The organism is Aeromonas cavernicola, assembly GCF_002795305.1.
Classification (GTDB): Bacteria; Pseudomonadota; Gammaproteobacteria; order Enterobacterales; family Aeromonadaceae; genus Aeromonas; species Aeromonas cavernicola.
Genome location: NZ_PGGC01000048.1, coordinates 1 through 54,377 on the forward strand (window position 1 = coordinate 1; position 54,377 = coordinate 54,377).

General features: G+C 54.8%; 51 protein-coding genes, 2 tRNA genes and 1 riboswitch. Of the genes, 21 read left to right on the top strand and 32 right to left on the bottom strand.

The features are described 5' to 3' along the window. Positions 1-591 precede the first annotated feature (591 nt). A complete protein-coding gene (locus CUC53_RS05505; protein WP_100293265.1) occupies positions 592-1,662 on the bottom strand; it encodes a ParA family protein in 1,071 nt (356 codons plus the stop codon). Between the two features lie 100 nt (positions 1,663-1,762). After that, on the bottom strand, positions 1,763-2,128 hold the full coding sequence (locus tag CUC53_RS05510; protein ID WP_236757876.1) for a recombinase family protein: 366 nt from the start codon (positions 2,126-2,128) through the stop codon (positions 1,763-1,765). A gap of 120 nt (positions 2,129-2,248) precedes the next feature. Here CUC53_RS05510 and CUC53_RS05515 point away from each other — a divergent pair, with 120 nt between their 5' ends. The 4 genes from CUC53_RS05515 to CUC53_RS05530 all read left to right on the top strand — a co-directional run bounded on the left by CUC53_RS05515 (position 2,249) and on the right by CUC53_RS05530 (position 4,650). Continuing rightward, positions 2,249-2,623: an ArsC family reductase gene (locus CUC53_RS05515; RefSeq protein ID WP_100293223.1), complete on the top strand. Its 375-nt coding sequence runs from the start codon at positions 2,249-2,251 to the stop codon at positions 2,621-2,623. Between the two features lie 9 nt (positions 2,624-2,632). After that, entirely contained in the window at positions 2,633-3,760 is a 1,128-nt protein-coding gene (gene dapE / locus CUC53_RS05520) for a succinyl-diaminopimelate desuccinylase (RefSeq protein ID WP_100293224.1), read from the top strand. A 63-nt stretch (positions 3,761-3,823) separates the two neighbouring features. Then, entirely contained in the window at positions 3,824-4,507 is a 684-nt protein-coding gene (locus CUC53_RS05525) for a M15 family metallopeptidase (protein WP_100293266.1), read from the top strand. After that, positions 4,504-4,650 carry a hypothetical protein gene (locus CUC53_RS05530; RefSeq protein WP_100293225.1) on the top strand — a complete coding sequence of 49 codons (147 nt, stop codon included), beginning with the start codon at positions 4,504-4,506 and terminating at the stop codon, positions 4,648-4,650. Before CUC53_RS05525 ends, CUC53_RS05530 begins: the two co-directional genes overlap by 4 nt. A gap of 86 nt (positions 4,651-4,736) precedes the next feature. On the opposite strand, the gene CUC53_RS05535 is transcribed toward CUC53_RS05530, so the two are convergent. Then, positions 4,737-5,966 carry a GGDEF domain-containing protein gene (locus tag CUC53_RS05535; protein ID WP_236757877.1) on the bottom strand — a complete coding sequence of 410 codons (1,230 nt, stop codon included), beginning with the start codon at positions 5,964-5,966 and terminating at the stop codon, positions 4,737-4,739. Between the two features lie 417 nt (positions 5,967-6,383). On the opposite strand from CUC53_RS05535, the gene CUC53_RS05540 reads away from it, so the two are divergent. Then, the gene (locus CUC53_RS05540) at positions 6,384-8,111 is read left to right on the top strand and encodes a potassium/proton antiporter (protein WP_100293226.1); all 1,728 of its coding nucleotides are present in this window, start codon (positions 6,384-6,386) and stop codon (positions 8,109-8,111) included. Between the two features lie 29 nt (positions 8,112-8,140). Then, the gene (locus tag CUC53_RS05545; RefSeq protein WP_100293227.1) at positions 8,141-9,244 is read left to right on the top strand and encodes a beta-N-acetylglucosaminidase domain-containing protein; all 1,104 of its coding nucleotides are present in this window, start codon (positions 8,141-8,143) and stop codon (positions 9,242-9,244) included. Positions 9,245-9,326: 82 nt separating this feature from the next. Here CUC53_RS05545 and speA read toward each other — a convergent pair whose 3' ends face one another. Then, the gene (gene speA / locus CUC53_RS05550; RefSeq protein WP_100293228.1) at positions 9,327-11,228 is read right to left on the bottom strand and encodes a biosynthetic arginine decarboxylase; all 1,902 of its coding nucleotides are present in this window, start codon (positions 11,226-11,228) and stop codon (positions 9,327-9,329) included. Positions 11,229-11,255: 27 nt separating this feature from the next. Between speA and CUC53_RS18810 the strand changes: the two genes are divergently transcribed. Beyond that, a complete protein-coding gene (locus tag CUC53_RS18810) occupies positions 11,256-11,411 on the top strand; it encodes a hypothetical protein (protein WP_157798203.1) in 156 nt (51 codons plus the stop codon). 719 nt (positions 11,412-12,130) lie between these two features. Next, positions 12,131-13,360 carry a peptidase T gene (gene pepT, locus CUC53_RS05555; protein ID WP_100293229.1) on the top strand — a complete coding sequence of 410 codons (1,230 nt, stop codon included), beginning with the start codon at positions 12,131-12,133 and terminating at the stop codon, positions 13,358-13,360. A gap of 63 nt (positions 13,361-13,423) precedes the next feature. Here the strand turns inward: pepT and CUC53_RS05560 are convergent, their stop codons facing one another. From CUC53_RS05560 to CUC53_RS05575, 4 genes are all read right to left on the bottom strand, one after another. Continuing rightward, positions 13,424-13,744: an Rdx family protein gene (locus tag CUC53_RS05560; protein WP_100293230.1), complete on the bottom strand. Its 321-nt coding sequence runs from the start codon at positions 13,742-13,744 to the stop codon at positions 13,424-13,426. Continuing rightward, complete coding sequence (locus tag CUC53_RS05565; RefSeq protein WP_100293231.1) at positions 13,741-14,862, bottom strand: adenosylhomocysteinase; 1,122 nt, start codon at positions 14,860-14,862, stop codon at positions 13,741-13,743. The genes CUC53_RS05560 and CUC53_RS05565 overlap by 4 nt, the downstream gene beginning before the upstream one ends. A gap of 177 nt (positions 14,863-15,039) precedes the next feature. Continuing rightward, positions 15,040-15,777 carry a hypothetical protein gene (locus CUC53_RS05570; protein WP_100293232.1) on the bottom strand — a complete coding sequence of 246 codons (738 nt, stop codon included), beginning with the start codon at positions 15,775-15,777 and terminating at the stop codon, positions 15,040-15,042. Beyond that, positions 15,777-16,337, bottom strand: a complete 561-nt coding sequence (locus CUC53_RS05575; protein ID WP_100293233.1) for a YceI family protein — start codon at positions 16,335-16,337, stop codon at positions 15,777-15,779. Before CUC53_RS05575 ends, CUC53_RS05570 begins: the two co-directional genes overlap by 1 nt. 109 nt (positions 16,338-16,446) lie before the next feature. Between CUC53_RS05575 and CUC53_RS05580 the strand changes: the two genes are divergently transcribed. Further along, on the top strand, positions 16,447-17,352 hold the full coding sequence (locus tag CUC53_RS05580; protein ID WP_100293234.1) for a LysR family transcriptional regulator: 906 nt from the start codon (positions 16,447-16,449) through the stop codon (positions 17,350-17,352). 171 nt (positions 17,353-17,523) lie between these two features. Here CUC53_RS05580 and CUC53_RS05585 read toward each other — a convergent pair whose 3' ends face one another. Together CUC53_RS05585 and folE are read right to left on the bottom strand one after the other, a co-directional pair. Continuing rightward, positions 17,524-19,149: a methyl-accepting chemotaxis protein gene (locus tag CUC53_RS05585; protein WP_100293235.1), complete on the bottom strand. Its 1,626-nt coding sequence runs from the start codon at positions 19,147-19,149 to the stop codon at positions 17,524-17,526. Positions 19,150-19,517: 368 nt separating this feature from the next. After that, positions 19,518-20,174 (bottom strand): GTP cyclohydrolase I FolE, encoded by a 657-nt coding sequence (gene folE / locus CUC53_RS05590; protein WP_100293236.1) that lies wholly within the window; start codon positions 20,172-20,174, stop codon positions 19,518-19,520. A gap of 334 nt (positions 20,175-20,508) precedes the next feature. On the opposite strand from folE, the gene moeA reads away from it, so the two are divergent. Next, a complete protein-coding gene (gene moeA / locus CUC53_RS05595; protein ID WP_100293237.1) occupies positions 20,509-21,735 on the top strand; it encodes a molybdopterin molybdotransferase MoeA in 1,227 nt (408 codons plus the stop codon). Beyond that, positions 21,732-22,496 (top strand): molybdopterin-synthase adenylyltransferase MoeB, encoded by a 765-nt coding sequence (gene moeB / locus CUC53_RS05600; protein WP_100293238.1) that lies wholly within the window; start codon positions 21,732-21,734, stop codon positions 22,494-22,496. The genes moeA and moeB overlap by 4 nt, the downstream gene beginning before the upstream one ends. Positions 22,497-22,552: 56 nt before the next feature. On the opposite strand, the gene CUC53_RS05605 is transcribed toward moeB, so the two are convergent. From CUC53_RS05605 to moaA, 17 genes are all read right to left on the bottom strand, one after another. Beyond that, on the bottom strand, positions 22,553-22,843 hold the full coding sequence (locus tag CUC53_RS05605) for a Bor family protein (protein WP_100293239.1): 291 nt from the start codon (positions 22,841-22,843) through the stop codon (positions 22,553-22,555). 214 nt (positions 22,844-23,057) lie between these two features. After that, positions 23,058-23,837 (bottom strand): alpha/beta fold hydrolase, encoded by a 780-nt coding sequence (locus CUC53_RS05610; protein ID WP_167386691.1) that lies wholly within the window; start codon positions 23,835-23,837, stop codon positions 23,058-23,060. A gap of 83 nt (positions 23,838-23,920) precedes the next feature. Next, positions 23,921-25,006, bottom strand: a complete 1,086-nt coding sequence (modC, locus tag CUC53_RS05615; protein WP_100293240.1) for a molybdenum ABC transporter ATP-binding protein — start codon at positions 25,004-25,006, stop codon at positions 23,921-23,923. Beyond that, positions 25,003-25,683: a molybdate ABC transporter permease subunit gene (modB, locus tag CUC53_RS05620; RefSeq protein ID WP_100293241.1), complete on the bottom strand. Its 681-nt coding sequence runs from the start codon at positions 25,681-25,683 to the stop codon at positions 25,003-25,005. Before modB ends, modC begins: the two co-directional genes overlap by 4 nt. A 102-nt stretch (positions 25,684-25,785) precedes the next feature. Next, positions 25,786-26,511 carry a molybdate ABC transporter substrate-binding protein gene (gene modA / locus CUC53_RS05625; RefSeq protein ID WP_100293269.1) on the bottom strand — a complete coding sequence of 242 codons (726 nt, stop codon included), beginning with the start codon at positions 26,509-26,511 and terminating at the stop codon, positions 25,786-25,788. Between the two features lie 125 nt (positions 26,512-26,636). Further along, complete coding sequence (gene moaE / locus CUC53_RS05630; RefSeq protein WP_100293242.1) at positions 26,637-27,131, bottom strand: molybdopterin synthase catalytic subunit MoaE; 495 nt, start codon at positions 27,129-27,131, stop codon at positions 26,637-26,639. A gap of 3 nt (positions 27,132-27,134) precedes the next feature. Next, positions 27,135-27,380, bottom strand: a complete 246-nt coding sequence (gene moaD / locus CUC53_RS05635) for a molybdopterin synthase sulfur carrier subunit (protein WP_100293243.1) — start codon at positions 27,378-27,380, stop codon at positions 27,135-27,137. Beyond that, positions 27,377-27,901 carry a cyclic pyranopterin monophosphate synthase MoaC gene (gene moaC, locus CUC53_RS05640; protein WP_100293244.1) on the bottom strand — a complete coding sequence of 175 codons (525 nt, stop codon included), beginning with the start codon at positions 27,899-27,901 and terminating at the stop codon, positions 27,377-27,379. Before moaC ends, moaD begins: the two co-directional genes overlap by 4 nt. A gap of 9 nt (positions 27,902-27,910) precedes the next feature. Beyond that, positions 27,911-28,417 carry a molybdenum cofactor biosynthesis protein B gene (gene moaB / locus CUC53_RS05645; protein ID WP_100293245.1) on the bottom strand — a complete coding sequence of 169 codons (507 nt, stop codon included), beginning with the start codon at positions 28,415-28,417 and terminating at the stop codon, positions 27,911-27,913. A gap of 253 nt (positions 28,418-28,670) precedes the next feature. Further along, positions 28,671-29,261 (bottom strand): cytochrome c3 family protein, encoded by a 591-nt coding sequence (locus tag CUC53_RS05650; RefSeq protein WP_100293246.1) that lies wholly within the window; start codon positions 29,259-29,261, stop codon positions 28,671-28,673. A gap of 94 nt (positions 29,262-29,355) precedes the next feature. After that, positions 29,356-29,811, bottom strand: a complete 456-nt coding sequence (locus CUC53_RS05655) for a nitrate reductase cytochrome c-type subunit (RefSeq protein WP_100293247.1) — start codon at positions 29,809-29,811, stop codon at positions 29,356-29,358. After that, positions 29,811-30,686, bottom strand: a complete 876-nt coding sequence (gene napH / locus CUC53_RS05660; protein WP_100293248.1) for a quinol dehydrogenase ferredoxin subunit NapH — start codon at positions 30,684-30,686, stop codon at positions 29,811-29,813. Before napH ends, CUC53_RS05655 begins: the two co-directional genes overlap by 1 nt. Continuing rightward, the gene (napG, locus tag CUC53_RS05665; RefSeq protein WP_100293249.1) at positions 30,683-31,426 is read right to left on the bottom strand and encodes a ferredoxin-type protein NapG; all 744 of its coding nucleotides are present in this window, start codon (positions 31,424-31,426) and stop codon (positions 30,683-30,685) included. The genes napH and napG overlap by 4 nt, the downstream gene beginning before the upstream one ends. Before the next feature lie 16 nt (positions 31,427-31,442). Beyond that, complete coding sequence (gene napA, locus CUC53_RS05670) at positions 31,443-33,932, bottom strand: nitrate reductase catalytic subunit NapA (protein ID WP_100293250.1); 2,490 nt, start codon at positions 33,930-33,932, stop codon at positions 31,443-31,445. A 138-nt stretch (positions 33,933-34,070) separates the two neighbouring features. Further along, positions 34,071-34,334 (bottom strand): chaperone NapD, encoded by a 264-nt coding sequence (locus tag CUC53_RS05675; RefSeq protein ID WP_100293251.1) that lies wholly within the window; start codon positions 34,332-34,334, stop codon positions 34,071-34,073. Positions 34,335-34,421: 87 nt separating this feature from the next. Next, positions 34,422-34,928 (bottom strand): ferredoxin-type protein NapF, encoded by a 507-nt coding sequence (gene napF / locus CUC53_RS05680; protein WP_100293252.1) that lies wholly within the window; start codon positions 34,926-34,928, stop codon positions 34,422-34,424. Between the two features lie 244 nt (positions 34,929-35,172). Beyond that, positions 35,173-36,162 (bottom strand): GTP 3',8-cyclase MoaA, encoded by a 990-nt coding sequence (moaA, locus tag CUC53_RS05685; protein ID WP_100293253.1) that lies wholly within the window; start codon positions 36,160-36,162, stop codon positions 35,173-35,175. Then, a riboswitch (molybdenum cofactor riboswitch) is annotated at positions 36,150-36,289 on the bottom strand. It overlaps the preceding gene by 13 nt. Before the next feature lie 78 nt (positions 36,290-36,367). Between moaA and narQ the strand changes: the two genes are divergently transcribed. From narQ to CUC53_RS05700, 3 genes are all read left to right on the top strand, one after another. Further along, positions 36,368-38,080, top strand: a complete 1,713-nt coding sequence (gene narQ / locus CUC53_RS05690; protein WP_100293254.1) for a nitrate/nitrite two-component system sensor histidine kinase NarQ — start codon at positions 36,368-36,370, stop codon at positions 38,078-38,080. Beyond that, complete coding sequence (gene narL / locus CUC53_RS05695) at positions 38,080-38,718, top strand: two-component system response regulator NarL (RefSeq protein ID WP_100293255.1); 639 nt, start codon at positions 38,080-38,082, stop codon at positions 38,716-38,718. The genes narQ and narL overlap by 1 nt, the downstream gene beginning before the upstream one ends. Positions 38,719-38,824: 106 nt before the next feature. Then, positions 38,825-39,397, top strand: coding sequence for an LON peptidase substrate-binding domain-containing protein (locus CUC53_RS05700; RefSeq protein WP_100293256.1), 573 nt, complete (start codon positions 38,825-38,827; stop codon positions 39,395-39,397). Positions 39,398-39,646: 249 nt separating this feature from the next. On the opposite strand, the gene CUC53_RS05705 is transcribed toward CUC53_RS05700, so the two are convergent. Both CUC53_RS05705 and CUC53_RS05710 read right to left on the bottom strand, forming a co-directional pair. Further along, positions 39,647-41,755, bottom strand: a complete 2,109-nt coding sequence (locus tag CUC53_RS05705) for a hybrid sensor histidine kinase/response regulator (protein ID WP_420808045.1) — start codon at positions 41,753-41,755, stop codon at positions 39,647-39,649. A gap of 5 nt (positions 41,756-41,760) precedes the next feature. Then, on the bottom strand, positions 41,761-42,939 hold the full coding sequence (locus CUC53_RS05710) for an FIST signal transduction protein (RefSeq protein WP_100293257.1): 1,179 nt from the start codon (positions 42,937-42,939) through the stop codon (positions 41,761-41,763). Positions 42,940-43,057: 118 nt separating this feature from the next. Between CUC53_RS05710 and CUC53_RS05715 the strand changes: the two genes are divergently transcribed. After that, the gene (locus CUC53_RS05715) at positions 43,058-43,993 is read left to right on the top strand and encodes a gluconeogenesis factor YvcK family protein (protein WP_100293258.1); all 936 of its coding nucleotides are present in this window, start codon (positions 43,058-43,060) and stop codon (positions 43,991-43,993) included. Here the strand turns inward: CUC53_RS05715 and CUC53_RS05720 are convergent. The 3 genes from CUC53_RS05720 to CUC53_RS05730 all read right to left on the bottom strand — a co-directional run bounded on the left by CUC53_RS05720 (position 43,984) and on the right by CUC53_RS05730 (position 45,054). After that, entirely contained in the window at positions 43,984-44,319 is a 336-nt protein-coding gene (locus tag CUC53_RS05720) for an Hpt domain-containing protein (protein ID WP_100293259.1), read from the bottom strand. The two genes, CUC53_RS05715 and CUC53_RS05720, sit on opposite strands and share 10 nt — an antisense overlap. A gap of 531 nt (positions 44,320-44,850) precedes the next feature. After that, positions 44,851-44,924 (bottom strand) — tRNA-Cys (locus CUC53_RS05725). 54 nt (positions 44,925-44,978) lie between these two features. Next, a tRNA-Gly gene (locus tag CUC53_RS05730) sits at positions 44,979-45,054 on the bottom strand. A gap of 238 nt (positions 45,055-45,292) precedes the next feature. On the opposite strand from CUC53_RS05730, the gene CUC53_RS05735 reads away from it, so the two are divergent. The 6 genes from CUC53_RS05735 to CUC53_RS05760 form a co-directional block, all read left to right on the top strand. Next, positions 45,293-48,730 (top strand): hybrid sensor histidine kinase/response regulator, encoded by a 3,438-nt coding sequence (locus tag CUC53_RS05735; protein WP_167386692.1) that lies wholly within the window; start codon positions 45,293-45,295, stop codon positions 48,728-48,730. A gap of 408 nt (positions 48,731-49,138) precedes the next feature. Continuing rightward, complete coding sequence (locus tag CUC53_RS05740; protein WP_100293261.1) at positions 49,139-50,824, top strand: ABC transporter substrate-binding protein; 1,686 nt, start codon at positions 49,139-49,141, stop codon at positions 50,822-50,824. A 118-nt stretch (positions 50,825-50,942) separates the two neighbouring features. After that, positions 50,943-51,926, top strand: a complete 984-nt coding sequence (locus CUC53_RS05745) for an ABC transporter permease (RefSeq protein WP_100293262.1) — start codon at positions 50,943-50,945, stop codon at positions 51,924-51,926. 1 nt (position 51,927) lies between these two features. Continuing rightward, the gene (locus CUC53_RS05750) at positions 51,928-52,848 is read left to right on the top strand and encodes an ABC transporter permease (protein ID WP_100293263.1); all 921 of its coding nucleotides are present in this window, start codon (positions 51,928-51,930) and stop codon (positions 52,846-52,848) included. Then, positions 52,845-53,864 (top strand): ABC transporter ATP-binding protein, encoded by a 1,020-nt coding sequence (locus CUC53_RS05755; RefSeq protein ID WP_100293264.1) that lies wholly within the window; start codon positions 52,845-52,847, stop codon positions 53,862-53,864. Before CUC53_RS05750 ends, CUC53_RS05755 begins: the two co-directional genes overlap by 4 nt. Before the next feature lie 11 nt (positions 53,865-53,875). Beyond that, the coding region (locus CUC53_RS05760; RefSeq protein WP_157798204.1) for an ATP-binding cassette domain-containing protein at positions 53,876-54,377 on the top strand (502 nt) is incomplete at its 3' end.

The following is a 54,377-nucleotide window of genomic DNA, read 5'->3' on the forward strand; positions in this document are numbered from 1 at the left end:
ACGGTAAACTGCAAGCCGGTTTGATTGGCCATAGACACTCCTTGAGAATTAATCCGTGTAAAGGGGGACTGCATAATTTGGGGCCGATTGTAGCCAAGCTGATGCCGACAAAACAGTCACCGCGATCTCACTTAGCAGATAAGGGGGCAGAATCGGAAAAGTCCTACTTAGTGAGTGGGATATAAGCGATTGATAAATTGTGGGTTTTAGTGAAAATGCCGACAATAACGCCACGAGACTGAATCCGTCAGTGGCCAACCACTTGCCAGCAGGTCACGCCAGTGGCGAACAGGTGCATAAACAACGCCTCATCTATCGGTAATGCGCTGCGGCTATCAAGCGCCGATCGTGCCGATGATGACCCTGCCTTGGCCGTTGCCTTGAGATTGTCACAATGACAGAATCACCCCCCTCTTGATCACCTATGTCAACGGTGGGGCTAGCCCCCTTGATGCAGGTACGTCGGCTAATAAGGAGTCATCATGGCAACCGTTCTCTATGGCATCAAAAACTACGAGCTGCTATTGATGGAAAAGTCATAAAAAAGGGGCTAGGCCCCTTGTCAGTAAATCTGTGTGGTACGTTGTAAGATCAGAACCAGTTGACTAACTCATCAATGTGTTCACGAGCTTCCTCGTAACGGGCTCTGACGACTTGCACCTCTTCACCATTTGGCATGTTGTAATATGTCTGTGCAGTTAGGTTTAACAGCGGGATTCCCAGTGTTGCAGAGACTTTTCCTGAGGTATGGAAATCTTTCACTTCAGACAAGAAGCATTCTTTCCATTCCCTGACATTGTTAACAGGCATGGGAGGTACACTGAACAGATCTGGATAATTCACGTATTGTTCATACGCAAAGTCACATAAGGCAGATTTGATCGCATCATAGGCAGTTGCAACACCATTATTCGTGGTGTAGTTGTTAAAAATAAAGCGATCCATAGTAGGAAGAGGGAGTCCATTCTCAGCAACCTTAGAGTGAAAAGTGACAAACTTTTCAGCATAAGTTTGTGCTGCTGCTGTAGGGTAATGAGCATATAAAAGGGTCATTATTCCCTTTAGTCCTTCCAAAGATGAGTAATCAGCCATCATAGGGATGATCAACTTATCGGCGGAAACGAGAGCCATTTGGGTGTAAATAGAAAAGCTCGGGTTGCAATCAATGAAGACCACTAAGTCATCGTAGTTAGCTTGTTTTTCAAGAGCGCATAGACGACGAAATGCTGTCATATACTGCTGCCAAGCTTGTCTATTTGCAGGGTTGATCACGGCATAGTTCAAAGAAAGTGCCAGAGATTCAAGGAAGGAATCGCCCGCGATCAAAAACAAGTTTTCCGAAATGATGTCGTTGTGGTCATGCACCCGAGTCTGGAATGACTGAGGTATACGGGTAAAGCCCGAGTTTCCCTCTAACAGCCAGTCTAAAAAACCCACAACATTTCTACGTGTTCTTCTCGATTGTAAGTTCTGATTTCGCTCGTATCCCCGATCTCCTCCACCTAACAGATATTGAGAAATGTTTGCCTGCGGGCATAAGTCGATCACTAACACTTGGGTATTGGGATGACGAGCTGCATACTCAGCGGCCAAGTTAAATCCAAGTGTTGTTTTACCAACGCCGCCTTTGTTGTTGTACATCGCATAGATTGTTGTTGCCATCGTATTCCCCAAAGTGAAAGCCATAATGAGAGGGTATGATCTGGTGATATAGGGAGCCAAAATCAACCCCATAATCTACATTTTTGTTAATAAAGTCTGGTTATATCCTAGCTTGTCGAACCACACGATGGATACTTGATAGACTGACTCCTAACAGCGAAGAGATAGAACTTTTGGACTTACCTTGGGCGAGAAGAGACATAATTTGAGGCCCTTTTTCCCTAGCCGATGGCTTTCTTCCCTTATAGACCCCTTTGGCCTTCGCCAAGGCAATCCCTTCCGCCTGACGCTCTAGCATGATTTCCCGCTCGAACGTGGCGATGGCCCCGATCATGGTCAACATCAGCTTGCCCGTTGGCGTTGCCGTATCGATGCCCAGATTCTGGATCTGTAATGTTACCCCTTTGCCGTGTAGCTGGTCTGTGATCTCCAGCAAGTGACGGGTATTTCGAACGAGTCGATACAATCAAGGTTATTTTTGCCGACACAACCACAATGCAGAAAAACCAGCCCAAGGTAGCCACATTTCCCTGCATAATGATCGCCTGTATGCTATGGCCCATCGAACGGAACCACGGTGAACCCCATGGAAAACAAGACCGAATGCAAAGTTGTGCTCTACGGCATTTCCCCTAAAAACTGCGATACCATGAAGAAAGCACGTAAATGGCTAGACGAGGCAGGGATCGATTACCGCTTCCATGACCATCGCACCGACGGGCTGGCGCCTGAGCAGCTCGATAGCTGGCTCGAACAACTCGGTTGGGAGGCCCTGCTTAACAGCCGTGGCACCACGTTTCGCGCCCTGCCAGAGGCGGCCAAACAAGGATTAGATCTGGCACGCGCCCGGGCCCTGCTCTTGGCATACCCTGCCATGATCAAACGACCATTACTCGATCGTGATGGTGAGCTGACCCTAGGGTTCAAAGCAGACCATTACCACTCTCTGTTCTCTCGTTAAGGAAAACTGATGTCTGATGTCATCACCCTGGCCAAGGAGCTGATCCGCCGCCCTTCGGTCACCCCACTCGATGAAGGGTGCCAAACCCTAATGAGTGAGCGTCTTGCTCGGCTTGGCTTCGTCATTGAGCCGATGATTTTTGCCGATACCACCAACTTGTGGGCACGCCGTGGCACAACGGGCCCCCTATTTTGCTTTGCCGGCCACACCGACGTTGTGCCTGCGGGCCCGTTAGATAAATGGCACACCCCGCCGTTTGAGCCGACCATCCAAGATGGCATTCTCTATGGCCGTGGCGCGGCGGACATGAAAGGCTCGCTCGCCGCCATGGTGGTCGCCACAGAGCGCTTTATCGCCGTTCATCCAGATCATCAGGGCTCGATTGCCTTTCTGATCACCTCGGATGAAGAGGGCCCCTTTATTAATGGTACGGTGCGGGTTATCGAGACGTTGGAAGCACGCCAAGAAAAGATCACTTGGTGTATCGTCGGCGAACCCTCCTCCACCGAGATCGTGGGCGACGTTGTAAAAAATGGCCGACGTGGCTCTATCACCGGTGATCTGCTGATCCGTGGGGTACAAGGGCACGTGGCTTACCCCCACCTCGCAGATAACCCGATCCACAAAGCGGCCCCCGCACTGGCCGAACTGGCCGCCACCGAGTGGGATCAAGGTAACGCCTACTTCCCGCCCACCAGTTTCCAGATCGCCAATATCCAAGGTGGGGCGGGCGCATCTAACGTGATCCCGGGGGAGTTGCAGGTCCAATTTAACTTCCGCTTCAGTACCGAGTTGACCGATCAGCTCATCCGCCAGCGGGTGGAAGCCCTGCTCGACCGTCACGGTCTGGACTATCAGCTTAAATGGACCCTGTCAGGTCAACCTTTCCTGACCGATACCGGTCAACTATTGGCCGCCACCGTCGCCGCCGTCACGGCGGTTAATGGCCAACAACCGGCTTTGCTCACCACCGGCGGCACCTCGGACGGCCGCTTTATCGCCCCAACAGGGGCTGAGGTGATCGAACTGGGGCCGGTCAATGCCACCATTCATAAGGTCAATGAGTGTGTCAAAGCCGATGATCTGGATCTACTGGCACAGATGTATCAAGGGGTGCTGGAGCAGCTATTAGCATGATGGCCGATGCCTGAGTCTGCGGGCTCAGGCCGGTCATCAGGTCGGCGGGAGGGGGGAATGACAGTGACACAAGATCAGTTAATGGGGCTCGATGATAGCCACCTCGTGCAGTTAGGAGATGGCCCCCATCGGCTCACGGCTGCCACCCTTGCCGCCTTCACGGCGATGCAGCAAGCTGCCCAGCACGCAGGCTTTAATCTGCAACCGGCTTCAAGTTGGCGCAGTTTCGAACGTCAACTGGCTATTTGGAATGGTAAATGGCGGGGGGAGCGGGTGCTGCTGGATGCCAACAGCCAGCCGATCGACCCATTCCAACTGAACGAATGGGAGCGAGTGCAGGCGATCTTGCGTTGGAGTGCCCTGCCTGGCACCAGCCGCCACCATTGGGGCAGCGATCTCGATATTTACGATCCCGACCTGCTGCCTGCCAACCGCACATTACAGCTGGAACCATGGGAGTATCAAACCGGGGGCTGGTTTGCCGACATGAGCCAGTGGCTCAGCCAGCACATGGCGCAATTTGGCTTTTTTTTACCCTACCCCGCCACCGCTGCCAGCGGGGTCGCCTACGAGCCGTGGCATCTGAGCTTTGCGCCGGTGGCACATGCCCAGCACCTTGCCCCTGCCGCGTTAGCACATTGCCTACAAAATTCTGATATTGAAGGAAAACAAACTATTATCGCCCACCTTGAAGAGATTCTGGCGCGTTATGTCGTTCCCCCCGCAGACACAAGGACACCGAGATGAACCTCTGGTTATGGATTGGCTTACCTCTGCTCTTCTTACTCGGGCTGTTTCTTAATGCCATCAAAGACATGAAGCAGCTAGAGAAGCAGTTACCGAAATACCGCGACAAGGTCCGAACGGTCAAAGATGACGAGGAAGATTGAGCTCGGTTGCGCCACCCACTGACAGGTCCTCTGCCAAGGGGCGGCGTGACGCCCTGCCATCGCCCACCATCTCATCTCAGGCCGACTCAGTGCGCGACCACCACCCGATTACGCCCGTCCCGTTTAGCCTGATACAGCGCGTCATCTGCCCGCGCGAGCGTCTGGGGTAACGGCTCTTGTCGACGGCGGGCCGCGACCCCAAAGGAGGCACTGACCCGCAGATCTTGGGGCCAACCACGACCTTCGGCCAGCACTTTGCGCAAATGCTCTGCTAGCGTTTCTCCCCATGATAATGGACGCTCAGGCACCAGCAGCACGAACTCTTCGCCGCCCCAGCGACACAGAGATACCTCTTGGCCGAGGTGTAATAACAGCTCGCTAACCAAGCACTTGATCACCTCATCACCCACCGGATGGCCGTAACCATCATTGATCTGTTTAAAGTGATCAATGTCGATGAAGATCACGATCATCTCACCGGAGTGCTGGGCTAACAACGCCTCGCCTTCACTGCGACTCAGGGCACCGGTCAGGGGATCGTGGCGCACCTGATCCGCCGCCATCCGATACTCCTGCTCTAGGTTTTGGTTACGCAGCATGGCCAAATGAGCATTGTGACTGGCTTTCTGCAAGCGCCGCCGCATCCCTGCATAGTCCATTAACAACAGCATGATGATGGTAATACTCCACACCATAAACAGCGCACGGTAGAACAGCGAAGGGGACAGCCACGGCCCCTGAAACGTCAGCTCTTCGAGCTTAAGCCGATAATGGCCCGGGAGCGCATTAGAGCCGGTCGCCAGTTCGATGGCAAACACCCGGCTGAGATCTCGCCCCTGCTGCATTAAAGGGATCTGATAATCCGTTAACCACCACGTGGTTGGGGTAAATAGGGTAAGCGGCACCTCAACCCGCCCCGGATATTGGGTCGAGTCAAATAAAATAGCGTTCACTTTGTGGGAGACTGGATCCTCTAGCCGTGAGTACGCAGGATCATAGTTGCGTAAATAGATGCGCCAAGGTGCATCACTGGGCCCTTCGCTTCGTAGCTGCAGGATCATGCTATCGTAGTCGGATAGGTCCACCCCCTGTTCGGGGGAGGCCAGCACGATCATCAGCTCACAAAACGGCCAACGGGCCCCCTCTCGTAGGGTGCACTGCATTTCCACCCCATCAGGCCCCAAGGTTGCTTCAGACGCGCCTGCTACCGCCCGATCATCCATGGTCTGGATCGCCCACTGCGGATTGGGCACGATCGCCAACTGGCGGCGTGGTCCCCACTCAAACAGGCTAACCAATAACAGGGACATCAACATCAAAAAACTCAATACCCACCACAACCGCCTAAACCTGATCATCCCCTCTCCAGCAGAATATAAAATGGCAAAAAATTAAAAACTAAAAATAAAAAAACACAATTAATGATAAAAGCAATATTATCACCAAATGAGTCATTGCACTATAAGTGATAAATAAATAGCCACAACGGGTAATGAAAACGAGAAATTAGTCCTGATGATCGCCAAACGCAGCCCCAGCAAAGCGGGCCGCATCACTTACTCACGGCAGCACAATGGATGGCGACCAAACAGGCTAGGACGTAAACCAAGAGGGGTTAGTTGAAGGGTTAAAAAATGTAAAAAAATGCCCATTAATGCACAAAAAAGCCACACGAGGCCGACTCGAATGCATATAATGTGCCTACTTTGCATGTACACAGAAGGAGCTCACCATTGGATGCCATCACCATCAATCACTTGCTGTTAATCGGTGCCTTGTTGGTGGGAGCCAGTGTGATGTTAAGTGCGCTCTCGTCTCGTCTTGGAATCCCCATTCTGGTGATCTTCCTCGCCGTCGGTATGCTGGCGGGTGAAGATGGGCTCGGGGGCATTCATTTTGCTGACTACTCCGTCGCCTATCTGGTGGGTAACCTCGCCTTGGCCATCATCTTGCTCGATGGTGGGATGCGCACTCGCGTCTCCTCGTTTCGGGTCGCGCTGTGGCCAGCACTCTCCCTAGCGACGGTCGGGGTCGCTATCACCACCACCCTCACTGGATTAGCCGCCGCTTGGCTGTTTGATCTCAGCTGGCTACAGGGCATGTTAATCGGTGCCATCGTCGGCTCTACCGATGCCGCCGCCGTGTTCTCCTTACTGGCAGGCCGCAGCCTCAACGAACGGGTCAATGCCACGTTGGAAATTGAATCGGGCAGTAATGATCCGATGGCGGTCTTTCTGACGGTTACCCTGATTGAGGTACTGGCCACCGCTCAGCAGGGATTAGACGCCCGCTTTCTGCTGCTCCAGCTGATCCAGCAATTTGGCATGGGCGCAGGCATTGGGCTGGGCGGAGGCTGGCTGCTGTGGCGTTTGATCAATACCGCCAAGCTGGCCCCCGGCCTCTATCCCTTGCTAACCGTCAGCGGTGGCCTGCTGATCTTCGCCATCACCACCGCCATCGGCGGTAGCGGTATCTTGGCTATCTACCTCACCGGCTTGCTGTTAGGTAACTTGGCACTGCGCAGCCGCAGCACCACCTTATCCGTGCTCGATGGCCTGACCTGGCTCAGCCAAATTGGGATGTTTCTGGTCTTGGGACTATTGGCATCGCCCCATAAGTTGCTGCCCATCGCCCTGCCCGCCTTGGCATTGGCGATGTGGATGATCCTGTTTGCGCGGCCGGTGTCGGTCTGGGTGGGCTTGCTGCCCTTTAAACACTTTGCCCCGCGCGAGCGCTGGTTCATCTCTTGGGTCGGGCTGCGTGGCGCCGTGCCTATCATTTTGGCGGTCTTTCCCATGATGGCGGGGCTACCCAATGCCCAGCTCTACTTTAATGTGGCGTTCTTCGTGGTGCTGGTCTCGTTGATCCTGCAGGGCAGCTCCCTGCCGCTGGCGTCGCGGCTGGCTCGGGTTGAAGTGCCCGCGCCCCCCTCGCCGATTAATCGCTCTGGCCTTGAGATCGATCTTGATAGCCAGTGGGAGACCTTCATCTACCAGCTCGGCGCCGAAAAATGGTGCATTGGCTCTCCCTTGCGGGAGCTAAAAATGCCATTAGGCACCCGTATCTGCGCCCTGTTTCGTGGCCAAGAGCTGCTTCACCCCTCCGGCAGTACCTGTTTGCAGGCCGACGACATTCTGTGCGTCATTGGTCATGAACGAGACTTAACCGCCCTCGGCCAGCTGTTTAGTCAGGCCCCCGAGCAAGATTTAGGGCCGCGCTTCTTTGGGGACTTCTTACTCGACGCCCAAGCCCAACTCCAGGATCTTGCCCCTCTCTACGGGTTAGAGGTGAGTGATCTGGCACAACAGAGCCTCGGCGATTTCATTGCCGCGAGCTTGGGCGATAATCTGGTAGTCGGTGACTATATCGAATGGCAGGGCCTAATTTGGACTGTCGCCGAGATGGATGAGAGCCATCCCCTCAAGATCGGGGTGCGTTTTCAGGAAGAGGACCCGGTCTAAGCCGGATTTTCCAGTCAGAAGGGAACACTATGCCATATCAACATCTGCTCTCTGGCAACCTGCCTCCTACGGCCAATTTGGGGGTGATCGAGGGATTTTTTGGCAAAGGCTGGAGCTGGCAAGCCCGCGCGAGTTATGCCCAATGGCTGCCTCGGCATGGCTATGGCTTCTATATTTACGCCCCCAAAGAGGATGGCTACCTGCGCAAACACTGGGCCGAGCCTTGGCCTGAACAGCAACTTGCCGACCTTGCTCAGCTGGCTCAGCAGTGCCGTGCCCACGGCCTCGCGTTCGGGGTTGGCCTAAGCCCGATGGGGGCCCACCATGACTATCAACGGCAACGCCCTGCTCTGTTGGCCAAGGTACGCTTGATTGATGATGCCCTGCAGCCCGATATTTTGGCGGTGCTGTTTGATGACATGAAAGGGGATACCCCCGATTTGGCTTATCAGCAGCTCACCATTGCCCATGACATTGCGGCCCATAGCAAAGCCAAGCGCCTGATTTTCTGCCCCAGCTACTACTCAACAGACCCTGTACTGGAGAAAGTGTTTGGCGCCATGCCGCACCACTATTTACAGGATCTGGGCCAACAGCTGGATCGCCGTATCGAGATATTCTGGACCGGCCCCAAGGTCTGTTCCAATGAGTATCCGGTCCCGCACCTTGAACAAGTGACCACGCTGCTTGGCCGCCAACCTTTCTTGTGGGACAACTACCCCGTCAACGATGGCAGCAAGGCGAGCAACTATCTGCATCTGCGCGCGTTTGAGCATCGCCCCGCCGAGCTGGCGCAGTGGGTCTCTGGCCATGCGGTCAACCCGATGAAACAAGCAGCCTTGTCAGCCCTACCATTGGCCACCTTGCCAATGAGTTATCGGCTCGGCAAACAGTATGATCCTGACAAAGCGCGCCACACTGCACTCCATGCCACTTGTGGCCCACAAATCGCCGCCATGATCGAAGCTGATTTACCACTGTTCCAAGATCTAGGACTAGCCCAGCTCACCCCAGAGCAAATCAGTGCCCTCACCACCCGCTACCTGCCGTTTCGGGACCAACCTTGTGTCGCTGAAATCGTGCGCTGGCTAGCAGGAGAGTATGTGTTTGATCCCGATTGTCTGACCGACTAAGCCGCTGACCACCCTGCGGCATAATAAAAGGGAGGCATTTGCCTCCCTTTTATTGTTCACCTTAGCGATGCGCCATCAGCGCTTACTCATCTTCTAAATAGGCATAGCCTTGTAAGCCCAGTTCAAGCTCGTCGAGCAGGGCTTTGCGCGTCTCATCATCCAGTGCCGGATGGGCGGCAATACGCTGGTAATTCTCACGGATAACGGAGGGATCGATGTTGACGTAACGCAGCAGTTGATCGACGGTATCACCGCGCACTACGTTGCGAAGGTCCATCTTGCCCTCTTCATCGAGCCACACCTCTGCACAGTGGGTATCGCCGAACAAGTTGTGCAGATCGCCCAAAATCTCCTGATATGCCCCCACCAAGAAGAAGCCGACATAACAGACTTCATCCTCGCCATATTCCGGCATTGGCAGAGTGCTCTCGACCCCTAACCCATCGACGTAGTGCTCCACCTGACCATCAGAATCACACGTGATATCCATCAAGATGCCACGGCGAGTGAGTGGGCGCTCAAGCCCTGAAAGTGGCATCACTGGGAATACTTGGCCAATACCCCAGGCATCCGGCAGCGACTGAAACAATGAGAAGTTGGCAAAACACTTGTCGGCTAACTTTTCGGAGAGCTCATCGGCCAGCGCGCGGTGATTGCGGTTGACCGGATTAAGCAGCTGCTTGAGTGTTAAGCAGGTGTTCTGGTGCAACCGCTCGGCCCACGCGCGCTGTTCAAGATTGAGCAGGCCCATGGTGTACTGGGTGTTAACATCCCCCAAGTCGGCCACCGAGTCGTGGAAGATCTCCAGCAAGGAGGGGTCTTCACTGCGCAGGTCCAGCCACCCTTTCCACATGTTTTGCAAAATAGTGGGGGCATCATCGTCCGGTGCGCTGATGTCGTTCATCTCCACCCCTTCGGCACCAATGATATTGGTGACCAGCACGGCATGGTGCGCCGTCAGGGCGCGGCCCGACTCGCTGATAATAGTGGGATGGGGCAGATCGAACTCGCGGCAGACATCGCCAATCCCCCACACCACGTTATTGGCGTATTCAGACAGACTGTAGTTGGCCGAGCAGTGACTCTGGGAACGCGTCCCCTCGTAGTCGACCCCTAAACCGCCACCCACGTCCACCACCTCGATGTTGGCACCGAGGCGACGCAGCTCGGCGTAGAAACGGCCACACTCGCGAATGCCGCCCTGAATATCACGGATGTTGGCGATCTGGGAGCCGAGATGAAAATGCAGCAGCTGTAGGCAGTCGAGTTTACCGAGGCTGCGCAGACGCTCAGTGAGCGCCAAAATTTGCGAGGCAGACAGGCCGAATTTGGACATGGCACCGCCGCTTGATTGCCACATACCTGAGCCTGTCGATGCCAATCTGGCCCGCACCCCAATGTTGGGGGTGATGTTCAGGCGAGCGGCTTCATCAAGCACCATTTCTAGCTCAGAGGGTTTCTCCACCACGATGTAAACCTTGTGGCCCATCAGGTTGCCGAGCAAGGCGTGGCGAATATATTCACGATCCTTGTAACCGTTGCAGACGATCACCGAGCCTTGGCTATGGTGATGGGATAACACGGCCAGCAATTCAGGCTTAGAACCTGCTTCCAGACCAAGCCTAGGCTTGTCGCTGTAGGATTGGCTGATGGTCTCAATGACGCGGCGCTGTTGGTTTACCTTGATCGGGTAAACACACAGATAATCCCCTTGATAGCCTGATTTCTCAATGGCTTGACCAAATGCGTTGAACAGCGCATCGACTCGGCTTTTAAGGATGTCAGGAAAGCGCAGCAGCACCGGTGTGGTCAGCCCGGCATCACGCAATTGCTCGATAGCATCCGAAAGCACTATCTGGCCATCAGGGCGCGATTTGTCAGGGGCGACGGTCACATGACCGGCATCATTGATATTGAAAAAACCCGCCCCCCAATAGGGAACGTTGTAGACCTTCAAAGAGTCTTTGCTGGACCAGTTAGTCATGGGCTATGCCTCGCAAATGAGCGGCCAGTGGCCGCCTTCGTTACCCTCAATCACATCCAGACCATCAATTGCAACGGGAAGCTGGCCATCATGCTGGAGCGTGATACACGCCGCAAACAGGCCATAGCACTCTCTTTGCACATTACGGCAAGCCAAGGCTGCCTGGTGGATTTTGGGAAGTAACGAGTCTTGATGTGGGGCTGGTGGCTTTACATCAAGCTCAACGGTATGCGGTGCGCGCAAGCGGCGCCGCGGTACTTTGATGACAAACCACATCAGCCACGCGGTTTGCTCATCACTCGGCAGCGATCACGATGACAGGGGAGGTAACAAGGAAGAGCGGCGAAGGCACCAACACGCATGCGTGTGAATAGACGACAACCACGACAGACTCATCACTACCAATGACCGCCCATGACAAGGGGGAGATGATGAGCCGTGAGCTCATTCGGTCAGTTGGCAAGTGCGTGCCTGTTGTTCTCCCTGATACCGGAGCCTAACCGGTATTAAAGAAACCATGCCCCAGCAGTGTCAGTCGTTTCTGCGTGCCTCGCCCTATAGGCGGATAATCAGCGGATGTCTGGCAGACTCGTTTTGCCCAGTACATCCCTCGGATCGGCGCGGAGTTTACACACTTAATATGGGTGATGACAATAAAAAATCGCAGCAAAAATCACCTTGTTCTATCGCCGTCACGCCCGCGTATCACCTTGCTGGCGGAGGGGAAATCGGGCACGGTCACCCCGTGGCTTCAGCCACCACTAACACGGCCAAGTAGGCGCTGCTAGCGTGCCGCCAACGGATGCTAGGCAACGGGTAAAACCTGAACAAAACCTGCGCTGTCGCAAAGCGGGCGGCGCCACGCTTAGCCACAATAAACGCTCACTGTTGGAGGCTAATCCATGGATACCGTACTTGAGCGTTTCTTACGTTATGTGACTTTTCATACTCGCTCCGATGCGACTAGCCACACCTGCCCCAGTAGTGAGGGGCAGCGGATTTTTGCGCGTGCACTGAGGGAGGAGATGATCCAGCTGGGACTTATTGAGGTCACCTTAGATGATCACGGCTACTTAACAGGCTGTCTACCGGGGAACCAGCCAGAGGCCCCCGCCATTGGCCTGATAGCTCACCTAGACACCGCCGACTACGACGCAGAGCAGGTGGTGCCCCAGCTGATAGAGCGCTATCAAGGCGGCGACATCTGCTTGGGTAAAGGGGATGAGGTGCTCGCGATCCGCGATTATCGCGTCTTAAAAAACTATCTTGGGCAGGATCTGATTACCACGGATGGTACGACCCTGCTGGGCGCCGATGATAAAGCGGGGATTGCCGAAATCCTGACCGCCGTCGCCTATCTGCAGGCCGATCCGGCAATCCCCCGTGGCGATCTCTGGATCGGCTTTACCCCCGATGAGGAGATCGGCCGAGGCGCGGATCGCTTCCCCCTTGCGCGCTTCCCCGCTCAGTGGGCCTATACCGTCGATGGCGGCGAGATCGGCGAACTCGAATATGAGAACTTCAACGGCGCCAGTGCCACCATCCGCTTTGTTGGCAACAACGTCCACCCCGGTACCGCCAAAGGCAGCCTGATCAACAGCCAGACCTTGGCGGCTCGCTTTCACGCCGCCATGCCCACCACCGAGACCCCAGAAGCGACCGAAGGCGACCAAGGCTTCTTCCATCTGACTCAGAGCAATGGCAGCGTGGAGGAGAGCACCTTGCACTATCTCATCCGCGATTTTGCCGACCAAGGTTTCAGCGCACGCAAGGCTGAGCTGGCGCAGCGGGTCGCCGCGATGCAGGCCGAGTATCCGAAAGCTCGCATCGAGCTGACCCTGACCGACAGCTATCGCAACATGCGCAGCCAGATTGAGCCGCACATGCATATCGTCGAGCTGGCCAAGGCCGCTATGGAAGCCGCCGACGTGGTGCCAAAGATCAAGCCCATTCGGGGTGGCACCGATGGCGCTCGTCTCTCTTTTATGGGGCTGCCCTGTCCTAATCTCTTCACCGGTGGCCACAACTTTCACGGCAAGCACGAGTTCATCCCCGTCCAATCGATGGAAAAAGCGGTCACCACGCTGATCGAGTTGGTGAAAGTGACGGCAAGCTGGCGACCTGCCTCATAAGATTGGCCATCGCCAATAGCCGAAGGGAGGCTTATGCCTCCCTTTCGTCACCTTGCGTCATCATTACAACGGCGATGACGACGCCGCGTGACGATCGATATGGCCCAGATCTCGCTCAGGGGCAATCAGGTCTCGCACTCGCTGCTTGATCTCTTTCGCCTCAGGGAAACCGTGGTCACTCACCCGATCCCACACCTGAACCCCATTCACCAAAATACGAAACTCCCCCTGACTCGCAGGCACCAACGCAACCTCACCGAGTTCATGATCGAAGGTCGACAGCAGTTCTTGGGCTAACCACGCTGCACGTAACATCCAGCGGCACATCGTACAGTAACGGATCTCGATCCTGGGTTTATCACGCAACGCTGTCGCTTCTTTCATTGATGTACTCCGTGAAAATCAGCCAGCCAGTGACAAGCGATGTGACGCATTGCCGCTTCTGGTAGCTCATGTAAACAAGGGGCAAGTGTGCCGGTTGCCAGCATCCGCACGCCTTCCATGATCTCAGCCAATACCAAGTAGACATACTCGCCGATGACAGCACCATGGACAAAGTTAACGGCCTCGCCTCGGTTAAGCAGATATATCTGAGTGCCATCAGGGCGATAGAGTGCAAATACGTGAGGACAGACCTCATCCACTCGCCACGCTAGCTCCGTCAGCGAGAAGGTAAATTCGTCATCCGCTGAGGTTACAGAGACCACCATTGCCCCAGGGCGTAACTGTTGTAAGTCAGCCGCATCTAGCGAACCATTGCCCGTGGAACAGACCAATAACTCCGCATGACGCAGCGCCTCCGCCTTAGTGGTCAATCTAAATCCGTGAGATAAGGCTTCAAGCTGACGCAGTTCATCGGTCTCAACCAATGACAGACGCAGATTACGACAACGTAAATCACGAGCAATGCTGCGGCCCACCTTGCCATAACCAAATAAGACTGCGTCACAGACATTGAATGTTCGATTAAGGGAACGAGCAAGCGCCTCGGTAGAATAGACCACACTTAGCCCTATCTGAATATCCTCCACTTGCTTAAGTGGGCTGCGCGCCACTGACAAGACTGGCGCGGATAAGGACTCCTTTTCATAACGCTGGTGGCCATTTTCGGTCATTTCCACCACCCCCAGAAAACGGGGACCAAAATACTCATGTAAAGCGGCTTGGGTTTTCGCAAAATAGCCGCCTATGTCCAATATGATCAGGCGTTCATTGGATGCAACCAGCGGGGCGATCCGCTCGATAAGCGTACTGGGGTCATTGGTCCATTGCCGATCAAGCGGCAGCACAGGGTAGCGTTGAACCACCTGTTCTAAGGTTGGGCCATGCACTGATTTTGGCTTAGGCAAAATGGCCGCAATACGACCAATGCGAGCAAGTGCCTCGATAAAATCAGGCCGGTCAGGGAGCAGATGTGTGACCAATAAAATACTGAGGTTTTCTATGGGTCCCTGTGCAGTAAAATGACGAAAAAATAGATTTCCAGATCCTTGATAGCGCAATCCTAGCCTCCTTAATTTACCGCAAAGCAGGCAAACAAAACCCGGTTATACCGGGTTTTGTGTGTCCAGATACATGAGAAGAGCTTTTATCTGAAACACATAAGTGGCTCAATCATTATCTGTTAAGACTATGAGCTATCATGCAGTATTTAACATATTGTTTTTTATATAAAAAAATCAATATAACGAGGCTTCAGGCCAAACCCACCACAAACTGATCCCAGCCCCAATGCCGGCGAGGACAGTAAGCACAGCCCAACGAGCCAGCCAAGGCTTATGCCGTAATACCCACTCACCTATTGGTAATAACCAGACCGGCAACAGCACCACTAACGGCACCTCTACATATTGCCAAGCCAGCATCTGCATAAACGCAAGCGCAAGGCCAAGAACGGCAGGCGCAACCTGCACCTTAGCAAACTGGGCTAACAGTGCGCGAAAACCAGCAAAAGCCGCCAATGCACCCGCCAGTTGAGCAATCAACAAGCTGCCATCAATGCCTATCACCATCGCCAACCAAATAAAACCAAGGGCAAAACCTAACCCCTCAGGACTATCGGTGCGCCGTTCACACCAAGTAAACCAGATGATGGCAGGCAACAATGCCAACCAGATCAGAGGTTCGCTCGCCAATACGGTGGCTAACCCTAACCACCAGGTAACGCCGCCTCCAACCGCGAATAGCAGCAATGCACTACGCTGATCCGTTGCTAGCAACGCAATAACAGGTACTAACAGGGTTAACGGCAGCCACTGCCACGCCTTGGTCGGCATAACATAGAAACCGCCAAGCAACGCAGCAACCAGCCATATTGCTAGCGCCCCCCATAGGTAAGCCAAGCGCGGCCAACGCCATGACAACAAAGCGGCCCCTAAAGGAGCCGCCAGTGTTTGTAGCAAGAGTGCTGCGCCCATTACTTACGCACACCTTCGACAAACAAATTGATCTGCATCTGGTCTGGAATACCAGGCAGCATGTAGTTCACGCCAAAATCGCTGCGCTTGATAGTAGTGGTTGCATTGAACCCACTACGGTAACCACCCCAAGGATCTTTACCTTCACCAATTTTGACCAAATCAAACGCGACTTCTTTGCTAACGCCATGCAGGGTCAATGTACCTTTGAGTACCCCTTTGTCTTTGCTGCCTTCATAAGCGGAGCTGGTGAAGGTCATTTTTGGATACTGTTTCACATCTAGGAAATCTGGGCTGCGCAGGTGTTTGTCACGGGCTTCGTGGTTAGAGTCCACACTAGCTGCGTCCACTTCAAAACTGGCTTTCGCTGCCGTTGGATTAGCATCATCCATGCTAAAAGTACCGCTGAAGGTGTTGAAACGGCCTACCAGTTCAGAGAAACCAAGGTGACCCACTTTGAACTGAACAGTGGTGTGAGCCGCATCGACATTGTAATCAGCAGCCATTAGCGGGGTCGCCATAAACAGGCAGGAAGCCAGCAGAGCCTTAGTCATTTTCATCCGTTTATTCCTTCATTTTGAGGTTTACACAAGTATTCAAAATGCTAACCTCCCTACTAAAATATATAATCAACTATTTAATAAATTAATTATTAACCAAGAGTGTAAAATGGACCAAATTGCCGCCATGCGTACTTTTATTAAGGTGGTGGAACACCAAAGTTTTACCAAAGCAGCTCAGCAGCTCGGTATCTCGGTTGCCATGACCTCAAAACTGATGCAACAACTGGAAGAGTCGCTATCCACCCGCTTATTATCACGCACCACCCGCCAAGTGAATCCGACCGAAGCTGGCCAGTTTTACTACCAACGATCTTTAGCCCTACTGGCAGAATTGGAAGAGACCCACAGCCAGCTGACCCATCATAATCAACAACCTAATGGCACCCTCAAATTATCGGTCCCCATGGATTTTGGGTATCTCCATCTCTCCCCTATGTTGCCACTATTTCGTGAACGTTTTCCCGACCTCAAACTCGATATTGAATACAGCGATCGGCGAGTCGCACTGGTGGAGGAAGGGTTTGATCTGGCGCTGCGTATCGGTCACCTCAATGACTCCTCGTTAGTGGCACGGCAACTGGCAACGATTCGTATTGAACTTTGTGCCAGCCCGGAATACCTAGCACTCAAAGGAACCCCAGCAACACCCGAAGATCTCAAACATCATGACTGTTTGGTCTACTCCCTGACCCACCCAGATTGGCACTTTTGGCGAGGTGATGAGCAATGCAACATCCGCCCACAGGGACCGCTACGCGCCAATAACGGGGTGGCACTCACGAAAGCGGCCTGCGATGGCCAGGGAATCATTTGGCAGCCCACCTTTATCGTGGGTGATGCCCTGCGCGATGGTCGGCTGGTGAGGTTATTGCCTGAATGGGATAAGGGAGAGATTGGACTGTACGCGGTGTACCCACATCGCCGCTTTGTTTCCGCAAAGGTACGTTGTTTTATCGAATTTGTGCAGGAGTGTTATCTCGCACCTCACGACTGGGATAGTGCGCTCACCTAATCGAATGGGGGCGCCCCCACCGTTCATCATGTGGCTACAATGATCGGCACAATAAACCAATGAAAAGCGCCCTTAACTGTATCGTCTCGGGCGCATCAAAGCGGGTAATCACACGAGCTGAACCGAGTGAGGTGAGCTTGGCTACAAGGTAAAGCGCTGCGTCATCTTATCCTACGTGCCAGCTAATTTGCTCAACTCGTTGCAAGCCTGAGCTATCTGGCGAGCACCATGAGTATTTTCGTCTGCCGTATTATGAATATTAACAATGCTGCGGCTCAACTCTTCGGTAACAGCGCTCTGCTCTTCGGTAGCGGTAGCAATCAAGGTATTCATATCCGTGATCCGCACTACGGCACCATTAATGGTATTGATACTGGTTCCCGCATCCCGCGCCAAGCCAACACTTTCTTGCATTTGCTGACGGCTCGACTGCATCGCATGACTAGCCTCTGATGCTCGGCTTTGCAATAGCTCAATCATCTTGCTGATCTCTGCGGTTGAATCTTGAGTACGCTGAGCTAATGATCGCACTTCATCTGCGACCACCGCAAAACCACGCCCTTGCTCGCCAGCACGGGCGGCCTCGATAGCGGCATTAAGCGCCAGCAGGTTGGTCTGGCCCGCAATATCCCTGATCACATCGAGTACCACACTGATATTGGTACTATCGGCCTGCAGTTGCTGAACCACGTTACCCGCCTGCTCAATTTTCTCAGAAACCTGCTCAATGCTGGTGATCGCGTTTCGCACGACCAAATGGCCATCACCAGATGTGCGAGAGGCATCTTTGGCGGCACTCATCGCATCGGTGGTGTTACGTGCCACTTCACTTAAGGTCGATTGCATCTGATTCATTGCGGTCGCAACCTGCGACATCTCACCCTGCTGAATCGCCATCCCATTGGCAGACTGCTCAGAGATACTACCAACTTCCTTCACCGCACCGCTGAGTTGGCTCACCGAGCTAATGATCTCACTCACCAAATCTGCCAGCGCAGTTTGCATTTGATTAATGGCTGACCCAAGCAACCCCAACTCATCACGATTGAAGCGTTTATCTTGAATCCATATCTGTAATTCACCACGCCCTAGCTCACCACCAGCAATACGCTGTGCTTGGCGAGCCAGCATAATGAGCGGATCCCGAATTTGCCGAGTCAATATCACGGAAAGCGCCACAACCAGCACCAGCCCAAGCGCCATCGCAAACATGACACTCCACTTCGCTGAATCATAAGCGGCAACCACGACGTTACGTGATTCTGTAGCATAGCCTTGGTTGATCCGAATCAACTCATCTACAGCACTCACCAATTCATGATAGGTGTTCAATCCTTGGTTCAAGGACAGTGCCAGAGCAGCCTCCATCTGTTGCCGCTCTTGCATCTGGATCACTTGTTGGTGCAACGCCATATATTTATCCCAATGCTGTTTGATCGCCTCAAAAGTACGCCGCTCTTTCTCATCCGCCCCCCAGATAGTGGCGCCATGCTCCGTAAGTTGTTGGGTAATTTGTTGGACTTTTTTGACGCTAGCATTGCGATACTCCGCTGTTTTTTGAGGATCAGAGGCCACCAGAAACAAATCCAGCTCATAGCGGCGTAGCTGGCTAAGGCTTTCACCGATCGCATTAGTACGGTTAACAGCAGGCAAAATACTGTCGGTAAAACCTATTGCAGCACGGTTCATATTAGTAAATTCAAACAGTGAAAAACCGCCGATAAACGCCATCATTAGCCCTAATACCGCAAAACCTGCGGTCAGTTTCTTGCCGATGGTCATCTTACTGATATTCATAGATATATCCCAGATGCTAAGTAAATATTGCGCTTTGGTCTACACCATATCAGCGCGGTTCATGATGGCGTCTATCTAGGAAAAAACGTATCAGATGGAGCCAAGACCATCCGGACACCAATCAGCCACGTTTACTTCGTGACCGTCATCCAATCTGGCGGGGAAGAGACTGAAAAAGATGCGTTATCTGTTATTGCCACCAACCAAGCAAAACACCCAATGCCACAAGGGGTATCGACCATAGCACCACTCTCTTGAGTGGGGTTGACAGTGAAATGAGCTAAATACTGGCCATAACAGTTAGGGTAAAAAAGAAAGGCGTCGGACGGGTCACTTCATATCATGACCCTAGACGCGCGGATGCAATATTAACGTTTGAGGCCAGCGAGAAACTCAGCACGGGTATCTGGCTGGGTTTTGAAGACCCCACCAAGGGAGGTCGTGGTGGTATAGGAGGTCGAATCCATCACCCCGCGCGCCTTGACGCAGTAATGGGTCGCCTTGATGCTGATGGCCACGTCCTTGGTGCCGAGCAGGGTCTGCAGCGCCAGTAAGATTTGCTGGGTCAACCGCTCCTGCACCTGGGGACGGCGGGCAAAGAACTGCACAATACGGTTGATTTTCGACAGACCGATCACCTTGCCACGAGGGATGTAAGCCACGTGGGCCAGCCCGTCGATGGTAACGAAGTGGTGTTCACAGGTGCTGGTGAGGCTGATGTCCCGCACCATGATCATCTCGTCTACCTGCATCTTATTCTCGATCACCGTCACCTTGGGGAAGGTGGAATAGTCGAGGCCGGAGAAGATCTCATTGACATACATCTTGGCAATGCGATGCGGCGTCTCGGCCAGACTGTCATCGGTCAGATCCAGCCCCAGCGTCTCCATGATGGAGCGCATATGGCCTTCGATCTTCTCCCGCTTCTGCTGGCTGTTCAGCTCGTTGGTGACCAGGGGGGTTTCCAGTCCCTGGGCTTCGAGGGCAGCCCTGACCAGCAAGGCTTCCGGACTTAAGGTTGTCATTCGTACCTCTCCCATGCAAAGGGACCATAAAGAACTCTGCCGCTACCACTGGGCCCGATCACATCCATGCACGTTATCGCGGCCGCACGGTGGTGCAGGAGATCCTATACCAGATGACCGCACACGCCTGCCGATCGATGCGAGGATTACCGACGGAGCCAGCCCTGACGATCAGGCGGCATAGTAAACGGTCATTGCAGCCAAGATTCAAGTCAACTTACGCTCATCCCTACACTATATCGCCAATACACCACATTTACCGAGTCTCTGCCTGCCCATCAGGCTGGAATTTTGTGATAATCCTGCCTTTGAGATCCAACCTGAGGCCATGACGATGGGATTTGATACCAGTGGACTACTCCCCTTACGCGACGCCCTAGCCGCGATGCTAACGCAGCTCGCCTGTTGCTGCGACAGCGAGCCACTGCCGCTGCCAGAGGCCCTTGGCCGCGTGCTTGCCAGTGATATCAGCTCTCCCCTCGCCGTCCCCCCGTTCGACAACGCCGCCATGGATGGTTACGCTGTGCGCCTTGCCGATCTCGCCAGCGGCACCCCACTCATCATGGCGGGCAAGGCCTTTGCCGGTCAGCCCTATCAGGGCCAATGGCCTGCTGGCCACTGTGTGCGGATCATGACCGGCGCCCCCGTCCCCGCAGGCACCGATGCGGTGGTGATGCAGGAAGAGACTCTGGCCGACGGTGACCGAATCACCTTTCTGGCAACCCCGGTGCAGGGTCAGAATATTCGTCAAGCTGGCAGCGACATCGGTCAGGGTGCCTGCGTACTCACCGCAGGTACTCGCCTCACCCCAAGAGAGATGCCGCTGCTGGCATCTCTTGGCGTAGCCACCGTCGCGGTGCGCCGCCCGCTAACAGTGGCCATTTTTAGCACTGGCGATGAGCTTAAACCGGTCGGTACCCCGCTCGCCCACGGCGACATCTATGACTCCAACCGCTACGGCGTGCGGGCTATGCTGGCACGCTTGGGCTGCATCTGCCTCGATCTTGGCATTATCCCAGACGATCCGGCTCAGCTGCGCGCCGCCTTTATCCGTGCCGATCAAGAGGCCGATGTGCTGATCACCACCGGCGGTGTCTCGGTGGGGGAAGCGGACTTCACCAAACAACTGTTGGAAGAGCTTGGTGAGATCGGTTTCTGGCAGCTCGCCATCAAGCCGGGCAAGCCGTTTGCTTTTGGTCGTCTGCCCCGCGCTTGGTTCTTCGGCCTGCCGGGCAACCCCGTCTCTGCCATGGTCACCTTCGATCAGCTGGTGCAACCGGCGCTGGCCAAACTGGCGGGTCAGCAGTTCGAGCGCCCGCTCCAGCTGCAAGCCATTGCGGCCGAACCACTCAAAAAGAGCCCGGGCCGACTCGACTTCCAGCGCGGCATTCTGAGTCAGGGACCAAACGGTCTCGAAGTACGCAGCACCGGTTCACAAGACTCTGCGGTGTTCAGCTCCCTGTCGCGCGCCAACTGCTACATCGTCCTTGAGCGGGAACAGGGTCGCGTTGCCGCAGGCGAGACGGTGACCGTGGAACCATTCGGGGGCTTGCTGCTGTGAGCGAAATCCTGAGCGATGCCGAACTACTGCGTTACAACCGTCAGATCATCCTCAAATCTTTCGATTTCGAGGGACAGGAGGCGCTCAAGCAGGCCAAGGTGCTGGTGATCGGCGCCGGTGGCCTTGGCTGCGCCGCCAGCCAGTATCTGGCAGTGGCGGGGGTGGGTCAGCTCACCCTGGTCGATTTTGACAAAGTGGAACTCTCCAACCTGCAACGTCAGGTACTGCACAACGATGGGCGGATCGGCCACGACAAGGTGGACTCTGCCGCCCAGTCGCTGCGCGCCCTCAACCCCTGGCTTGAGGTCGCGACACACGCCACCATGGCCGATGAAGCGCTGCTCGATACCCTTTTACCGGAACATCAGCTGGTACTCGACTGCACCGATAATCTGGCCATTCGTAACTTGCTGAATCAACGGGCACGCCAGCACCGGATACCGCTGGTCAGTGGCGCCGCCATCCGGCTGGAGGGGCAGCTGTGCAGCTTCACTTGGCAGCAAGATGAGCCCTGCTACGCTTGCCTCAGCGCCCTGTTTGGCGAGCAGGCCCTCACCTGTGTCGAGGCGGGGGTGCTGGCTCCCATCGTCGGGCTGGTGGGCAGCTTGCAGGCACTGGAGGCGATCAAGCTGTTAGCTGACATGGGCAAGAGCTATAGCAGCCGCCTGTTGATGATTGACGGCCTAAGCGGCACCTTCCGTGAAATGAAGCTACCCAAACGCCCCGACTGCACTGTCTGTGGCCACTCAGAAAACCAATAAGAGCAAAAAAGCCGAACGATAAGTTCGGCTTTTTAATAGCATCTAATTTACGTAGATTAGCCTGCGCAATAAACCCGAGCTTCGCGCGGGGTATAAATTCCTAACGTGACGAAGCCAAGCAGCCCATTAACAAAAGTATGTTGAGCTTCTACCCGCACAACTTTATCAGCCCCGTTACAGACACTAGCTGCATCAATTGTTTTACTCTGACCTAAACCAGAAATGAAAAAGTGATGGCTCACTTCTTTAGTCGGCGCTGCTGCAACACCAGGATGTACGGTAAAACCTTGCTGGGCACAACCTGCTAATGCCATGGTGACGACTGCTGTCATGAATATTTTTTTCATTCTATTATCCATAATATTATTTATTAGATTGTTTAATGAAATATAAATTGCTTTCTAACAAAATATATACCGCGTATAAATGCAATACTGATGATATCAATTTAATGGTTCAACGCAATATTATCAACCTGATATTTATCAACTCACCTTCTAATATTAAAAAAGTAAATAATAGCTATCCGGCAATATTAATTCTCACGCCAAAAATATATTTCTATCCCAACATGTTAAGCAGCCGCCTTAACAGATCATTAAACCCAGAGGGATCTTCCGCAGGCCAAGCGTGGTGGCCGTTTGGGGTGTGAATAGTGGCATTAGGCAAAGAGGCAAACTGCTCTACCCGTTTCGCCAGTGGCAGGTAATCGTGGCTGGTAGAGATAATCGCCACCGGCTGCCGTATAGCGCTCAAACGCGCACGTACCGACCAACCGGGCAGTGCTTCCAACAGCGCCTTATACACCTTCTTTTTATTACGCACAAAACGTAGCCGGAAAGTGTGGCGCACCTTGACCAGATCAGGACCGGGAAAGAGCTCGCGCCCCAGCCACCAAGCAATTGGCCGCATACCGAACCAGCGCAGCCACTTGAGGCGCTGGGCGTAACGCTCCTGCTCTTTGGGGGTCTCCAGCAAAAACTCGCTGACACCGTTGATCAGCACCAACCCTTGCACCTTGTGGGGCAGTTGCAACGCCAGTTCCAGTGCTACCATGGCTCCCAGCGATAGCCCAACGATCCAAGCGGATTCAGGTTGTTCGTCGAGCCAGCGCACCACGTCGGCCGCAAGGGTGGCCACATCGAAGGGCCCCTCTTGGCTGCTCTGACCATGGCCACGCAGGTCCAGCGCCACCACGCGATAGTGCTCGGAAAAATATTCTATTTGCGCCTGCCAATCGAGGCTGGAGGAGCCAAGACCGTGGAGTAACACGAGCAAGGGGCCTTCACCCGCACAACGTAAAGCAAGCCCGTTATATTTTATTACCTGATTGCGGCGCATCCGTTCGTCGTCCTTTAGGCTATGACCAGCCCCTGTTATCTCGTTATCGTGAATCTTTTTATCTGCCGACCAATACTGCCAGCTTACCCTTCACTGACCAGGCTCACGGCCTTGATATAGGCATAAATATGCTGGCCGGGCACCAGCGCTAATCGCCTCGCTGAGCGACTAGTGATCCGCGCCAGCAGTATCTGCTGCCCTAACGCCAACTGCAACAGGGTCTGACCGGGGCGTACCTCGCGCTCGGTCTGCAGGCGAGTCACTAAACAGTTAGTCAAGCTAGAGTGCTCGATGGGGGCAGTCGCAATCACCACATCGCGCCCTGCCACCTTGATCTGCAAAAGGCCTGCCTGATCCGGTACATGAGTCATGGTGACTCGCAACTGCTGGTCGCCAAGCTGTAGGGTCGCCATCTGTTCGTCGTCATCGTAGTGGGCCAACGTGGCATCCAACATCACCGCGGCATCGTCACGGCTAGCCAAGGAGAGGTCGGGGCGAGCAAACAGCTCACTGGGCTTGCCTTGGGCTTCGACCCGGCCAGCGGCCAACAGCACCAGCTGATCGCAGAGCAGGCTCACCTCTTCCATGGCGTGGCTGACAAACACCATCGGTATGCCGCTCTCCTGCTGCAATCCTTTGAGCACATGGGCTTGCTGGATGCGACTGCGCCGATCCAACGCGGAAAAAGGTTCATCGAGTAGCAGCAGGTCGGGCTCGGCCAGCAACGCCCGCCCCAATGCCACCCGCTGGCGTTGGCCGCCAGACAGGGCATGAGCCGGTTGCCCCAACAGCTCGACAAAGCCGAGCCGCGCCGCCAGCGCCTCGGGCTGCCAGCACCCCCGCCCCTTGCGGGCCGCCAGTTGCAAATTGCCAAGCACGCTCAGATGAGGAAAAAGCCGCGAATCCTGAAATACCAGCCCAATCCGGCGCGCTTCGGGGAGCAGCGCGCCGCACTCCCGTCCGCCCCACTGCAAGCGATCTCCTGCTTGGCGATCGAGCCCAGCGATGATGCGCAGCAGAGTGCTCTTACCGCAGCCGGAGGGACCAAACAGACCGATAATGCCCCCCAGTTCGAGGGTCAGTGCGCAATCGAGGGTAAAGGGGCCAAACTCGCGCCGAGCATGGAGGCAGAGAACGTGGCCCTGCGAGTGAGTAGCGGGAAGGTTCATCCGAACACTCGGTGCTGTCTGCGCTGCAGCACCCCGTAAACCAGCAGCAGTAGCACCAGCGAGCAGCCCATCAGCCCCCCTGCCAGTATATGGGCGTTCTGGTAATCCATCGCCTCTACATAATCAAACAGGGCGATAGAGAGCACCTGAGTTTCGCCCGGAATATTGCCACCTATCATCAGCACCACACCAAACTCTCCCAAGGTGTGGGCAAAGCCGAGGGCCGCCGCCATCACAAAGCTGGGCAGGGTCATCGGTAAGATAATGTGAAAAAAGCGCGCCAACGGGCCAAAGCCGAGGGTTGCGGCAGCCTCCAGCTCTTTATTGCCCATATTAACGAAAGCAGACGTGAGCGGCTGCACCACAAACGGCAGTGAATAGAGGAGGGAAGCCAGCAGCAGACCTGTAAAGCTGAACGCCAGCGGTGTGCCGAAGGTAGCTCGCCACCAAGCGCCCACCCCATATTCGGGGGAGAAAGCCAGCAACAGATAAAACCCCAGCACCGTGGGGGGCAGCACCAGCGGCAGCGCCACCAGCGCCTCCACCAGCGGCCGCAGCCGATTCTGGCTGCGCGACAACCACCACGCCAGTGGCGGTGCCAATAACAGCAAGATAACGGTGGTACAGGCTGCCAACTTCAAGGTGAGCCAGACTGCCAGCAGATCCCCTTCACTCATCACGCCCCCTTCCGCTCAATGGCCTTCAATAGCGATAACCCCTGTGCAGTCAGCACAGGCCAAAGCAGCGGTGAAAGCAGCTGCTGAATGATGTTCAGACCATCACGGCACCAGCGCATAACCTGCAGCCTTGATCTGCACCTGCCCCGGCCCTTTGAGCCAGGCGACCAGCGCCGTCACCGCAGCCCCTTGTTTCAATATCAGCCCCTGCTGCTCGATGGGGGGATAAAAACTTGCAGGCACTGCCCACGCTTCGCCGGTCTTGCCCGCGTCCACCAGATTGGCCCAAGCAACGAAGCCCAGCTCGGCATTACCGGTCTCGACAAATTGCCAAGTTTGGCCGATGTTGGCACCGGTCAGCAGCCGGTACTGGGTGGGATCAATTTTGAGGCGAGCAAGGGTCGCCATGGCGGCAGCACCATAAGGCGCGGTGCGAGGATTGGCGATGGCAAGATTGCCCTGCCAGCTGCGCAGGGTCGCTTCGTCAGGGGCCGGACCGCCCTTTTGCCACAGCCCCAGCTGGCCAATGGCGTAGGTAAAGCGATCACTCCCCTTGCCCTCTTTTTCCAGCTTCTCGGGCGTCGCCACATCGGCGGAGAGGAAGAGATCGAACGGCGCGCCATGGCGGATCTGGGTGTAGAGCACCCCAGTGGCGGCAGCAGAGATAACCAGCCGATGACCGGTCTTGGCGGTGAACGCCTCGCCGATCCGCTCAAGGGTGCCCTTAAAATTAGCGGCCACCGCTACCTTCACCTCATCGGCCTGCACCGACGCCGCGAACAACAGGATTGCCGCAACGCTCACGTAAGACAACCAGCCTAGCCCCATAACAAGCCTGTGCCGATAAGTCGGCATGATGCCGCGATGGCGGGCGTCGTCATCGACATGGCACAGAAAACGGGCAACCACCGCCATACCGGAACAAACATACGCGTCTTTCATGGCCAATCCTGCTATTGCTCGGGCGGCCGATGAGTGAGACTCCAACGGGCTGCCGCTGCCTCATCACTGACCTTGGCCGCAACCCAGCGCTGCTCGCCTTCGGCGGTCAGCTCTTTTTTCCAAAATGGCGCTCGGGTCTTCAAGAAATCCATGATGAAGTGGCAAGCCTCGAAGGCAGCCTCACGGTGGGCACTGCTCACCGCCACCAGCACGATCTGATCGCCAAGCCACAGCTCGCCGATGCGGTGGATCAGGGTGCACTCCTGCAGCGGCCAACGCTCGCGCGCTTCCTGCACGATCTCGACCAGCGCCTTCTCGGTCATGCCGGGGTAGTGCTCAAGGGCCAGCCCCTTCACCTCCTCCCCTTGATTGAAGTCGCGCACCTTGCCAACGAAGGTGACGACCGCCCCAGTATCAGCCCGGCTGGCAAGGCGGGCATATTCGTCAGCAAGCGAGAAGTCCTCCCGTTGCACCAGAATGCGATCTGCGATGGCTGTCTCATCCATGGTTCAACCTCCGGTCACTGGGGGGAAAAAGGCCACTTCATCGCCATCCTTGATAGACGTATCGAGGGGCACCAGCGTCTGGTTGACCGCCACTAGCAGCTTGCCCACCTCAAGGGCCAGTGCCCACTTGTCACCCCGCTGACAGAGCGCAGCACGCAGTTGCTCGGCACTGGCGTAATCGCACGGCAGGCAGAGCTCGTCACAGGCCACCAGCTCTCTTACTTGCGCAAAAAACAGTACCTTGATCATGCTTGCTCCCCGCTCGTTGACCCTAACTGAAAGTGACCGGACTTACCGCCCTTCTTCTCCACCAGTCGCAGCTGTTCGATCACCATGTCTTTTTGCACCGCCTTGCACATGTCGTAGATGGTCAGCGCCGCCACCGACGCCGCCGTCAGCGCCTCCATCTCCACCCCGGTCTTGCCGGCGAGCTTGCAGAGGGTGCGAATATGCACCTTGTGCAGCTCAGGCAGCGCCGCGATCTCTACCTCAACCTTGGTCAGGGCCAGCGGATGGCAGAGTGGGATGAGATCGGCAGTCTTCTTGGCCGCCATGATGCCAGCGATGCGAGCGGTGGCGAATACATCGCCTTTATGATGCTGGCCGCTCAAGATCAGCGCCAGTGTCTCGGGGGCCATGGCGACAAACGCCTCGGCACGGGCTTCACGCTCGGTCACCTGTTTGTCGGTCACATCCACCATATGGGCTTCGCCGCTCTGGTTAAGGTGAGTGAGGTTAGCCTGAGCCTGGTTGGGATCGGTCTGGTTCATGGTGTGCTCTCAAAGGTGGGAGACAAAGTTGCACGGCTTGGTGCGGGCATCGAGCTGATCGCGGATGAGCTGCTCCCAACCCAGCTCGCAAGCGTCAGTGGAGCCAGGTAGACAGCAAATCAGGGTGCGATTGGCCAGCCCAGCCAGCGCACGGCTCTGCATGGCGGAGCCTTTTATTGCGGCAAAAGAGAGCTGGCGGAACAGTTCGCCAAAACCTTGTACGGTGCGTTCAAATAAAACGCCCACCGCCTCGGGCACTCGGTTCTGTTCGTTAAAACCGGTGCCGCCATTGATCAGCACCACTTGCACCTTTTCATCGGCAATCCATTCACTCACCCGCGCCCTAATCCGAAACAGGTTATCTGGGCAAAGCGCCCGATCAGCCAGTTGATGGCCGGCGTCGGTAAGGGCCGATGCCAGATAGTCACCAGAGCCATCATCGGCAGCCGTGCGGCTGTCGGAGACCGTCAGCACAGCGATGTTGAGGGGAATAAATCCGTTATTTTTCTGTCCCATCGGGCAGTTCCTGATAGCAAAGGGCCGCGAGTAATAGCAAGCAGGAGGATCACCTCACGGGGATAACGATGAGGCTTGATAGCAACACACACCGTTTATCTCCCATCGCTCAATGGCGCTGGGGTATCCACGGCGGCTGATTCTATCAAAGGTTTCAACACAGCGGGGGAAAGGTGTCACAAATTGCAGCAGGATGCTCACTGTGACTCACAATGTAGTTAATCAGCGGCTGGGTTAACCCAGCCGCTGTGGATTAAAACCCTTTGACGCCTGTCATGTCGGGCAATTGGTGGGCAATCCCCTTGTGACAATCAATACAGGTATTTTGACCGCTGGCTAGGTTGGTCGAGTGCATCTGGGCCCCCCGCTTACCTTGCAGCGAGAAATCCATGTACTCGAAGTTATGGCAGTTACGGCACTCGCGCGAATCAGTCTCTTTCATCCGCTGCCACTCCCGCTCGGCCATCTCCCGGCGGTGCGACTCGAACTTCTCACGGGTATCCACTTTGCCGGTCAACTTGCCCCACAGCTCTTTGGAGGCCTGTACTTTACGAATGATCTTGTAGCTCCATTCGTGCGGTACGTGGCAATCTGGGCAGCTGGCCCGCACGCCGGAGCGGTTGGCATAGTGAATGGTGTCACGGTACTCCTGAAACACGTTGTCACGCATCTCATGGCAACTGGTACAAAAAGCCTCGGTGTTGGAGGCCTCCATTGCGGTGTTGAAGCCGCCCCAAAAGATGACACCACCAAAGAACCCCATCATCAACAGCACCCACAGGGCAGCCTTGGACGGGGATTTAAAGGTGGTCCACAGACGCTGAATAAAGCCGGGTAATTTCATCTATGGGTTCCTCAGTTCTGTGCTTCGTTCACAGGGATGTTAAAGGTGTGCCAAACAGACGGCACCACGCCGAATAATGTCATCGGTAAACTCCTCAGTGCAGCGCTTCTACCGGCTTGAAGGTATTCTCCACCAGCGGCTTGGCATCTGCTTGCGGCACATGGCACTGCAGGCAGAAGTAACGGCGGGGGGAGACTTCACCTAAGGTCAGGCCATCACGGGTCTCAAAGTGAGTGGGGCTGATCTTGGGCGCCTTCATCTTGCTGGCATTTTTGAAACTGTGGCAGGCCAAACACTTGTTCACCTTGTTGTCCACTTCGTAGTTGCGAATATCGTGCGGGATCAACGGTGGCTGGTGCATATATTGGCGATCATAAGGCTCGCCATCTTTACGGAAATTTTTCAGCGGCGCAGCACTGGCCTCCGTCACCAAATCTGTCGCTCCCCGCTCGGACTTTATGCCCCCCGTGCTGTTGGTGATGTCGGGAGTGGCGGCCATCAAGGTCCCTGCCACTAGGCAGGCTAGCATTGCTCCAATCAGCTTTTTCATTATCTATTCTCCGATGTTTTTTCTGCCTTAATGGCAAAACTTACAGTGATTTCAAAAACTTGTTCCGCGCAGACATCGATGCAACGGCCACAGTTGGTACACTCCTGAGCCACAATCAAGGGCCCAAACCCACGCTTGGCACCGTGAACCGGGCCACGCAAGATGGGGCGCTCCGGGCAGACCGCATAGCAATCCATACAGTTACTGCACCGCTCCCGCCCCTTGGCAGAAATCTTGATAAATCCGACCCGATTAAGCAGGGCATAAAAAGCGCCAACCGGACAGAGATGACCGCACCAGCCCCGCTCCACCACAAACAGGTCGAACAGAAACAGCGCCGCTAACAAAGCCCAGCCCGCCCCCATGCCAAACAGCAAACCGCGCATGGCAAGCGACACCGGATTGACCAGCTCCCACGCCATTACCCCGACCACCGCAGGCACCACCAACACCATGGCCAGCAGCCAGTAGCGGGTCGAGCGGCTAAACTGGCCGTTGCCCTTAAGGCCCAGCCGTGCCCTGAGCCAAGCCGCAGCGTCAGTGATAAGGTTGACCGGACAGACCCAAGAGCAGAACACCCTGCCTCCGACCAGCCAATAACCGACCAGCACGATGGCGGCCCCCAGCCAGAGGGTAGGGATAGGCCCATGACCCGCCGCCAGCGCCTGCAATAACGTGAGGGGATCGGTCAGCGGCACCGTCTCCAGCAACAGCGAGCTGGCGAGGTTACCCTTGAGGATCCAGATGCCCGCCAGCGGCCCCAGCAGAAACAGCCCGAGCACGCAGAGCTGACTGAGGCGGCGCAACAGCAAAAAGCGGTGGGATCGCCACCAGCCCAGCTTGATGCGAGCCTCTTCCCCTGGATAACGGCTCATAATCCCTCCGGTTTGCGAGTAGGCAGAGCGAGCCTATCGCCTATCAGCGACTTGCCCGCCTTGGCCTTCTCTTCCCAACCGAGTCGATAGTGATGACCCAGCTCCCCTTTAGCGAGCTGGCGCGGCACTACCTTGATGGCCGCCTCTTCCAGCACGCAGGCATGCTCGCATTTGCCACAGCCGGTACAGACATCGCTGTGTACCGTGGGCAAAAACATGGCGTGCTTGCCGGTGCGCTGGTTGTGTTGCAACTCTAGAGTGATCGCCTTGCCAATCAACGGGCAGACCCGATAACAGACATCGCAGCGCAGGCCCAAATAGTTGAGGCAGGTCTCGTGATCGATGAGCACGGCCACCCCCATCCGCGCCTGATCGATATCGGTCATCTGCTGATCCAGCGCCCCGCTCGGGCAGGCCACCACGCAAGGGATGTCATCACACATCTCACACGGCACGGCTCGAGCCGTGAAGTAAGGGGTGCCGGTGGTGACCGGCTCAAACAGCCGGGCGAGCTTGAGTGTGTCGTAAGGGCATGCCTCAACGCAGAGCCCACAGCGCACGCAGGCGCCGAGAAACTCCGCCTCATCCAGCGCAGCGGGCGGGCGCAGTGCCTGAGCCGGCACGGCCTCGACCTGCTGACGGGCAAGGCCGCCAAGCCCCACGCCCAACAGGCCCACCCCGCAGGCCCCTTTTGCCAGAGAGGCCATATCGGCCAGAAACTGGCGCCGGCTACGACTCATCTCGCGCTCCCCCGCCTTAGGCCTTCATGACCTTAACGGCGCACTTCTTGTAATCAGTCTCTTTCGAGAGCGGATCGGTGGCGTCTAGGGTCAACTTGTTGACCAGCTGACTGGCGTCAAAGAACGGCATGAACACCAGTCCTTTCGGCGGGCGGTTGCGACCACGGGTCTCGACACGGGTCTTCACCTCACCGCGGCGAGAGGAGACGATCACCTCTTCGCCACGACGCACACCGCGGGCCTTAGCATCGTCTGGATGCATGAACAGCACCGCATCTGGGAAAGCGCGATAGAGCTCGGGCACCCGTCGGGTCATGGTGCCGGTATGCCAGTGCTCCAGCACACGACCGGTGGAGAGCCACAGATCGTACTCTTGATCTGGTGACTCGGCGGCGGGCTCGAACGGCAGGGCGAAGATGACCGCCTTGCCATCTGGCTTGCCATAAAAACGTACCCCCTCGCCCGCTTTCACATAGGGGTCGAACCCTTCGCGATAGCGCCACAGAGTCTCTTTACCATCCACTACCGGCCAGCGTAAGCCGCGCGCCTCGTGATACTGATCGAATGGAGCCAAGTCATGGCCATGGCCACGGCCAAAGGTGGCGTACTCCTCGAACAGCCCTTTTTGGACATAGAAGCCAAAGTGTTCGGTTTCGTCGTTGAGCTCCCCTTTGCTCTGCTCTTTCGGGAACTGGTTGACCTGACCGTTGGCATAGAGCACGTCGAACAAGGTTTTGCCCTGCACTTCTGGCATCTTGGCAATCAGTTCTGCCGGCCACACTTCCTCAACTTTGAAGCGCTTGGAGAACTCCATCAGTTGCCACAAATCAGACTTGGCCCCTTGCGGCGCGCTCACTTGCTGGTGCCAGAACTGGGTGCGGCGCTCGGCGTTGCCATAGGCGCCCTCTTTCTCAACCCACATGGCAGTGGGGAGGATCAGATCGGCGGCTTGAGCGGTGACGGTCGGGTAAGGGTCAGAGACCACGATGAAGTTGCGCGGATCGCGATAGCCCGGCAGGCGATCGGCATTCATGTTAGGGCCAGCCTGCATGTTGTTGTTACACATCACCCAGTAGGCGTTGAGTTTGCCATCTTTGAGCATCCGATCTTGCAGCACGGCGTGGTAGCCCACCTGCTCGGGGATGGTGCCTTCCGGCAGTTTCCAGATTTGCTCAGCAATAGCGCGATGCTTAGGATCGGTGACGACCATGTCGGCAGGTAAGCGGTGGGCAAAGGTGCCCACTTCCCGCGCGGTACCACACGCGGAGGGTTGCCCAGTCAAGGAGAAGGGGCCGTTACCCGGCGCTGAAATCTTACCGGTCAGCAGGTGGATGTTGTAGCAGAGGTTATTGGCCCAGACCCCACGGGTATGCTGGTTGAAGCCCATGGTCCAGTAAGAGACCACTTTCTTAGTGGGATCGGCATAAATGTCGGCCAGTTTTTCCAGCTTCTCTTTAGAGACACCAGAGAGCTTGGAGACCGACTCCACATCGTAATCGGCCACGAACTTGGCAAACTCCTCGAAGGTCATCGGAGTGGCATCGCCGCTGTCTGGGTTCTTCGCTTTCTGCTGCAGCGGATCGGTCGGGCGCAGGCCGTAACCGATATCGGTGACCCCCTTCTTGAACACGGTGTGCTTATTGATGAAATCCTGGTTTACCTTGCCGTTCTGGATGATGTAGTTAGCAATGTAATTGAGGATCGCTAAATCAGTTTGGGGGGTAAACACCATGCCGTTATCGGCCAGTTCAAAGCTACGATGCTCAAAGGTAGAGAGCACGTGCACCTGCACATCCGGATTGGAGAGACGACGATCGGAGATCCGCGACCAGAGGATGGGGTGCATTTCGGCCATGTTGGAGCCCCACAGCACGAAGGCGTCGGCCTGCTCGATATCGTCGTAGCAGCCCATCGGCTCATCCATACCGAAGGTACGCATGAAGCCGACTACCGCAGAAGCCATGCAGTGGCGGGCATTTGGATCGAGGTTATTGGTACGAAAGCCCGCCTTCATCAGCTTGGCGGCGGCATAGCCTTCCCAGACAGTCCACTGACCAGAGCCGAACATGCCGACGGCGGTGGGTCCCTTCTCTTTGAGCGTCGCTTTGAACTTCTCGGCCATGATGTCGAAGGCCTGATCCCAGCTGATGGGAGCGAAGTCGCCATCCTTGTCGAACTGGCCGTTTTTCATCCGCAGCAGCGGTTGAGTGAGGCGATCTTCACCGTACATGATCTTGGAGAGAAAATAGCCCTTGATGCAATTGAGGCCACGGTTAACCGGTGCATCGGGATCACCCTGAGTCGCCACGACCCGGCCATCCTGCGACCCGACCAACACGGAGCAGCCAGTCCCACAAAAGCGGCACGGTGCTTTATCCCATTTGATGGCGGTTTTATCGGTACTGGTGATCAAGTTTGCCGCCAAGGTAGGGGCACTGACACCGGCCACTGCAGCGGCAGCCGCCACCGCATTGGCCTTCATAAAGTCGCGTCGACTCAGCTTCATGGCATATCCTCGCATTGCTTATCGAGTTATCGAACTAATGGGGGCGATAGAAGATCACTATCTCAACGATCGCCGGTATCACGTCAACAGCCGCCATCATGCTAAGTCCAACAGGCTCAACCCCATGGCGCTTTATTGTCACTCTGTCTTTTCAAATACATCAAATTGATGGTAAATCAGGGCAGCCGATAACACCCCCGGCATGGCCTGTATCGCATCAATAGCCGACATGATTGCGCCCTGCCCCTCCCCTTCCAGCGTCACCACTAACTTTCCCTCTTCAGAGATGGCATGGACCTCGGCCCCTGCTAGCGTGGTGATTTGCTGGGCAAGCTGTTGGCATTGAGTGGGCTGGGTTAACACCACTAGGCTCGATATATGAAACTCTTGGTTCTGGCTCATTTCAGCTCTCTACTTGCTCGCACGCTGACGTGCACCGTTGCTCGCTTATTTGGGTTGCCATCTCACCACTGACAGCTTGGCCGTCACTTAACCTAGCGCCACCGAGCGGCCATCGACCTTAATACTGCCGACTGGACAATCTTGTACGCAGGCACCACAACCGTTACAACGCTGGTCATCAACGGTGGGAGTAGGAACGCGGCCAAGCTCGGGGATAAAGCGGATTGCGCGAGGCTCACAGCTATCCTGACAACGTTGGCAAAAAACCTGGGCAGAGGCCAAACAGCTCGCCTCGATATGAGCTTTGTAACGCCAAGGCGCCTCCGTGGTAGGACGAAAGAGGGGCGCTTTACAAACGGTGGCGCATTGCTGACAGAAAGTGCACTCGCCCCGCAGAAAATCAACGGTGGGATAGCCCCCCTCTCCTAGCACCACGATCTGCTCAGGACAAGCGGTTAGACAATCACCACATCGCGTACATCCGCTAACAAACGCGGACCAGTCGACAGACCAAGGTAGCTGCACCACTGGGGGCGTCGCACCTATTTTGCCGCGCAGCAAGCCGCGGCGGGCAAGATCGATCTCTGGGGGCATGGTGACTCCAATTGAAACAGAAAAGCATATTCCTGGCTCACTGCACATCAACGCTATGATAAAGCCATTGATAATCTTGGGCGTATATTGCGACCCTGACAAGTTAAGGGATATACCACCAGGGAGATAAACAGAGGGATTATTGCGCTAGATCAAAGCCTTCTAGCCCAATAAAAAAGGAGGTATTGATTAAAATACCTCCATTTGAGGATTGCTTAACTTACACCATCTCTTACGAGTCTAATTAGCCACCAATAGAAGCAAGATGCGGTGTCATGCCGGCATTGCCATCATGAAGCCGATGAGCCGCACTTTTGTCCTGCAGCGAGGTGCGAATCCGTTGTTGCAACTCATCCTGCTGCTCGTCGCTGACCAGCAGATCTCGCAGGTCGATCCCACCGTCACCAAATAAGCAGAGATGGAGTTTGCCAAGGGAAGAAACCCGTAACCGATTGCATCCCGCACAAAAATCTTTGCTGTAAGGCATGATGAGACCAACACCACCTTGAGACGCGGGGTGCATAAACACTTGGGCGGGCCCGTCATCGACATTGCGCAGCTGCTGTATCCAGCCAGTGGTCAATAGCTGTTGCTTGATCTGCTCGCCACTCAGGTGATGATCGCGAAACAACGTATCCATCTCACCGGTCTGCATCAACTCGATAAACCGCAGCTCGATAGGCTTGTCCTTAATCCACGCAAGGAAAGCCTCCAACTGATAGTCATTGAGCCCCTTGAGCAGCACCGCATTGATTTTGATCGAGGTGAAGCCAGCACCCAGCGCAGCGTCAATGCCTTCCATGATCTCCGCCAGTTTATTCTCACCCGTAATTTGGTGAAATTGGCGTGGGTCTAAGCTATCAACGCTCACATTGATGGCATTGAGACCAGCATTAAACCACTCCCTTGCCCGCTCTTTGAGGCGATAGCCATTAGTGGTCATGGCGACTTTTTCGATTTCTGGAATATTTGCCACAGTATCGATGATCGCGGTGAAATCTCGGCGCAACGAGGGCTCACCACCGGTTAACCGCACTTTACGGGTACCCATCGCAGCAAAACCCGTCACGACTCGGCGGATTTCATCAATGGAGAGAAAAGCATTACGCACCTTCCCTTGCGGGGGATGATAACCATCGGGTAAACAGTAGGTACAACGAAAATTGCACACATCAGTAACTGACAAGCGCAAATAGTAAAAACGACGGGAAAAACCATCTTCAAGTGGCAACATAAACACCTTTCCAAATACGGGAGGCCAGGGCATTTCTTTCCTGACCCTTACAGCACGAACGGCGGCTGACGGCGGCTTTCCCCTATCGCAAGGACGTAGGCAAAGCAGCTCGGAGTTCATCTAGTTTTTCGATGCTAGCACAAGTTAGCGTACACTCCCACGCACCTTAAGAGGTAATCCCTACACGGTAGAGAGCTCCAGCAAAATGAGTCAGCGCTTAAAAGTTCGCTCGGTTAGCAGTGCCATTGGCCGCTCGATGATCTTGATCCTCTTCATGGCCAGCCTCATTGCACTGGTGGCTATGGTGACCTTGTTCTATTCCGTCCCTGATGCCAAAGCGATTAATCTCTCCGGCTCACTGCGGATGCAGGCCTATCGAATGGCCTACGAAATCGAGCGCGGCGACAGCGTATTGGGGCGACTCGCGCAGTTTGAAGAGACGTTACATGCAGAGGAGTTGCAAGAGACGCAACGCTGGATTACGCCTGCCTCGTTACGTTACACCTACGGCGAAGTACTCAGTCAGTGGCAAGTGATGCGTGGTCATATTGCAGAGCAGACCCCCAGACGTTACACCGATAACACCGAGCAATTTGTCTCCGCCATCGACCATTTTGTTAATCAGATGCAGTATCACGTCGAATTTAAGGTACGCATGCTGGCATTGGCTGAAGGGCTAGGTCTGCTGGCCATCATCACCATCGCCTGGTTCACCGTACGATTTACCCGCCGCCAAGTCGTCGCGCCGCTGACCCAGCTGGTTCATTGCGCTCGCCAAATCCAGCGGCAAGAGTTTGATCTGACTCTTCCTCCCCACCGAGATGATGAGCTGGGGGAGTTATCACGGGCATTTGCCACCATGGCAGACGAACTAGGCAAACTCTATCGTGAGCTAGAAAACAAAGTAGAAGAGAAGACCGCTAAGCTGCAGCAAGCCAATGACGCGCTGTCGTTTCTCTACTCTACCGCCCAGCAACTGCACGCGGCCCCACTTAGTACCCGTACCCTGATTAAACTGCTGGATAGGGCCGCAGCCCACCAGCATATCGACCATATTCGGCTCACCCGTTTTGAGCACAATGCTATGCCAGTCTATCTCTCCGGTCGCACCGGCTGGCCTGGGGATCTTGACGCTGTGGCCAGTTTCTATCTGCAGATGGATGAACAAGAGTTCGGTCGGCTCGACATTATCAGCCAACACCCTATCGACGAGCGGTTAATTAAGAACTTCACCATGCTACTGGCACAAGTGCTGCACAAGGACCAAACCCTGCTGCAACAGCAACGGTTCCTGCTGATGGAGGAACGAGCCGTGATCGCACGTGAGCTACACGACTCCCTCGCTCAAGCGCTCTCCTACCTTAAAATTCAATCCACATTACTCAAGCGCTCCTATGCCAAAGGACAACAAGACAAGACTCAAGCTGCCATGCAGCAGATTGATGAAGGGTTGGGTAATGCCTACACCCAGTTACGTGAATTGCTGGGGACCTTTAGATTGACCATCGGCGATGCCAATTTGGGGGAAGCCATCAGCGTGATGCTAGAACAACTTCGTCCCCAAACCTTGGCTAACATAACGCTGCATTACGGTCTATCCGACACTGACCTTGAGGCAGGACAGCACATTCATATCCTGCAACTGATCCGTGAAGCCGTGCTCAACGCCATCAAACATGCTGGGGCTACCCTGATTGATGTTAGCTGTGCGACCCTTGCCGATGGTAGCATTGAGGTTCAAGTTTCAGATGATGGGGTCGGGATCGGTCTGGCCCGATCAGCAGTCAACCATTACGGTCTAAGCATCATGAACGAGCGCGCCAGCAAGCTGCATGGTCTGTTGACCATTAGCGAGCAACAGCCCCAAGGCACCCGAGTGCATCTGACCTTCCCTACCAGCCTAACGAGAGACGTCTAATGGACGAGATGAAATACAGTGTGCTAGTGGTAGATGACCATCCCCTCATGCGTAAAGGGATAGTCCAGTTACTCGCACTGGAAGAGAACATGGAGATCACCGGTGAAGCGTCTAACGGTACCGACGCACTGGCATTAGCTAAGGAATTCGAGCCCGACCTTATCTTGCTGGATCTGAACATGAAGGGACTCTCGGGTCTCGACACCCTCAAAGCACTCCGAGCTGAAGAGATCACCTCTCGGGTCGTGATCTTAACCGTGTCGGATGCTCGCCAAGATGTGACGGCCCTACTCAAGGCGGGAGCAGATGGCTACCTGCTCAAGGATACTGAGCCGGACCTGCTGCTGGCCCAACTGGCAGATGTGATGACCGGCAAGCAGATCCTGAGCGAACCCCTGCGCCCCTATCTGGAAAATATCTACGAGCTCGATCACCTGCAACAGAAACTGGACAGCTTAACGCGCCGCGAAATGCAAATTTTGCGTGAAATTGCAAAGGGCCTTTCCAACAAACAGGTCGCTTCCGTCCTGCATATCTCCGAAGGTACCGTGAAAGTTCACGTTAAAAGTTTGCTCAAAAAGCTTGAGGCACAGAGCCGAGTGGAAGCCGCTGTCATCTATCTCGAACAACGCAGTTAACACCCCCCCAGATTGCCAGATCTAAAGCCACCTCAGTGGCTTTTTTTATGTCCTGGCACAATCAGTGCATTGGCATCCTCATACCAGACTGAATGGAGGATGGTACATGAAACTTCAACCTTTGGTGCTGTTCCCTCAACCATCCCACATACTGCCCGGTGGCAAGCTTCCTCTGCGTCTGTTTGAGGGCAGTCACCTACAGATGCTCAAAGAGTCATTCATCAATGATCAAGGGTTTGGCATCGTGATGGAAGAGTCCACCTCATCCGGACAATCAGGGCGGATCTTACCGGTCGGTACCCGAGTCACCGTCACTGATTTTTATACTCTCAATGATGGGCAACTTGGCGTGACTGTATTTGGTCTCGAACGGTTTTGCATCCATCAGTTAGAAACCGATGCAGCGGGCGTGCGCCGGGCACAGGTTGAGTTGCTGCCCAATTGGCCAAGCATTCATTCCGACTTTCATGACAAGCGGTTGGTGAATCGTTTGCGTGAGGTGTTTGAACAATATCCGGAGTTAGACGAGCTCTATCCCGAAAAGTGTTTTGAAGATGCGGCTTGGCTGTGCCAACGCTGGCTAGAAATCTTACCGATGCCGATTTATGAAAAACAGATGTTGATTGCCAAGCAAAATAGCGAAGCCGCTCGCATATTCCTTCATCGCTTAATCGCGTGAGCAGGCTGCAATTTTCAAAATGCAAATAATCCGATAATAGAAACGCCACTTTCGCATTTTGCGAAAAAATAACAACGTGATGGTGGCGAGATGTGGAGCAAGCCGCAATATTAAGCGGCTAACGTTGAACAGCAAAGAGTCATAAAAACTGGCACGCTTTTTTCATATAGCCTACTACAACCCGATTTATCCCGTGCTCTCTTCAGTTATTGCTGAAGATATGGTCAACCACCCAGTTGACCATTTTTTTTATTCGCGGGTTAGCGAAGACGAGGCAAAATGACGCTGCAGACACTCTCTTAAACGCAGTAACGTAATGGGCTTGGCCAGAAAGTCATCCATGCCCTGTGCAAGGCATCTGGCTTTATCTTCCGCCATCGCATTCGCCGTTAACGCAATAATCGGCATCCTATATCCCTGCATTCTCAGCTGTTGCGTTGCCTCCAAGCCATCCATCAACGGCATTCGCATATCCATAAGCACCACATCAGGCGTCTGTTCACTCACTTGGGTTAATGCCTCTAACCCATTGGCGGCAACCCGAACCTTATTAACCAATTTTTTCAACATCAGTGACACCACTAATTGGTTCACCGGACTGTCCTCTACTACGAGTACGTCCCATGGCAGCACCGTTGGCACACTTTCCTCCAGCTCTACATGAGGGGAGGCAAGGCACGCCATGCCCGGTAACTCAAACCAGAAGCAGCTTCCTTTGCCCAGCTCACTCTCTAGGTAGATATCGCCCCCCATCATTTGTACTAGGCGCTGACTGATGGCAAGACCGAGCCCAGTCCCAGCAAAACGCCGCGTGGTGGAGTTATCAACTTGGGAGAAAGGGGTAAAAAGTAACGCTTGGTCAGATACAGCAATCCCGATTCCGGTGTCTTTGACTGACACTCGTAGTGTGTCCTGCTGCCAGCTTAATTGCAGAGTCACCTCACCATGTTCGGTAAATTTCACTGCATTGCTCAGTAAGTTACCCATGACTTGAGACAACCTGACTGCGTCACCTTGTAGCTCGGTAGGCACCTCGTCATCTAAAGCCCATGACAGCCGAATCCCTTTGGCATTAGCGGATACCATCAAGGGTGCCATCAGGGCTTGGCAAAGCTGAGCGGGTCGCAAGGGCTCACAACGAAAACTCAGGGTCTGGGACTCAATTTTCGAAAAATCGAGCACATCATCCAGAATGGTCTGTAACAAATTTGCCGAATGAGTGGCATGACCTAATAAACCTTGTTGCTGAGGGTCTAGGTCGGCATGTTGCAACAGATCGAGCATACCGAGCACCGCATTCATAGGAGACCGTATTTCATGGGTCATCATAGCCAGAAACTCTGATTTCGCACGGTTCGCCGCTTCTGCAGCATCCCGAGCTCGCGCGAGCTCCTGCTCACGCTCAATTTGGTGACTGACATCACGCGCAGTTCCACGATAACCACTAAACAGGCCATCAACATCGAAGCTCGGCTCGGCACTGAGTTCCATCCAGTGGGGCCCCGCCGCTAAGGCTATCTGCAACCGCATCGCTTTGATTGGTTGATGTTGTTCGATCAGGTGCCGACAGGTCTTCCACTCAGGGCTCTGAGCATCGCAGGCATAATCATACAGAGTCGGTCGGTCTATAGGCTCAGCCATCTCGTCCAGATGACCGGGTACTGAGGTATAGCTAAGTCGATGAGCGCAATCTGTCTCCCAGAACCAATCTGATGACATGGCGGCAAAACTGCGAAAGCGGCGTTCACTGGCCTGCAGCGCCTGAGTCTTTAACGCCACCAGATCTTGTAGCCGAGCGCGATAAGTAATATTGACTAACGCCTGAGACACTAAAGGACGACAGCGCTGCATTGCCGCTTTACTGGTCAGGTCAAACGCTCCCGCTTGGTGATGCCGGCACACAATGATGGCGGTGAAACCGGGTGCTTGCAGGCCAGTCAGCATGACGCTAGCCCAACCAGGCTGAGTGACTAGCGACGTGAACTCGGTTAACTGAGCAGGGTCATAAATCACCAGCGTATCGCCTGCTATTGCACGAGCAAACAAGGGCGTTAACGACCAGCATCGTCCTATCTCTGTGGCTTCGGTGCTGAGCTGGGTCATGCCTTGGCCCTCTTCCCACGCCACTACATCGGCCTGAGCAAAGCCGATAAACGGTTGCAGTACGGCAATCAACCCCTCTAGCACTTGCTCTAGGGTTTGGGCATCCGCTAGGGTGGCCACTCCCGCCAGCAGGGTTTGTGACTCTTGACGATATTTTGCTTCCCGCTCACGGCAACGCAGTAAATCAGCCATGGCCATCTGTAATTTATCGCCAAGGATTTCTAATTCGCTGCTGCCCTGGATCTTGTTGTTCATAGGATTCAATAATCCAAGAAAATAACGCTCGATATCATCAAATTGCCATGGGCTAACTCGCCATGGGGCAAACGCCCTTGCTCACCAAAGGTAAAGGGGGTAATAAACGGGATGCCCCCAAGCTGCGCCTGACAATGTGCCGTGAATTGCCCCATGACCTCTTCTAATGCCAGACGACAGCCCGCACAAAAGATGATCAGCGCACCAACCGGCCGCAACTTAGCATCCATGCCATATTCGGGTTCGATGCGAATCGCATTGATACTGCGCTGTAATAGTCCCTCTTGACTGCTGGCCATCATCAAGAGCCGCTCTCCTTGCCGCACATCAGTGAACAGGCGCAGTCCACCCCGGGCCGTGACGGCTTCAGGGTGGGATAACTTGTAATAAGCAACCCCGTCAAGCTGGCCAACTTCACGAGCCAATGGAGATAAGGTGGTTTGTCGTAAAATAGGTCCAACCGGCCAACGTTCATGATGTCCGCACCAACCGGCATACACCTCTGCCGCTGGCTGATGATCGATGGTGATAACTTCCCGCCCTTCTGATGCCGTGATCATGCCGCCAAATTCGGCTGGCATGTAGCCTGATTGAAACTGAAATGCCAACTGACAATCAGGATAAAAGACGGCCAGCACCACGCCTTGCTGCCAACTACCCTCATCCCAGCACAGTTGCCACTCACCCGCTACGCGATTATCAGCGGCAGACCCCCCTATCACCGGGACTGAGGTCCCCAGCTCCGCATCAATGCACGCTAATGAGGCCTCTTCTTGACCTGGGCTGGTATGCAGCAATATGAGCTGAGGCAACTCACCGGGCCGACCACACGCCTTCATCGCATCGCGCAGTAGCTGCTTTACATCCACTCGCTCCCCACACTGTCCCGCAACCCCGTAGCTACCTTGTTCGTCATAACAGGCCGCGACAGCGACCCCCCAGCCTTGGCTGACATGATGACCATGCTCCGTCATAACACCCCCACACGAGCTGCAGCCCACAAGTTTGGTCGTCGGAAGCTGACGTTTGATCTCTTGCCGTAGCGTGTTTCCATCGTGAGATTGGGTAAAATAGAGCAGCAGTAGCGAAGGGATGAGACTGGAGGTGGCTAATAACTGTGCGCACACGTCTTGCGCGGCCTGCTCAGAATGCTCAGCGAGGGAGTAAACTGTTAGAAATTTCAACACTGTCTCCTTGTGTCATTCAATATCATTGATAAGCAAAAACCGTACCCTTATCAAATAATTATCTAACATCACCTGCTAGCATCAGTGATCAAAGCCCAACGATAGTGAGAGCCTTATGTGGCAAAAAAACATCAATGATTTTAACCGAGTCGTTGCTATTGGCGGCGGCCACGGCATGGGACGCGTACTCTCATCCCTCTCTTTTCTTGGGCAGCGATTAACCGGCATTGTCACTACCACTGATAACGGCGGATCCACTGGGCGATTGCGCCAGAGCCAAGCGTGTATTGCTTGGGGGGATCTTCGTAACTGCCTCAATCAACTGGTCACAGACCCCAGCATTGGTAGCCTGCTCTTCGAATATCGCTTCGCAGGAGATGGCGAGCTCGCTGGCCATAATCTCGGCAATTTGATGCTGTTGGCCCTAGATAGTCTCTGTGTTCGCCCACTGGATGCCATCAAGCTTATTAGTGACATGTTAAAAATAGAGTCTCAACTATTACCCATGTCAGAACAACCGACTGATCTCTGTGCACATATGGCGTGCGGCAGCGAGGCTTTTGGCGAAGTATCAATCGACCAGTTGGATATCCCCCCTTTGTCATTGAGACTGATACCCGAGGTGCAGGCAACCAGAGAAGCCGTGCAAGCCCTACAGCAAGCAGAGCTGATTATTCTAGGGCCTGGCAGTTTTCTGACCTCCATTATGCCGCCTTTACTGCTAGCTGAAATCGGGAGAGCCATCAACGAGAGCGATGCCCTTGTGGTTTTCATTGGTAATCTCGTTGCCGAACACGGCCCAGCCCGCCATCTCGACTTAGCCGCGCAGTGTCGTTGGCTGGAATCAAGAATTGGCCATGGGCGGGTCAACGCTATCCTTGCCCCCCCGGGGGAGTATCAGATGACAGAGTGGCATGATCGCCTGATCCAAGCCGATATGTGCGAGGCTGAGCTGCAGCACCGCCATGACCGGTTCAAACTAAAACAGGCGTTGGATAACACCATCCAACAACTGATGAGCCAACGTGGACTGGCCTGTCATCACACATAGTCAGCCAATAGTGCTAACACCTGGGGCAGTGATTGCTCCAGCAAGAGCAGCTGATTCAACGCTTCAGTAGCATTTTCCTGCTTGCTGGCGGCTTCTAAGCCCATCAACTGCTGGTAACTTGGCATTGCACCATAGCTACCACAGGATGATTTCATGCTGTGAGCCACTCTCGCTAGTGCATCCCATTCACCTTGTTCATAAAGCGGTCTAAGCTGGCTCAGCTGTTCACCAACTTCTTCGATAAATACCGCAATGATCACGGGCATCATCTCCTGCCCGATATCTTCAGCTAATTGCTGTAACACCTTGCGATCAACCCACTCCATTGGGCACCCCTCAAACAATATTCAGACCGATTGACTCTAGGCTACTTCACTACCACTAAAACACCATCAATATCAACAACAGGCCAAAAAACATGCCAATCCAGTCTAAGACTTTATCGTGTTTATCCAAAATAAACGTTAAATCAATGGATTATTGTTCAGGTCACGACGTGTCTAGATGATGAATCTAGCTCGCTGATAGTCACAAGAGACAGACCTGCGATCAGTCAGTACCTATCACCACCGCTTGCACTGTCATTAGCGAGAGGATGGTCTTACGGCTCACTGCCATCGGCAGGCACCACCACGTCATCACCCTCTATGTTGATGACGATGCACCACGAGTCATCCGCATGATGGGTTGGAAACATAGGGGAAGGGAAGAGCAATAAGAGGAAAGAGGATGTTATTGAGAATAAAACCAGCAAAGCAGCAGTGGGGCGTCAATCACCAAGAGCACTATGATGCAGCACATAGCAACCATCGCTTAGCGATCACATCGTTTGGATACCACGCAAAATAATGATTTTATGGAGGCACGTTCCGGAGTCGAACCGGACTAAACGGATTTGCAATCCGCTGCATAACCGCTTTGCTAACGCGCCATGTCGAGGGACGAACATTTTTTACGAATGTTCACTGCTAAAGCAGTGAGAGATTGGAGCGGGAAACGAGACTCGAACTCGCGACCCCGACCTTGGCAAGGTCGTGCTCTACCAACTGAGCTATTCCCGCGTAAGTGCTGAGTGCCACCTTGGTGACAACGACGCGCATTCTATATGGCGTAAGAGCACTAATACAACCTTTTTTTCGCTATCTGGCTGCGTTTGTTCAGGGTTTAAACGTGTTGAGCAAAATTAGCGCACTCATTGTGATATGCTGAACGAATTTCAGATAAAGTCATTGAAAAGATTATGTTTTAGTTTAAGACTTGAGCAGCTTAGTAACCGGATTCTCAATTGAAAGTCGCCTGATGAAATGGATCTTCACGCTTCGTGGGCTCAGACCACAACTAATGCTGGCTTTTTTTATGTTGGGCATGGTGCCCTTTTTGGTGATCACCCTCTTCTTCCTGTACAGCCACGGCAAAGATCTCACCAGCCAAACCTCTAATCACCTCGTCTCCGTCCGTAACATTAAGAAAAGTCAGCTCGAGGATTACTTTAGTAACCTCAAAGAGCAAATCATCAATTTCTCCCAGCAAGATTTTGCCAGCAACAGCATTGGCCGTTTCTATGGATTTACCGGGGCCTTTGAAAAACTGGGCACCACACCAGAAACGGCCAGAGCACGGGCCCAAGCACGCTACCTGACTGGCTCTTGGGATCAGCTGCAAAAACCAGCCGAGAAAGTGAATATTGAGCCGGCGATCAGCGCCCAGATCTTGGCTGATGAGATGTATGACCGCGTGCATCAGCGCTTTCATCGTGGCTATGCCGATATGGTGCGCAAGTCCAACTTCAGTGACATTTTTCTGGTGGATCTCAATGGCGACGTGGTCTATTCGGTCACCAAACGCGCCAACTTTGCCACTAACCTGCTGGCTGGCCCTTACCAAACAAGCGGCCTTGGCCACACCTTTAATAAAATGAAGCAGCGCCTCGACCGGGGTGAAAAACCACAGCAATTATTTGAATTTACTGACTTTGACCGAAATGAATTGACTGGCAAGGTCGTCGCCTATTTGGCTACGCCAGTGATGCAGTATGACGATGTCCGAGGCGTGGTGATCTTCGAACTTTTACCAGATAAGCTCAACCACATCATGGCCGAGCGAGAAGGGTTAGGGGAAACCGGGGAAACCATCTTGGTGGGCCCAGACAAACGGATGCGCGCCGATGCTTGGCTCGCCCCCAAATTCAGTGTTGAGAACAGCTTTAGCGCTGATTTTCGGCCACTGCAAAGCCCGCTGATCAACAAGAGTCTCTCCGGTCAGCAGGGGGTGGGACTGTTTCGCTCCTACCAAGATGATGAGGTGTTAGCCGCATACACCCAAGTCAAGGTATTCGATACCGAATGGGCTTTTATCGCCGAGATTGCAACGCGTGAAGCCTACGCCCCCATTCGCCAACTGGAAACCGTCGTGATCGTACTGGGCGCAGGCTCGGTCCTGTTACTGATCCTGTTTTCCCGTTGGCTCTCGCACACGATTACCGCCCCCTTGCACTCGTTGACCGCTGCCGCCGAGCAGGTAGCCGATGGGGCATTGGATCACCCGATTACCATCGGCCGCACCGGTGATGATATCGATCGACTGGCCGAGGCGTTCCGTCATATGCAGCGCTCGGTCAAAGAGAAGATCGAACTGATCGAGCAACAGACCCAAGAGCTACAACAACAGGTGAAACTGACCCACAAACAAAACCTCAGTTTACAGCGGGCCGATAAGCTCAAGGATGAGCTGCTGGCCAACACCTCTCACGAGTTGCGCACCCCAATCCATGGCATCAAGGGCATGGCAGAATCTATGCTCGCCAGCCAACAAGCGTTGAGCGAGGGGCAACAAAAACAGCTCGGCCTTATCATTAAGAGTGCTGATAGCTTGGCAAGACTGGTGGATGATCTGCTCGACTACCACCAGATGCGTTACGGTCAGCTGGAAATCCACCTTCAGCCCGTCTCGTCGAAAGGTGTGATCAGACTCGTGCTCGATCTCTGCCAACACTTGGTACAAGCCAAGCCCCTCACCCTGGTTGATGTTACTCCTGCTGAGCTTCCTCCCGTGTTGGCCGATGAACAACGGCTCGAACAGGTGCTTTATAACTTGGTAGGAAACGCCATCAAATACACCCCACAGGGCAAGGTGGTGCTAAGCGCTAACGTTGACGAACATGTTTTACGGATCAAGGTGACCGATACGGGAATTGGCATTGCAGCCGAGCAGCTTGATCATATTTTCGAGCCCCTTATTCAGCTGCAGCCAGATCTGGGTAAACAAGGGGCAGGATTAGGACTCTCGATAACCCGCCAGTTGGTGAACTTGATGGGAGGAGAATTATGGGTCGAGAGTGAGCCGAGTGTGGGGTCAACCTTTGCCTTCACCTTGCCACTGGCTACGGGGACCCCCACCTCCCCCTCACTCGGCTCGCGGCAGCTCGAGCATCCGCTGCTGCGCCAACAACCACTCATTCTGCCCGATTGGGAGAGCAGTGACCTGCCAGCTCCTCCCGAAGGGGCACCGCGCCTCCTGATCGTCGATGACGAACCCATCAACCTCCATATCTTGCGCCATCTCCTGCAACCTTGTGGCTATCACATTCTGCCGAGTCGCGATGGCCACGATGCCCTCGCGAAGATAGCCGCCGAGCCAGTCGACCTCATCTTGCTTGATGTGATGATGCCAACCCTCTCTGGCTTCGATGTCTGCCGTCGCCTGCGCGAGCAATATCCTAAAGACCTGCTGCCAGTACTGCTGCTGACCGCCCTCAACCAACCTAACGACATCGCAGAGGGCTTCCGTGCCGGTGCCAATGACTATCTGGTCAAACCTTTCTGCAAAGAAGAGCTGTTTGCGCGGGTGAATGCCTTGCTCGAAGCCAAGGCAGGGCGAGCGTCGTTAGTGGAAAATCACTTACTCAAACAAGAGATTACGCACCGCCTGACTCTGCAAGAGCGGCTCCACCAAGATCAACAACGTTTATTAGCCCTGCTCAGTGAAGGAACGGATGCCCTCGTCTTTATCGATGAGCAAGGGACGGTGCAGCAGGCCTCCCGAGTGTTCGCCACACTTCTGGGCGAAGAACCAGAACAGATGGCAGGCCAATCGCTGGATGAATGGCTAACCCTTCCCCTACTACAACAGTGGCCAGATCTGGATAGTCCACCGCAACACCCCCTGAATTTTCTCGTCGCGGGGCAACCAGAAGCACTCAATGCCCACGCCTTACCCATCAGCTTGGCTGGGCTGTCCGGCTATGCTCTTACCTTAAATTCCGCCCGGCGAGAGGATAAACACCGTGTGATCGCACTGGAAAATGCCCTGAAAAATCTCTCCCGCCAAACCATCATCGACGATGAACGCCTACTCGGTGAGCTGAGCCGCTTAGGGGGAGAATTTCGGTCACTGGCCGATGACCTTATTCGCCAACAAGATGATGAACCGCTGCGTCGAGCGTTAGTCGACACCATGAAACTCACCTTAGAGGCTTGGCAACAAAGCACGGGCAAAGGCAAGATCGTGCTAGCAGAGAAGAGTCGGCTATGGCGCGTCTATATGGACAGGTCTAGCCCACAAACCCGTACCCTCGATAAATACCTCAATCTCGATACCCTGCCCAAAGCACCACGTTGGAAAACGGTCGTCGCCACCACCGAGTTCGTTCTCACACACTGCGAATTATCTCCTGACCAGCGCCAGCAGCTCCAACACAGCGCTCACACCTTGCGTCAGCTTGCTCATCGCAAAGGATGACATTAGCTCGCCGTCCCCTTCCGCGTTTTTAGTGCAAATAAAGTCCCGATAGTGAGGCCAATATCAGGGTCGATCTGATTCACATTTCTGTCATTAAGCGGATCATTTACGGGTCTTAATACGCACTAGTAATAAACATAACCATATGAAAATAAACTATAAAAAAATTATTTTGACGAAAATGACGTAAGGTTTTTGATTTTTACGAAAACAACGAAATCAACAGTTGTTATGTTCCTGTTAATTCTGCTTTGCTAGCAGCGTTGGAAAGCAAAACAACAACAGGCAAAAACCTGACGAACTCTGACCAACAAAGAGGACTGCACTTCCCTGCATGCGAAGACAGTGCTCAACACATACGAAGCAAATCCTGACAGGAATGCTGACAAAATAAGAAAAGGAAATCATATGCTTGCCAAAGTATCCAATCTCTCTACCGCCGTTATGCTCGGCACCTTGATGATGGCTGGCGTCGCCAGCAATGCCATGGCTGCCGACAACAAAACCGTTCTGACGCTGGTCGCCCAACAAGAGACCGCGTGGGTAAAGAATTTCAACCCCTTCCTGCAAGCAGGCTTACTGCACACCACCCGCCACTTTATCTATGAGCCGCTGGTGATCTTCAACGAGATGCAAGGGGGCAAACCGGTCTATCGTCTGGCTACCCAGTATGCGTTCAGTGATGACCTGAAATCGGTCACCTTCGATCTGCGTGACGGCGTGAAGTGGTCTGATGGTGAAGCCTTTACCGCTGACGACATCCTCTTCTCCTTCAATCTGGTCAAAGCGAATAAGGCGCTGGATGAGCGCTCAATCTGGACCCAGATCAAAAGCGTTGAAAAACTGGCTGCCAATAAGGTCAAGTTCGAGCTAACCGACGTCAACACGAACGTGGTGAACGATCTGGTACTGGTGCCCATCGTGCCGGAGCATCAGTGGAAGTCGGTGAAAGACCCCGTCGCCTTCACCAACGACAAGCCAGTTGGCACCGGCCCCTTCACTGAAGTAGATAACTTCTCCGCCCAGCTCTACACCCAATGCCGCAACCCGCACTATTGGGATAACGCCAGCCTCTCTATCGACTGCTTGCGGATGCCGCAAATGGCCACCAACGACCAAGTGCTGGCAGCGGTCATGAAAGGGGATGTGGATTGGTTCGGCTCTTTCGTCCCCGATATTGAACGTCTCTACGTCGGTAACGATCCGAAGAACAATAAATATTGGTTCCCGGCCTCCGGCACGGTGGCGTTTAACGTCAACTTCCAGACCAAGCATCCGGGCAATAACGAAGCCTTTAACGACATCAGCTTCCGCCGCGCCTTCTCCATGGCGATGGACCGCCAGTCGATGGTAGATATCGCGGGCTACGGCTACCCGACCGTCAACGAGTATCCGTCAGGTCTGGGCAAAGCCTTCGACTCCTGGAACAACCCGGAAGTGGACAAGAAGTACGGCAAGTACAGCAAGTTCGATCTGGAAGGGGCCAAAGCCATGCTAAAAGAGGCTGGCTATAAGGATTGCGATGGCGATAAATTCCTCGACACCCCGAGCTGCAAAAAGATCGAGTTCAAGGTACTGGTGCCAAACGGCTGGACTGACTGGGTCAACACCGTCCAGATCGGGGTCGAAGGCTTGCAGGCGCTCGGGCTGAACGCCAAGACCGCCACCCCAGAAGCGACCGTCTGGACCGAGAACCTGATCACCGGTGATTTTGATGTCGCCCTGCAGGGTTACTTTGCCGGCGCCAACCCGCACAAGTACTTTGAGACCGCGTTCCACTCCCGTAACATGGCTGACCGTGGCAACCGCTTCGCCGCGCCTCGTTACAAGGATCCTGCGCTCGACAAGCTGATCGACGACTTCACCCAGACCGCCGATGCGGCCAAACAGAAGGAGTTAATGTTCGCTATCCAAGACCGTGTTGGAGCCAACCAGACCATCATTCCTGTCTTCAACAACCCGACTTGGTATGAGTACAGCACCAAACGCTTCAACGGTTGGTTCAGCGCCGACAACCCGGTTGCCAAGCCACAGGTGCACCCAGACACCCCAGAGCGTCTACTGCACGTGTTGTCCCTCAAGCCAAATAGCTAAACAATCCCGGCCCCCTGCGGGGGGCCATCTTCCCCGTTAATCCCCTTCTTACCCGGCACTATCGGGGTTGGGGTTGCTACACCCAACGCGGGGTAAGTTTGCAGTAAAAGGTATTATCATGGGTTTCATACTGAGACGATTTTCGTTCTATTTGGTGGCCTTTCTGGTCGCCGCCACCATTAACTTCCTGCTCCCCAGAGCCATGCCGGGGGACCCGGTCTCGGTGATGTTTGCCCGCGCGGGTGCCATGATGGAACCCGCTGCGCTGGAAGCCCTCAAAGCCACCTTCGGTTTTGTCGATGGTCCCATCGGTACCCAATTTCTCACCTATGTGCAAAGTGTCTTTACTTGGGATCTCGGCACCTCGGTGCGCTTCTACCCACAGCAGGTCTCTGACGTGCTGGGTCGCGCCATCGGCTGGACCCTGTTTCTAGTCGGCACCTCCACCATCCTGAGCTTCTCCATCGGTTCCATCGTCGGCATCTTCGCCGCCTGGTATCGCGGCGGCCGGATGGACAGCATTCTCTCCCCGCTCACCTTAGTGATGCAGGCCATTCCGCCGGTGGTGGTCTCCCTGCTCGCCCTATTCCTGTTCGGGGTTAGCCTTGAATGGCTGCCCATCGGCTACGCCTACAGCCCTGAAATCAAAGCGGATTGGGGCTGGGAGCACATCAAGAGCATCCTGACCCACGCCATCATGCCGGTACTGACTCTGTCCATTGTCCAGGTGGGGGGCTTTCTCATCACCATGCGCAACAACATGATCAACCTGCTCGGTGAGGATTACATCACCATGGCCAAGGCCAAGGGGCTCTCCAGCAACCGAGTGATCTTCAACTACGGTGCCCGCAACGCCATTCTGCCCAGCGTCACTGCCCTTTCCATGGCGCTCGGCTTCGTCATCGGAGGCTCTCTGATCACCGAGGTGATCTTCAACTACCCGGGACTGGGTCTGACCCTCTATCAGGGCATTCTGGCCCGCGACTACCCGCTCATTCAGGGCCAACTGCTGATCATGACCATCACTATGCTCAGCTTTAACTTCTTGGCCGACGTGCTTTACGTCTTTCTCGATCCCCGCCTGCGCACCGGAGGTAAATAAGATGCGTATGCCAACCATCCTTAAAATCTTATTGGGCAACAAGAAGGCGGCCTGCGGCCTCGCCATCGTGGTTGCCTTCGTACTGATGGCCATCTTTGCCCCCATTCTAGCCAGCAACGAGCCGACCAAACGGGTGGCTCGCCCGCACCAGCCGCCCAGTGCCGAGTTCGTGATGGGATCAACCCGCATGGGCCACGACATCTGGGCCCAATTTACCAACGGTGCCCGCATCTCACTGCTGGTGGGCTTTAGCGCGGGCCTGCTGGTCTGCTCGCTGGCGGTCGCCATCGGTATTACCGCTGGTTACTTTGGCGGCTTGGTGGATGAGTGCCTGACCTTTCTGATGAACGTGGTACTGGTGATCCCTAACCTCCCCTTACTACTGGTGCTGGCGAGCTTTATCGGGGAGGCGTCACCGACGGTGATTGCGGTGATAATAGGGTTGACCTCGTGGGCCTATGGCGCGCGGGTCATCCGTGCCCAAACTCTGGCCCTGCGCGAAAAAGAGTTCGTCATCGCCGCCGAAGTGCTGGGCGAGCCGGCCTGGCGCATCATCTTGGTGGAGATCCTGCCCAACCTCATCTCCATCATCGGGGTGAGCTTTATCGGTTCCATCATCTACGCCATCGTCACCGAAGCGACCTTAGAGTTCCTAGGCCTCGGCGACCCGACCGTAGTGAGCTGGGGCATCATGCTCTACAACGCCCAGACCTCCAGCGCCATTTTGGTCGGCGCCTGGTGGGAGATCCTGGCCCCCTGCGTTGCCATCGCCACCCTGGGTGCCGGTCTGGCCCTGCTCAACTTCGCCATCGACGAGATTGCCAACCCGCAGCTGCGCTCCCACAAAGGACTGAGCCGCTGGAAGAAACTTGCCACACCGGTCGCCACACCGCTCTCTGCCGCACAGGAGAAGACCGCATGAATAAGCACCCCCTGCTGTCGGTTCGCAATCTGTGCGTCGACTACATCACCGAAAATGGCGACGTGCGCGCCGTCAATTCAGTCAGTTTTGATATCAGACAAGGCGAGATCTTCGGGCTCGCCGGTGAGTCGGGCTGTGGTAAGTCCACCGTCGCCTTCTCGGTGGCTCGGCTGCACAAGCCGCCCGCTTACATCAGTGGTGGCGAGATCCTGTTCAAGGGGGAGAACATCCTCCACTACAACGAGGAGCGGCTACGGACCTATCGCTGGCAACAAGTGTCGGTGGTGTTCCAGTCCGCCATGAACGCCTTGAACCCGGTGTTGCGGATGGAGGAGCAGTTCTGTGACGTGCTGCTGGCCCACAACCCCGGCATGACCCGTTACGAGGCGATCAAGCGCGCCCAGGAGCTGCTCACCATCGTCGACATCCACCCAAGCCGGCTCAAGGATTACCCGCACCAGTTTTCCGGCGGCATGCGCCAGCGGCTGGTGATCGCCATCGCCATGGCGCTCAACCCAGAGCTCTTGATCATGGATGAGCCGACCACGGCGCTGGATGTGGTGGTACAGCGGGAGATCCTGCAGAAGGTCTATGCCCTGAAAGAGAAGTTCAACTTCTCTATTCTGTTCATCACCCACGACCTTTCCCTGATGGTGGAGTTCTGCGATCGCATCGGCATCATGTATGCGGGTGAACTGATTGAGGTTGCCCCCGCCAAGGCGATCCTGACCGCGCCGCTGCACCCCTATACCAAAGGGCTTGGCAACTCCTTCCCGCCCCTGCACGGCCCGAAAACCGTGCTGGAAGGGATCCCGGGCACCCCGCTCAACCTGCTGGAGGTGCCGGTCGGCTGCCGCTTTCAGGCCCGCTGCGGCAAGGTGCACGATCGCTGCCGTCAGGAGTACACCTTCCTCACCGAGATCCGCCCCGGGCAACAGACCGCCTGCCACCTCTATGAGGAGCAGGGACTGCAACAAGATTCCGTGATCTATCTGGACAAGGCCGCTGGCTGTTAAGGATGTCTGTCATGCAAATCGCCAAAACCGATGCACCCATCATCGAAGTCCAGCACCTCTATAAGGACTTCCCCATCAACTCCAATGCCATCAAGAGTGGCAAGATGCGGGCACTCTCCGACATCACCTTCAACCTGCACCGGGGCCGCGCCCTGGCGGTGGTCGGGGAGTCTGGCTCCGGCAAGAGCACTATCGCCAAGATCCTCGCCAAGATGTACAAGCTCTCCAGTGGACGGATTCTCTATCGCGGCAAAGATTTAGAAGCCTTCAACAAGGGCACCGCCCTGCTGGACTATCGCCAGAGCGTGCAGATGGTGTGGCAAGATCCGTTCGGTTCGCTCAACCCGACCCACACCATCTACCACCACATCGCCCGCCCCCTGCTGCTGCACAGCAAGGTGATCGACAAAAAAGAGCTGCCCGACATGGTCTACGCCCTGCTGGAGAAGGTCGGCCTGACCCCCGCCAAGGCGACCGCGGCCAAATATCCGCACCAGCTCTCCGGCGGCCAGC

Excerpts from the sequence above, each read along its gene's own strand:
- CUC53_RS05505 (WP_100293265.1), bottom strand. The coding sequence starts at position 1,662 with ATGGCAACAACAATCTATGCGATGTACAACAACAAAGGCGGCGTTGGT.
- CUC53_RS05515 (WP_100293223.1), top strand. The coding sequence starts at position 2,249 with ATGGAAAACAAGACCGAATGCAAAGTTGTGCTCTACGGCATTTCCCCT.
- dapE (WP_100293224.1), top strand. The coding sequence starts at position 2,633 with ATGTCTGATGTCATCACCCTGGCCAAGGAGCTGATCCGCCGCCCTTCG.
- CUC53_RS05530 (WP_100293225.1), top strand. The coding sequence starts at position 4,504 with ATGAACCTCTGGTTATGGATTGGCTTACCTCTGCTCTTCTTACTCGGG.
- CUC53_RS05535 (WP_236757877.1), bottom strand. The coding sequence starts at position 5,966 with ATGTTGATGTCCCTGTTATTGGTTAGCCTGTTTGAGTGGGGACCACGC.
- CUC53_RS05545 (WP_100293227.1), top strand. The coding sequence starts at position 8,141 with ATGCCATATCAACATCTGCTCTCTGGCAACCTGCCTCCTACGGCCAAT.
- speA (WP_100293228.1), bottom strand. The coding sequence starts at position 11,228 with ATGACTAACTGGTCCAGCAAAGACTCTTTGAAGGTCTACAACGTTCCC.
- pepT (WP_100293229.1), top strand. The coding sequence starts at position 12,131 with ATGGATACCGTACTTGAGCGTTTCTTACGTTATGTGACTTTTCATACT.
- CUC53_RS05560 (WP_100293230.1), bottom strand. The coding sequence starts at position 13,744 with ATGAAAGAAGCGACAGCGTTGCGTGATAAACCCAGGATCGAGATCCGT.
- CUC53_RS05570 (WP_100293232.1), bottom strand. The coding sequence starts at position 15,777 with ATGGGCGCAGCACTCTTGCTACAAACACTGGCGGCTCCTTTAGGGGCC.
- CUC53_RS05575 (WP_100293233.1), bottom strand. The coding sequence starts at position 16,337 with ATGAAAATGACTAAGGCTCTGCTGGCTTCCTGCCTGTTTATGGCGACC.
- CUC53_RS05580 (WP_100293234.1), top strand. The coding sequence starts at position 16,447 with ATGGACCAAATTGCCGCCATGCGTACTTTTATTAAGGTGGTGGAACAC.
- CUC53_RS05585 (WP_100293235.1), bottom strand. The coding sequence starts at position 19,149 with ATGAATATCAGTAAGATGACCATCGGCAAGAAACTGACCGCAGGTTTT.
- folE (WP_100293236.1), bottom strand. The coding sequence starts at position 20,174 with ATGACAACCTTAAGTCCGGAAGCCTTGCTGGTCAGGGCTGCCCTCGAA.
- moeA (WP_100293237.1), top strand. The coding sequence starts at position 20,509 with ATGGGATTTGATACCAGTGGACTACTCCCCTTACGCGACGCCCTAGCC.
- CUC53_RS05605 (WP_100293239.1), bottom strand. The coding sequence starts at position 22,843 with ATGAAAAAAATATTCATGACAGCAGTCGTCACCATGGCATTAGCAGGT.
- CUC53_RS05610 (WP_167386691.1), bottom strand. The coding sequence starts at position 23,837 with ATGCGCCGCAATCAGGTAATAAAATATAACGGGCTTGCTTTACGTTGT.
- modC (WP_100293240.1), bottom strand. The coding sequence starts at position 25,006 with ATGAACCTTCCCGCTACTCACTCGCAGGGCCACGTTCTCTGCCTCCAT.
- modB (WP_100293241.1), bottom strand. The coding sequence starts at position 25,683 with ATGAGTGAAGGGGATCTGCTGGCAGTCTGGCTCACCTTGAAGTTGGCA.
- modA (WP_100293269.1), bottom strand. The coding sequence starts at position 26,511 with ATGGGGCTAGGCTGGTTGTCTTACGTGAGCGTTGCGGCAATCCTGTTG.
- moaE (WP_100293242.1), bottom strand. The coding sequence starts at position 27,131 with ATGGATGAGACAGCCATCGCAGATCGCATTCTGGTGCAACGGGAGGAC.
- moaD (WP_100293243.1), bottom strand. The coding sequence starts at position 27,380 with ATGATCAAGGTACTGTTTTTTGCGCAAGTAAGAGAGCTGGTGGCCTGT.
- moaC (WP_100293244.1), bottom strand. The coding sequence starts at position 27,901 with ATGAACCAGACCGATCCCAACCAGGCTCAGGCTAACCTCACTCACCTT.
- moaB (WP_100293245.1), bottom strand. The coding sequence starts at position 28,417 with ATGGGACAGAAAAATAACGGATTTATTCCCCTCAACATCGCTGTGCTG.
- CUC53_RS05650 (WP_100293246.1), bottom strand. The coding sequence starts at position 29,261 with ATGAAATTACCCGGCTTTATTCAGCGTCTGTGGACCACCTTTAAATCC.
- CUC53_RS05655 (WP_100293247.1), bottom strand. The coding sequence starts at position 29,811 with ATGAAAAAGCTGATTGGAGCAATGCTAGCCTGCCTAGTGGCAGGGACC.
- napH (WP_100293248.1), bottom strand. The coding sequence starts at position 30,686 with ATGAGCCGTTATCCAGGGGAAGAGGCTCGCATCAAGCTGGGCTGGTGG.
- napG (WP_100293249.1), bottom strand. The coding sequence starts at position 31,426 with ATGAGTCGTAGCCGGCGCCAGTTTCTGGCCGATATGGCCTCTCTGGCA.
- napA (WP_100293250.1), bottom strand. The coding sequence starts at position 33,932 with ATGAAGCTGAGTCGACGCGACTTTATGAAGGCCAATGCGGTGGCGGCT.
- CUC53_RS05675 (WP_100293251.1), bottom strand. The coding sequence starts at position 34,334 with ATGAGCCAGAACCAAGAGTTTCATATATCGAGCCTAGTGGTGTTAACC.
- napF (WP_100293252.1), bottom strand. The coding sequence starts at position 34,928 with ATGCCCCCAGAGATCGATCTTGCCCGCCGCGGCTTGCTGCGCGGCAAA.
- moaA (WP_100293253.1), bottom strand. The coding sequence starts at position 36,162 with ATGTTGCCACTTGAAGATGGTTTTTCCCGTCGTTTTTACTATTTGCGC.
- narQ (WP_100293254.1), top strand. The coding sequence starts at position 36,368 with ATGAGTCAGCGCTTAAAAGTTCGCTCGGTTAGCAGTGCCATTGGCCGC.
- narL (WP_100293255.1), top strand. The coding sequence starts at position 38,080 with ATGGACGAGATGAAATACAGTGTGCTAGTGGTAGATGACCATCCCCTC.
- CUC53_RS05700 (WP_100293256.1), top strand. The coding sequence starts at position 38,825 with ATGAAACTTCAACCTTTGGTGCTGTTCCCTCAACCATCCCACATACTG.
- CUC53_RS05705 (WP_420808045.1), bottom strand. The coding sequence starts at position 41,755 with ATGAACAACAAGATCCAGGGCAGCAGCGAATTAGAAATCCTTGGCGAT.
- CUC53_RS05715 (WP_100293258.1), top strand. The coding sequence starts at position 43,058 with ATGTGGCAAAAAAACATCAATGATTTTAACCGAGTCGTTGCTATTGGC.
- CUC53_RS05720 (WP_100293259.1), bottom strand. The coding sequence starts at position 44,319 with ATGGAGTGGGTTGATCGCAAGGTGTTACAGCAATTAGCTGAAGATATC.
- CUC53_RS05735 (WP_167386692.1), top strand. The coding sequence starts at position 45,293 with ATGAAATGGATCTTCACGCTTCGTGGGCTCAGACCACAACTAATGCTG.
- CUC53_RS05740 (WP_100293261.1), top strand. The coding sequence starts at position 49,139 with ATGCTTGCCAAAGTATCCAATCTCTCTACCGCCGTTATGCTCGGCACC.
- CUC53_RS05745 (WP_100293262.1), top strand. The coding sequence starts at position 50,943 with ATGGGTTTCATACTGAGACGATTTTCGTTCTATTTGGTGGCCTTTCTG.
- CUC53_RS05750 (WP_100293263.1), top strand. The coding sequence starts at position 51,928 with ATGCGTATGCCAACCATCCTTAAAATCTTATTGGGCAACAAGAAGGCG.
- CUC53_RS05755 (WP_100293264.1), top strand. The coding sequence starts at position 52,845 with ATGAATAAGCACCCCCTGCTGTCGGTTCGCAATCTGTGCGTCGACTAC.